The organism is Acidovorax sp. JG5, assembly GCF_017939685.1.
Lineage (GTDB): Bacteria > Pseudomonadota > Gammaproteobacteria > Burkholderiales > Burkholderiaceae_C > Acidovorax.
Genome location: NZ_JAGKSE010000025.1, coordinates 1 through 42,188, shown reverse-complemented (window position 1 = coordinate 42,188; position 42,188 = coordinate 1). Strand labels below are relative to the sequence as shown.

40 protein-coding genes and 2 pseudogenes are annotated in these 42,188 nt (G+C 64.8%); 8 read left to right on the top strand and 34 right to left on the bottom strand.

Annotation, left to right across the window (positions count from 1 at the left end; genetic code table 11):
* The 7 genes from J8G26_RS16865 to J8G26_RS16835 all read right to left on the bottom strand — a co-directional run.
* On the bottom strand, window positions 1-920 hold a 920-nt coding region (locus J8G26_RS16865), incomplete at its 3' end, for a tripartite tricarboxylate transporter substrate binding protein (protein WP_210570326.1).
* Window positions 921-1,031: 111 nt separating this feature from the next.
* Window positions 1,032-1,949, bottom strand: a complete 918-nt coding sequence (ppk2, locus tag J8G26_RS16860) for a polyphosphate kinase 2 (protein ID WP_087748152.1) — start codon at window positions 1,947-1,949, stop codon at window positions 1,032-1,034.
* Window positions 1,950-2,113: 164 nt separating this feature from the next.
* Complete coding sequence (locus J8G26_RS16855) at window positions 2,114-2,479, bottom strand: hypothetical protein (RefSeq protein WP_087743746.1); 366 nt, start codon at window positions 2,477-2,479, stop codon at window positions 2,114-2,116.
* Window positions 2,480-2,483: 4 nt separating this feature from the next.
* Window positions 2,484-8,453 carry an excinuclease ABC subunit UvrA gene (gene uvrA / locus J8G26_RS16850; RefSeq protein ID WP_210570324.1) on the bottom strand — a complete coding sequence of 1,990 codons (5,970 nt, stop codon included), beginning with the start codon at window positions 8,451-8,453 and terminating at the stop codon, window positions 2,484-2,486.
* 405 nt (window positions 8,454-8,858) lie between these two features.
* The gene (locus J8G26_RS16845) at window positions 8,859-9,851 is read right to left on the bottom strand and encodes a porin (protein WP_246881447.1); all 993 of its coding nucleotides are present in this window, start codon (window positions 9,849-9,851) and stop codon (window positions 8,859-8,861) included.
* A gap of 254 nt (window positions 9,852-10,105) precedes the next feature.
* Window positions 10,106-10,285, bottom strand: coding sequence for a hypothetical protein (locus tag J8G26_RS16840; RefSeq protein WP_210570322.1), 180 nt, complete (start codon window positions 10,283-10,285; stop codon window positions 10,106-10,108).
* Window positions 10,286-10,431: 146 nt separating this feature from the next.
* Window positions 10,432-12,105, bottom strand: a complete 1,674-nt coding sequence (locus tag J8G26_RS16835) for an MFS transporter (protein ID WP_210570320.1) — start codon at window positions 12,103-12,105, stop codon at window positions 10,432-10,434.
* 364 nt (window positions 12,106-12,469) lie between these two features.
* Here J8G26_RS16835 and J8G26_RS16830 point away from each other — a divergent pair, with 364 nt between their 5' ends.
* A complete protein-coding gene (locus tag J8G26_RS16830) occupies window positions 12,470-12,778 on the top strand; it encodes a DUF485 domain-containing protein (protein ID WP_087743739.1) in 309 nt (102 codons plus the stop codon).
* A complete protein-coding gene (locus tag J8G26_RS16825; RefSeq protein WP_210570318.1) occupies window positions 12,775-14,514 on the top strand; it encodes a cation acetate symporter in 1,740 nt (579 codons plus the stop codon). The genes J8G26_RS16830 and J8G26_RS16825 overlap by 4 nt, the downstream gene beginning before the upstream one ends.
* 203 nt (window positions 14,515-14,717) lie before the next feature.
* Here the strand turns inward: J8G26_RS16825 and J8G26_RS16820 are convergent, their stop codons facing one another.
* From J8G26_RS16820 to J8G26_RS16760, 13 genes are all read right to left on the bottom strand, one after another.
* On the bottom strand, window positions 14,718-15,377 hold the full coding sequence (locus tag J8G26_RS16820; RefSeq protein ID WP_210570316.1) for a 3'-5' exonuclease: 660 nt from the start codon (window positions 15,375-15,377) through the stop codon (window positions 14,718-14,720).
* Window positions 15,374-17,191, bottom strand: a complete 1,818-nt coding sequence (locus J8G26_RS16815; RefSeq protein WP_210570315.1) for a putative nucleotidyltransferase substrate binding domain-containing protein — start codon at window positions 17,189-17,191, stop codon at window positions 15,374-15,376. The genes J8G26_RS16820 and J8G26_RS16815 overlap by 4 nt, the downstream gene beginning before the upstream one ends.
* Before the next feature lie 43 nt (window positions 17,192-17,234).
* Window positions 17,235-17,876 (bottom strand): 2-hydroxychromene-2-carboxylate isomerase, encoded by a 642-nt coding sequence (locus J8G26_RS16810; RefSeq protein ID WP_210570311.1) that lies wholly within the window; start codon window positions 17,874-17,876, stop codon window positions 17,235-17,237.
* A complete protein-coding gene (locus J8G26_RS16805; RefSeq protein WP_210570310.1) occupies window positions 17,873-18,148 on the bottom strand; it encodes a DUF1289 domain-containing protein in 276 nt (91 codons plus the stop codon). Before J8G26_RS16805 ends, J8G26_RS16810 begins: the two co-directional genes overlap by 4 nt.
* Entirely contained in the window at window positions 18,145-18,648 is a 504-nt protein-coding gene (locus J8G26_RS16800; RefSeq protein WP_087748151.1) for a YbaK/EbsC family protein, read from the bottom strand. Before J8G26_RS16800 ends, J8G26_RS16805 begins: the two co-directional genes overlap by 4 nt.
* Window positions 18,649-18,668: 20 nt before the next feature.
* Window positions 18,669-19,577, bottom strand: a complete 909-nt coding sequence (locus tag J8G26_RS16795; RefSeq protein ID WP_210570309.1) for a hydroxymethylglutaryl-CoA lyase — start codon at window positions 19,575-19,577, stop codon at window positions 18,669-18,671.
* A 40-nt stretch (window positions 19,578-19,617) separates the two neighbouring features.
* Window positions 19,618-20,538 carry a glyoxylate/hydroxypyruvate reductase A gene (locus tag J8G26_RS16790; protein ID WP_210570308.1) on the bottom strand — a complete coding sequence of 307 codons (921 nt, stop codon included), beginning with the start codon at window positions 20,536-20,538 and terminating at the stop codon, window positions 19,618-19,620.
* 64 nt (window positions 20,539-20,602) lie between these two features.
* The gene (locus J8G26_RS16785) at window positions 20,603-22,630 is read right to left on the bottom strand and encodes an acetyl/propionyl/methylcrotonyl-CoA carboxylase subunit alpha (protein ID WP_210570306.1); all 2,028 of its coding nucleotides are present in this window, start codon (window positions 22,628-22,630) and stop codon (window positions 20,603-20,605) included.
* Window positions 22,623-22,769, bottom strand: a complete 147-nt coding sequence (locus J8G26_RS16780; protein ID WP_157667102.1) for a hypothetical protein — start codon at window positions 22,767-22,769, stop codon at window positions 22,623-22,625. The genes J8G26_RS16785 and J8G26_RS16780 overlap by 8 nt, the downstream gene beginning before the upstream one ends.
* Window positions 22,770-23,489, bottom strand: coding sequence for a DUF4126 domain-containing protein (locus J8G26_RS16775; protein ID WP_210570303.1), 720 nt, complete (start codon window positions 23,487-23,489; stop codon window positions 22,770-22,772).
* 12 nt (window positions 23,490-23,501) lie between these two features.
* On the bottom strand, window positions 23,502-24,287 hold the full coding sequence (locus J8G26_RS16770; protein WP_210570302.1) for an enoyl-CoA hydratase/isomerase family protein: 786 nt from the start codon (window positions 24,285-24,287) through the stop codon (window positions 23,502-23,504).
* A 3-nt stretch (window positions 24,288-24,290) separates the two neighbouring features.
* A complete protein-coding gene (locus tag J8G26_RS16765) occupies window positions 24,291-24,455 on the bottom strand; it encodes a hypothetical protein (RefSeq protein ID WP_210570299.1) in 165 nt (54 codons plus the stop codon).
* Window positions 24,456-24,472: 17 nt separating this feature from the next.
* Window positions 24,473-26,092, bottom strand: coding sequence for a carboxyl transferase domain-containing protein (locus J8G26_RS16760; RefSeq protein WP_210570297.1), 1,620 nt, complete (start codon window positions 26,090-26,092; stop codon window positions 24,473-24,475).
* A 255-nt stretch (window positions 26,093-26,347) separates the two neighbouring features.
* Here J8G26_RS16760 and J8G26_RS16755 point away from each other — a divergent pair, with 255 nt between their 5' ends.
* Both J8G26_RS16755 and J8G26_RS16750 read left to right on the top strand, forming a co-directional pair.
* The gene (locus tag J8G26_RS16755) at window positions 26,348-27,442 is read left to right on the top strand and encodes an AraC family transcriptional regulator (RefSeq protein WP_210570295.1); all 1,095 of its coding nucleotides are present in this window, start codon (window positions 26,348-26,350) and stop codon (window positions 27,440-27,442) included.
* A gap of 129 nt (window positions 27,443-27,571) precedes the next feature.
* Window positions 27,572-29,209, top strand: a complete 1,638-nt coding sequence (locus tag J8G26_RS16750) for an AMP-binding protein (RefSeq protein ID WP_210570289.1) — start codon at window positions 27,572-27,574, stop codon at window positions 29,207-29,209.
* Window positions 29,210-29,281: 72 nt separating this feature from the next.
* Here the strand turns inward: J8G26_RS16750 and J8G26_RS16745 are convergent, their stop codons facing one another.
* From J8G26_RS16745 to J8G26_RS16735, 3 genes are all read right to left on the bottom strand, one after another.
* Window positions 29,282-29,977: a DUF4197 domain-containing protein gene (locus J8G26_RS16745; protein WP_210570287.1), complete on the bottom strand. Its 696-nt coding sequence runs from the start codon at window positions 29,975-29,977 to the stop codon at window positions 29,282-29,284.
* 74 nt (window positions 29,978-30,051) lie between these two features.
* The gene (locus J8G26_RS16740; RefSeq protein WP_210570285.1) at window positions 30,052-30,714 is read right to left on the bottom strand and encodes an HAD family phosphatase; all 663 of its coding nucleotides are present in this window, start codon (window positions 30,712-30,714) and stop codon (window positions 30,052-30,054) included.
* A gap of 49 nt (window positions 30,715-30,763) precedes the next feature.
* Window positions 30,764-31,192, bottom strand: a complete 429-nt coding sequence (locus tag J8G26_RS16735; protein ID WP_210570283.1) for a YchJ family metal-binding protein — start codon at window positions 31,190-31,192, stop codon at window positions 30,764-30,766.
* Between the two features lie 101 nt (window positions 31,193-31,293).
* Here J8G26_RS16735 and J8G26_RS16730 point away from each other — a divergent pair, with 101 nt between their 5' ends.
* Window positions 31,294-31,764, top strand: a complete 471-nt coding sequence (locus J8G26_RS16730; RefSeq protein WP_210570281.1) for a YetF domain-containing protein — start codon at window positions 31,294-31,296, stop codon at window positions 31,762-31,764.
* Window positions 31,765-31,847: 83 nt separating this feature from the next.
* On the opposite strand, the gene J8G26_RS16725 is transcribed toward J8G26_RS16730, so the two are convergent.
* From J8G26_RS16725 to J8G26_RS16675, 11 genes and pseudogenes are all read right to left on the bottom strand, one after another.
* The gene (locus tag J8G26_RS16725) at window positions 31,848-32,978 is read right to left on the bottom strand and encodes an acyl-CoA dehydrogenase family protein (protein WP_210570279.1); all 1,131 of its coding nucleotides are present in this window, start codon (window positions 32,976-32,978) and stop codon (window positions 31,848-31,850) included.
* 40 nt (window positions 32,979-33,018) lie between these two features.
* Window positions 33,019-33,687, bottom strand: a complete 669-nt coding sequence (locus J8G26_RS16720) for an SDR family oxidoreductase (RefSeq protein ID WP_087743690.1) — start codon at window positions 33,685-33,687, stop codon at window positions 33,019-33,021.
* Window positions 33,688-33,786: 99 nt separating this feature from the next.
* Entirely contained in the window at window positions 33,787-34,419 is a 633-nt protein-coding gene (locus J8G26_RS16715; RefSeq protein WP_210570277.1) for a pyridoxamine 5'-phosphate oxidase family protein, read from the bottom strand.
* Between the two features lie 13 nt (window positions 34,420-34,432).
* Window positions 34,433-34,609, bottom strand: coding sequence for a DUF695 domain-containing protein (locus J8G26_RS16710; RefSeq protein WP_232476472.1), 177 nt, complete (start codon window positions 34,607-34,609; stop codon window positions 34,433-34,435).
* Window positions 34,610-34,732: 123 nt separating this feature from the next.
* Window positions 34,733-35,926: an acetyl-CoA C-acyltransferase gene (locus tag J8G26_RS16705; RefSeq protein ID WP_210570275.1), complete on the bottom strand. Its 1,194-nt coding sequence runs from the start codon at window positions 35,924-35,926 to the stop codon at window positions 34,733-34,735.
* A 68-nt stretch (window positions 35,927-35,994) separates the two neighbouring features.
* Window positions 35,995-37,800, bottom strand: a complete 1,806-nt coding sequence (gene aceK, locus J8G26_RS16700) for a bifunctional isocitrate dehydrogenase kinase/phosphatase (RefSeq protein WP_210570273.1) — start codon at window positions 37,798-37,800, stop codon at window positions 35,995-35,997.
* 57 nt (window positions 37,801-37,857) lie between these two features.
* Entirely contained in the window at window positions 37,858-38,517 is a 660-nt protein-coding gene (gene can, locus J8G26_RS16695; protein WP_087743681.1) for a carbonate dehydratase, read from the bottom strand.
* A 30-nt stretch (window positions 38,518-38,547) separates the two neighbouring features.
* Entirely contained in the window at window positions 38,548-39,738 is a 1,191-nt protein-coding gene (locus J8G26_RS16690) for an isovaleryl-CoA dehydrogenase (protein WP_087743679.1), read from the bottom strand.
* A gap of 39 nt (window positions 39,739-39,777) precedes the next feature.
* Window positions 39,778-40,161 (bottom strand): PaaI family thioesterase, encoded by a 384-nt coding sequence (locus tag J8G26_RS16685; RefSeq protein ID WP_210570328.1) that lies wholly within the window; start codon window positions 40,159-40,161, stop codon window positions 39,778-39,780.
* A gap of 120 nt (window positions 40,162-40,281) precedes the next feature.
* Window positions 40,282-40,686, bottom strand: coding sequence for a MerR family DNA-binding transcriptional regulator (locus J8G26_RS16680; RefSeq protein WP_210570271.1), 405 nt, complete (start codon window positions 40,684-40,686; stop codon window positions 40,282-40,284).
* Between the two features lie 120 nt (window positions 40,687-40,806).
* Window positions 40,807-41,037 (bottom strand): annotated as a pseudogene (locus tag J8G26_RS16675) (integrase core domain-containing protein); the annotation flags it as partial.
* A 157-nt stretch (window positions 41,038-41,194) separates the two neighbouring features.
* Between J8G26_RS16675 and J8G26_RS16670 the strand changes: the two are divergent.
* From J8G26_RS16670 to J8G26_RS16660, 3 genes and pseudogenes are all read left to right on the top strand, one after another.
* Window positions 41,195-41,425, top strand: coding sequence for a hypothetical protein (locus tag J8G26_RS16670; protein ID WP_210570269.1), 231 nt, complete (start codon window positions 41,195-41,197; stop codon window positions 41,423-41,425).
* Window positions 41,426-41,551: 126 nt separating this feature from the next.
* Window positions 41,552-41,953, top strand: coding sequence for a hypothetical protein (locus tag J8G26_RS16665; RefSeq protein ID WP_210570267.1), 402 nt, complete (start codon window positions 41,552-41,554; stop codon window positions 41,951-41,953).
* Between the two features lie 13 nt (window positions 41,954-41,966).
* Window positions 41,967-42,123: pseudogene (locus tag J8G26_RS16660) on the top strand (transposase domain-containing protein); the annotation flags it as partial.
* Window positions 42,124-42,188 lie beyond the last annotated feature (65 nt).

Below are 42,188 nucleotides of genomic sequence, written 5' to 3'. Positions count from 1 at the left end.
CGCGTGAAGGTGTCCTGGGCAAACTTCTGGTAGGCCGCCGTCCCCATGTACATCGGCACCATGTCGTAGCGCGCCAGCGCGGTTTTGTAGCGGTCTTGCTCCATGGCCTGCTTGAAGGCATCGTGCAGGCGCTTGACCACGGGCGCTGGCGTGCCCTTGGGCGCGCCAATACCGAACGGCGAGTTCTGCACGATGTCCAGGCCCAGCTCCTTGAGCGTGGGCGCATCTGGAAACTTGGCCAGGCGCTCTGCGCCCCAGGTGTTGAGCACGCGCAGCTTGCCGGCCTCGACCTGGGGAGCAAAGCCCGTGGAGTCGGCCGCCGCCATGATGTTGCCGCCCAGGATGGACTGCATGAGGTCGGCGCTGCCCTTGTAGGGCACATGCAGCAGTTCGATGCCGAGCTTTTGCGCGATCAGCTCGGTGGTCAGGTGCGGGCTGGTCATGGTGCCGGTGGAGCCGTAGCTGAGCTTGCCCGGGTTGGCCTTGGCCCAGGCGACGAAATGCGTCCAGGTCTTGAGCGGCGAATCGGCCGGCACCACGATGCCGAAGGCATAGCCGGTGACATTGATCACATAGCTGATGTCCTTGACCGGGTCCCAGTTGATCTTGGTGGTGTAGGGCAGGCGGAACACGCCCAGCGGGATCTGGGCCAGCGTGTAGCCGTCGGGCTGGGCCGTCTGCAGCGTCTGTGCGGGCAACGTTCCGCCAGCGCCGGGCTTGTTCTCGACGATCACCGGCTGACCCAGAATCTTGCTGGCGTTGTCGGCCAGAACGCGCATGGAGATGTCGGTGGGGCCGCCTGCAGGGAAGGCAATCACCAGCTTGACCGGTTTGGCAGGAAAACTCTGGGCGCTGGCAGTGCCCAGGGAGGCGGTGGCGAGAGCGGCTGCGCCCCACTGGATGATGTGTCGACGTTGCATGGTGTGATCCTGAAGGAAGGAAATATCCCATTGGACCGCAGTTGATGCACCGCAGCACTGAGGAAAGCACCTACCGACTGTCGCCAAGGCGGCAGCTGTTGACGGACGCGCTCAGTACCGCTGCGGCACATACATTTCGGGAGGCACGGGCTGGCGCAGGTATTCCGGGTTGCGTACCCGCGCTGGTAACTCCACCGGGGCGTGCGGCACCTCGTGGTAAGGCAGTTGGCCCAACAGGTGCGCAATGCAGTTCAGGCGCGCCTTTTTCTTGTCCACCGCCTGCACCACCCACCATGGGGCTTCGAGGATATGGGTGCGCTCCAGCATGGTTTCCTTGGCCTTGGTATACGCCTCCCAGCGCACACGGCTTTCCAGATCCATGGGGCTGAGCTTCCACTGCTTGAGCGGGTCGTGGATGCGGCCCAGAAAGCGCAGGTGCTGCTCGTCGTCGGTGATGGAGAACCAGTATTTGATGAGCGTGATGCCCGAGCGCACCAGCATCTTCTCGAACTCGGGCACGGTGCGAAAGAACTCTTCGTACTCGTCGTCGGTGCAAAAGCCCATCACGCGCTCGACGCCCGCGCGGTTGTACCAGCTGCGGTCGAACAGCACCATCTCGCCGGCAGCGGGCAGGTGCGCGGCGTAACGCTGAAAGTACCACTGCGTGCGCTCGCGGTCGTTGGGTGCGGGCAGCGCGGCCACGCGCACCACGCGCGGGTTCAGGCGCTGGGTGATGCGCTTGATGACGCCACCTTTGCCGGCTGCATCGCGCCCCTCGAACAGGATCACCACTTTCTTGCGCGTATGCTGCACCCAATCCTGCAGCTTGACCAGCTCGCCCTGCAGGCGAAACAGCTCCTTGAAATAAGCCTGGCGCTCCGCCCGGTCGGTGATGTGGCGGCCCTCCAGCTCGTCGATGTTGCGGTCTTCGAGCTCGAGTTCGATCTCTTCGTCATAGCTGTCCACCAGGTCGCTGGCGATGCGTCGCATCAGGTCGTCATGGTCATGCAGTGAACTGGGCAGCGTCATGGCAATGGGCTCCTGTAAAGAGCCGGCCATACTGCCCACTTAAGATGACAAATATATGTCAATACCATGACGACGCGCATGGAGCACCAGGCAGTTTGAGCAGGGCAACGAGCCCCCTCAGAGCACGCAAGCGCTCAGAGCCTGTTCAAAGCGGACGCTGCACGTCATTCTCGGACTCCCTGCGCCAGCACATCGGCATCACACCCCGCGCCGGCCGCAATCCAGCGCCGGGCCAGCCATGCCAGCGAGCGCAGAGCCCATGGATTTGTCCATCCCGTAACCGCCCCCGGGTCGCTCACCACGCCGCACAGGTAGCGCAGCTCCACGTCGCTCCAGCGCAACGCTACACACGCCCCCGCGCGACGGCGCGACACCCACATTCCCACCGGGCACGGCTCCACCAGGCAGCACAGGCCGCACCCGTTGCACGACGCCCCTTCTGCAGGCTTGGAGGGCGCTTCGGGGTGCAGCCAGACCACGGGGGTGGCAGAGGTCTTGCGTCCCGTGAGATTGAGCTTCTCCACATTCATGTCGTCAGCGCGCCAGCACGTGCGCCAGCGCCTTGCCCGTGTGCGTGCCCGCCGCCACCACATCCTCGGGCGTCGCTGCGGCAACGATGCGCCCGCCTGCGTTGCCGCCCTCCGGCCCCAGGTCCAGAATCCAGTCGGCTTCTGCGATCACATCCAGGTCGTGCTCGATCACGATCACGCTGTGGCCGCCATCCACCAGGCGGTGCAGCACGCGGATGAGCTTGTCCACATCAGCCATGTGCAGGCCCACGGTGGGTTCGTCCAGCACATACAGCGTGTGCGGCGCCTTCTGGCCCCTGCGGCCGACCTCGTCGCGCACCTTGGTCAGCTCGGTCACGAGCTTGATGCGCTGCGCCTCGCCACCACTGAGCGTGGGCGACGGCTGGCCCAGCGTGAGGTAGCCCAGGCCCACGTCCTTCAGGAGCTGCAACGGGTGCGCAATGCTGGGCATGGTGGCGAAGAAGTCCACGGCCTCGTCCACCTCCATCTGCAGCACATCGCCAATGCTCTTGCCGCGCCAGGTCACGGCCAGCGTCTCGGGGTTGAAGCGCGCGCCGTGGCAGGTTTCGCACGGCACCTTCACGTCGGGCAAAAAGCTCATTTCGATGGTGCGCACGCCCGCACCTTCGCAACTGGGGCAGCGGCCTTCGCCGGTGTTGAAACTGAATCGACCGGCCGCATAGCCGCGTGCCTTGGCCTCCAGTGTTTCGGCAAACAGCTTGCGGATGGTGTCCCAGAAGCCGATGTAGGTGGCGGGACATGAACGCGGTGTTTTGCCGATGGGCGTCTGGTCCACTTCGAGCACGCGGTCGATGCTCTCAAAGCCCGACAGGCCCGTGCAACCCACCAGCGGCGGCGCCTTGCCCGCGTCCATGGCATCGCGCCCGGCGCGGGTAGCGCGCTGTTGCACCCAGGCCTGCACGTTGGCCAGCAGCACGTCGCGCGCCAGCGTGGACTTGCCCGAGCCGCTCACGCCCGTCACCGCCACCAAGCGGTGCAGCGGCACGGTGGCCGTCACGTTCTGCAGGTTGTGCAACTGCGCGCCGTGCACAGTGAGCCAGCGCATGGCGGCGCGTTCCTTGGCCTCGGTCAGCGCGTCGGCCGCCAGCGCTGCGGCCTGTGCGGCGCGCTTCTTGACGGCAGCACTCTGCCGACCGGTGGGCGCTGCCGCCTCGGCCTGGGCAAAAGCCGCCGTGGCTTCGGCACTGACCTCGCCGGGCGCCATGCTGCGGCGCAGCTGCAGCGGGTGCTTCATGGCGTGCAGCAGGTAGCGGCCGGTTTGCGAGTCGGCCGCGCCCGTGATGTCGGCCACGCTGCCCTGCGCCACCAAATGCCCGCCGCGTTTGCCGGCGCTGGGGCCAATGTCGATGATGTGGTCGGCGCGGCGGATGGTGTCTTCGTCGTGCTCCACCACCACCAGCGTGTTGCCCTTGTCGCCCAGCTTGTGCAGGGCGTTGAGCAGGATCTGGTTGTCGCGCGCATGCAGGCCGATGGTGGGCTCGTCGAGCACGTAGCACACGCCCTGCAGGTTGCTGCCCAGCTGCGCGGCCAGACGAATGCGCTGCGCCTCACCCCCACTGAGCGTGGGCGCGCCCCGGTCGAGCGTGAGGTAGCCCAGGCCGACTTCTTCCAAAAATTCGAGGCGGCTCTGGATCTCGGGCACGAGGTCGCGGGCAATGTCGCTTTCACGTTGAGTCATGCGCTGGGGCATGCCGTCCGCTCCGCGCAGGGTCTCGATCCAGCGGCGTACGTCGGTCACCGACAGCGCGGCGATGTCGGTGATGCCGACTCCTGCAAACTTCACGGCGCGGGCCGTGGCGTTCAGGCGTGTACCGCTGCAACTGGGGCAGGCGGTATCAGCCAGGTCTTCCACCTCGGGCTCGGCAAAGGTCTGCTCGCGGCCTTTTTCCTTGTCGTCCTGCACCGAGTCGTCAAACACCTTGCGCTGGTCCTTGGTGAGCTTGACGCCCGTGCCCACGCAGTCGGGGCACCAGCCGTGTTTGCTGTTGTACGAGAACAGGCGCGGGTCCAGCTCGGCATAGCTGGTGGCGCACACGGGGCAGGCGCGCTTGGTCGAAAAGGCCTGCAGCTGGCCGATGCCTGCGGTGGGTGCGCCGCCCGCCATCGCGGCGCGCAGGTCGGTGAGGTCGCTCAGCACATGCACCACGCCCTTGCCGTGCGTGAGCGCGTCGGCCAGCGCCTGGCGCAGTACGGCTTCGTTCTCGGGCGAGACATCGAGGCTGGCCACGGGCAGCTCGATGGTGTGCTCCTTGAAGCGGTCGATGCGCGGGAAATTGGTGGTGGGCAAGAAGTTGCCGTCCACGCGCAGGTGGGTGTAGCCACGCGGGCGGGCCCAGTCAGCCAGTTCGGTGTAAACGCCCTTGCGGTTCATCACCAGCGGCGCGAGCAGGCCGATGTGCTGGCCGCGGAACTGTGTGAGCAATTGCGCCGCGATGCTCTCGGGCGTCTGCGGCTGCACGGCGGCGCCGTCCTTCGTGCAGTGCTGGGTGCCGAGCTTGACGTACAGCAGGCGCAAAAAGTGCCACACCTCGGTGGTCGTGCCCACGGTGGACTTGCGGCCGCCGCGCGACAGGCGCTGCTCAATGGCGACGGTGGGCGGGATGCCGTAGACCGCATCCACCTCGGGCCGCCCTGCGGGCTGCACGATGCTGCGGGCGTAGGCGTTGAGCGATTCGAGGTAGCGGCGTTGGCCTTCGTTGAACAGGATGTCGAAAGCCAGCGTGGACTTGCCCGAGCCGCTCACGCCCGTCACCACATTGAACTTGCCACGCGGAATGTCCACGCTCAGGTTCTTGAGGTTGTGCTCCTTGGCGTTGACGATTTCAATGACGTTTTTGGCCTCTAGCGCTTTACCAGCATGCGCAAGCAGCTCTCTTTTTCGTAGCGCCGCTGCCTTTTCGTGCACCGAATGCCCGCCTACACCCAAGGTCAGCTCGTAGTCGCGCAGCGCCTGCCCGGTGTGCGAGGTGGCGTGCGCCCGCACGTCCTCGGGCGTGCCCTCGGCCACGATGAGGCCACCTGCATCGCCGCCTTCGGGGCCCAGGTCGATGAGCCAGTCGCTCGCGCGGATCACGTCCAGGTTGTGCTCGATGACGATGAGCGAGTGCCCTGCGTCGATGAGCTTGCGCAGCGCGCGCATGAGCTTGGAGATATCGTCAAAGTGCAGACCCGTGGTGGGCTCGTCGAACAGGAACAGCGTGCCCTTGCGCGCCACGGCCTGGCGCGATTTGGACGCGCTGCGCGCCGCCTCGGCCAGAAAGCCCGCCAGTTTGAGCCGCTGCGCCTCGCCCCCGCTGAGCGTGGGCACGGGCTGGCCCAGCGCCACGTATTCGAGCCCCACATCCACGATGGGCTGCAGCGCGCGGATCACTTCGCGGTCGCCCGCAAACAGGTCGGCCGCCTCAGCCACCGTGAGGGCCAGCACGTCGGCCACGTTCATGCTCACCGTTCGTCCTGAGCTTGTCGAAGGGCGCTCGATGGTGATTTCCAGAATCTCGGGCCGGTAGCGCTTGCCATCGCAATCGGGGCAGCGCAGGTACACGTCGCTCAAGAACTGCATCTCCACATGTTCGAAGCCCGAACCGCCGCAGGTGGGGCAGCGCCCGTCGCCGCTGTTGAAGCTGAACTTGCTGGCGGTGTAGCTGCGCTGTTTGGACAGCGGCGCCACGGCAAAGAGTTCGCGGATGCTGTCCCATGCGCCCACGTAGCTCACGGGGTTGGAACGCGCGGTCTTGCCGATGGGCGACTGGTCCACAAACACCACGTCCGACAGATGGTCGGCGCCCAGCATGCGGTCGTGCGCGCCCGGCGCATCGGTGGCCTTGCCGAAGTGGCGCAGCAGCGCGGGGGCCAGCACGTCCTGGATCAGGCTGGACTTGCCCGAGCCGCTGACGCCGGTGACGGTGACCAGCCGCTGCAGGGGGAATTCGACCGACACGTTCTGCAGGTTGTGCTCGCGCGCGCCTTCGAGGATGAGGCGCGGCGTGGACTCGGTCACCATGCGCTTGAAGCCAAAGCCCACATGCTTGCGGCCGCCCAGGTAGGCGCCGGTGAGCGTGTCGGCATTGCGCAGGTCGGCCGTGGTGCCGTCAAACACGATCTGCCCGCCCAGGCGGCCCGGGCCGGGGCCCATGTCGATCATGCGGTCGGCCGCGAGCATCACAGCCGGGTCGTGCTCCACCACCACCAGCGTGTTGCCCGCATCGCGCAGGCGCAGCATGGCTTCGGTGATGCGGTGCATGTCGCGCGGGTGCAGGCCGATGCTGGGCTCGTCCAGCACGAACAGCGTGTTGACCAGGCTGGTGCCCAAGGCGGTGGTGAGGTTGATGCGCTGCACCTCGCCGCCGCTCAGGGTGCGGCTTTGCCGGTCGAGCGTGAGGTAGTCAATGCCCACGTCGCACAGGTATCTGAGGCGGGTGGTGATTTCTTCGTGCAGCAGCTTGAGCGCTTGCGCGTCGCCGCCCTTGGCGTCGTCGCCCACCGGTAGCTGCATGCGGTCAAAGAACTGGCGCAGTCGGTCGATGGGCAGCAGCATCAGATCGTGCAGGCACAGGCCGGGCAAGGCCTCCAGTTGCTCGCGCGACCATTGCACGCCTTCGGGCATGAAGCGTTTGCCAGGCTCCAGCACCGCATCGGCATCCTCCCTGCGGCCGATGCGCCAGAGCAGGCTTTCGGTCTTGAGGCGTGCACCGGCGCAGGTGGGGCACGGCGTGTAGCTGCGGTATTTGGACAAGAGCACGCGGATGTGCATCTTGTAGGCCTTGCTTTCAAGGTACTCGAAGAAGCGCTTGATGCCGTACCACTGCTGGTTCCACTTGCCATTCCAGTTCGGCGAGCCGTGGATGACCCACTTCTTGTGCTCGTCGGTCAGCTTGTTCCAGGGCGTGTCGCGCGGAATGCCGGCGGTCTCGGCGTGGCGCATGAGGTCGTCCTGCGCTTCTTTCCACGCGGGGGTCTGGATGGTCTTGATGGCACCGGCGCGCAGCGTGAGCTTGTCGTTGGGGATGACCAGGCCGTAGTCCACGCCAATCACGCGGCCAAAGCCCCGGCAGCTGTCGCAGGCGCCCACGGCGGAGTTGAACGAGAAGGCCGACGGAATGGGGTCGCTGTAGCGCAGGTCGCTATCGGGGCAATGCAGGCCTGTCGAGAAGCGCCACAGTTCGTGCGTTAGTGTTCCTGATTCCGTTCGCGTTGAGCTTGTCGAAACGCTGTCCCGGCCTTCGACAGGCTCAGGCTGAACGGCCAGGGGGATGACATAGACATTCAAGCGCCCCGTGCCGCGCTTCAGTGCCACTTCGATCGCCTCGATCACCCGCGCTTTCTCAGCGTTGCCCAGGCGAAAGCGGTCGGCCACCACATCCAGAACTTTTCGGGAACCGGTAGGCGTGGCCACTTCGCGCTCGGCCTGCACCTTGGTGAAGCCGCTGGCGGACAGCCATTGCTCGACCTGCTCAGCGCTGGTGTTCGCAGGCAACTCCACGGGGAATGTCAGGACGAGGCGCGGATCTCCTGCTGCGGCGCTGCGCTGCTGCAGCTCCGCATAAATGGTCTCGGGCGTGTCGTGCCGCACGGGCTGCGCCGTCTGCCTGTCAAACAACTGGCCCGCACGCGCGAACAGCAGCTTGAGGTGGTCGTTCAACTCCGTCATCGTGCCCACGGTGGAGCGGCTGGAGCGCACGGGATTGGTCTGGTCAATGGCAATGGCCGGGGGCACACCCTCGACCTTGTCCACGGCGGGCTTGTCCATGCGGTCGAGGAACTGGCGCGCGTAGGCGCTGAAAGTTTCCACATACCGGCGCTGGCCTTCGGCATACAGCGTGTCGAACACCAGGCTGGACTTGCCCGAGCCGCTGGGGCCGGTGACCACCGTGAGTTCGCCGGTGCGGATGTCCAGGTCCAGGTTCTTGAGGTTGTGCTGGCGTGCGCCGCGGATACGGATCAGTCCCTGGGTCATGGAAGCGGTCTTTCGGGTGTGAGGCGGAACATTCTAGGACGCCCACCGCGGCAGGCAACCACACAGCGCATTACCCCCAGCAGCAGCTGCCAGGCTTGCTTTCTGGCCACGACGTCTTCAGTAGTTGGACGCAACTGCAGCAATAGACGCTTTCCATTCGCTTTCGACTGGACACTGTCCCCCTCGTATGCCGTAAAAAATGGCATCTTGCGCCCCAAAGGACGCTGCAGCGAGCCCCTGACCGCCATGTCCACCAAGCCAACCCTCCGCTCGCTACAGAGATCCATCGACATCGCACTCTTGCGAGCAAGCGCAGACCAATGAAAAAGGCCTTGCATCTACATAGATGCAAGGCCTTTTCAGCTTCCAATGCGTCAGCTAGCAAAGCCAGCTGACGATCGGGAATTAAAAGTTGTGGCGAACGCCCAAAGCCAGCGAACTGAAGTCCTGGCCACCGGCGCCCGTCATATAGGTCGCGCCAGCCTTGTTGTCCACCTTTGTGTAGAAGGCGTACACCTTGGTCCGTTTGCTGAAATTGTAGTTGTAGCCCAGGGTCCACTGCGTAGCAGAGCTGTCAGCGATCTCGCTCCACTTACCAGCACGGCCGACGTTTACGTGGAACTCGGACGCTCCCAAGGCGTACATACCAGCCAAGCGGAAGTTGTTGCGGGTGCCCTGCAATGTCTCATCATTGCGCTGGTAATAACCACCAACGGTGAATTGACCAAAAGTGTACAGAGCGCGCAGCCCCATCTGTTTGTCATCATCAACTTGGCTATAACCAGCGCCAAGGGCCAAAGCCCCCACGTTGTAATTGGCGGCCAGGTCGTAGCCATTCTTGTTGTTGGTACCAGCGGCCTTTTCGTGCAGGTTCACAGCAGCATCAACGGTCAGGCCGCCGAAGCTGGGGGTGCGGTAACCAATCTTGTTCTTGGTACCCAGACCGTTGAACCAAACGGGGTCCTGGTACAGGGCGTCGGAAGACGAACCCGTGTCATGGTTGTGCAGGCCCACATAGTCAGCCGTGGCGTAATACGACTCAGGCGTGAAGTTGCCCAAACGCACCATACCAAAGCTGCCAGACAGATTCACTTCGCTTTGACGACCGAAGTTGATACCAGAACCCGTGCTGGCAAGACCAGGCCAGCCAGTGCCAGCGCCGGTAGTGGAGTCGAAACCGCTTTCCAGTTGGAAGCCAGCCTTCAGGCCGCCGCCCAGATCTTCCGTGCCCATGAGGCCGAAGCGGGAAGAGTTGTTTTCCATCTTGGTAGAGGTCACACCGCCCACCTTCTGGCGCTCCACGGTGGTGTTCACACGGCCGTACAGCGTGACGCTGCTTTGGGCCATTGCAGCGGTGGTGCCGGCAACTGCCAGGACAGCCAGGACGACGCGGGTCATTTTTTACATAAGGTCTCCTTTGAAACTAGTTGCCATCAGGAGGCGCACAGGTAGTTTCAGTTTTTGACTGAACCACCGAGAATGCTTCGGGAGCTCAATCTTAGGGCGCGCCACGTTGCATTGCACTATTTGCTGAAAGTTTGATGACACGAGTGATGTGCCGCCACAACAGTTGCATCCGCTCCCACTCCATCGCACCGCCACGGTGCGCAACCTGCCCCACTTTATTCACAGCGATGCGCGGCAAAACACCGTTACGGTGCACTTGCAGCGGGCACCGCGACGGGTGCGGCCGCACTGGCGGGCGCTTCTGGCGCATGGAGGGAGTCGGCACCGTGTTTTTCACCGGACATGTCCACCTTGTCACCTGCCTTCATGATGACGAACAGCGACAGTGCTGCAAACAGCACGAAACCTACGACGATCTTCCACATAACTTCTATCTCCTGGGGATGATGGGGGGGCTTGCTCAACAAAAGGGCCTCGCAGCTCTGGATGGCAGCGTGCGAGGCCCTTTTCTGGAACACAGTGCCCGCGCTCCGTGACGGAGGCCGGCACTGGCCACATGGCGGTGTGACCGTCAGTCGTTGGCGTAGATATCCACGTCCTTGGTCTCGCGGATGAACAGCGTGCCGATCACCAGGGTCATGCCCGCGATGATGATGGGGTACCACAGGCCGTTGTACATGTTGCCGGTCTGCGCCACGATGGCAAAAGCCGTGGTGGGCAGCAGGCCGCCGAACCAGCCGTTGCCGATGTGGTAAGGCAGGCTCATCGAGGTGTAGCGGATGCGGGTCGGGAACATTTCCACCAGCATGGCGGCAATCGGGCCATAGACCATCGTCACCAGCAGCACCAACCAGAACAACAGACCCACCGTCAGGACCTTGTTGGTCTTGGCGGGGTCGGCCTTGGACGGGTAACCGGCCGCCTTCAGGTCTTCGGCCACTTCCTTCTTGAAGGCGGCGATGGCCTTGGCGGACGCTTCATCGAACTGGAGGTTGACCACGTTGCCGGTGGGCGCCTCGACCGTCTTGTCACCGATCTTGATCACGGCCGGCGAGCCCGCTGGGCCTGCCACGTTGTCATAGCTCACCGAGTTCTGCACCAGGTAGCGCTTGGCGATGTCGCACGAGCTGCGGAAATCGATTTCGCGCGCCACCGGATTGCCCTGGAACGAGCACGATGCCGGGTCGGCCGTCACCACCACGCCAGCCGAGGCCTGGGCACGGGCCAGGTCCGGGTTGGCCGCTTCGGTCAGCGCCTTGAAGACGGGGAAGTAGGTCACCACCGCCAGCAGGCAGCCGGCCATGATGATGGGCTTGCGGCCGATCTTGTCCGACAGGGCACCGAACACCACGAAGAAAGGAGTGCCCAGCAGCAGCGCGGCAGCGATCATCAGGTTGGCAGTGGTGTTGTCCACCTTCAGTTGCTGTGTCAGGAAGAACAGCGCGTAGAACTGACCCGAATACCAGACCACGGCCTGGCCAGCCGTCAGGCCGACCAGTGCCAGGATCACGATCTTCAGGTTCTTCCATTGGCCGAACGACTCGGTCAGCGGTGCCTTGGAAGTCTTGCCCTCGGCCTTCATTTTCTGGAAGGCCGGTGATTCCGACAGCGACAGGCGGATCCACACCGAGATGCCCAGCAGCAGGATGGACACCAGGAACGGAATGCGCCAGCCCCAGTCCTGGAACACGGCTTCACCGAGGCTCAGGCGCACGCCCAGAATTACCAGCAGACTCAGGAACAGGCCCATCGTGGCCGTGGTCTGGATCCAGGAGGTGTAGGCACCGCGCTTGCCGTGCGGCGCATGCTCGGCCACATAGGTGGCGGCACCGCCATACTCACCGCCCAGCGCCAGGCCCTGCAACATGCGCAACGCAATCAGGATCACCGGGGCCGCGACGCCGATGGTGGCGTAGCTGGGTAGCAAGCCGACGATAAACGTCGACAGGCCCATGATCAGGATGGTGACCAGGAAGGTGTATTTGCGCCCGATCATGTCGCCCAGGCGGCCGAACACGATGGCGCCGAATGGCCGCACCAGGAAGCCTGCCGCAAACGCCAGCAGCGCGAAGATGAAGGCCGCGCCCGCATCCAGTCCGCTGAAGAACTGCTTGGCAATGATGGCCGCCAGCGAGCCGTAGAGATAAAAGTCGTACCACTCGAATACGGTACCGAGCGACGAAGCGAAGATGACCTTCTTCTCTTCGGCGGACATCGGCCGCGGTGCGGGATGTTGCGTTGCCATGGTTGTCTCCTTGGATTTATTGAATTTACAGGCACATACAAATTACCTGTGGGGTCACTATCCATTGCGCTACTGACACCGCTCTGACGCGTTTCTTACAGAAATTGACACGAAACTTCCGCGATTCTTACGGCTTGGGTAGTAACCCTCGCATGGCATTTTTTGATGCGAAAAATAGCCGGGTAATTGCTTACCAACCCGTTTTCTTCCCCGCCGGCGCAGCGCCCCATTTCCGGCGCGCATGCCACTGCAACACCCCGTTTCGTAAGCGCTTGGTCAGTGCGAATTCTCAGAATTGCGCCATGCGGTGCGACATGCCGCCCCACATTGCGCTTTCAGCGCACAACCTTGAGGAGAGACATCCATGAGCGACCCGATGGTCCAGAAAATACAAAGCCATCCGAAGTACCTGGAATTGCGCACCAAGCGCAACCGCCTGGGCATCTTCCTGACGGCACTGATGCTGGTCGTGTACTACGGCTACATCGCCCTGATTGCCTTCGACAAGCCGTTCCTGGCGCAGCCCATTGGCGCCGGCGTGACCTCGCTGGGCATTCCGATCGGCATGGGCGTGATCATCTTCACGATCGTGATCACCGGCATCTACGTGCGCCGCGCCAATGGCGAATTCGACACCCTGACCAAAGACATCCTGAAGGACGCATCGCGATGAACACCCTCCAAAAACACGCAGGCAGCGCCCTGGTGCTGCTGGCCTTGCTGGCAGCATCCGGCGCGGCGCAAGCGGCCGGTGCCGACCTGGGCCAGGCCGCCAAGCAGGCGACCAACTGGACGGCCATCATCATGTTCGGCGCCTTCGTCGCCGGCACGCTGTGGATCACCAAATGGGCGGCGGCCAAGACCAAGTCGGCCTCCGACTTTTATACCGCTGGTGGCGGCATCACCGGCTTTCAGAATGGCCTGGCGATTGCCGGCGACTACATGTCGGCGGCCTCGTTCCTGGGCATTTCGGCGGCCGTGATGGCCACCGGCTACGACGGTCTCATCTACTCCATCGGCTTCCTGGTGGGCTGGCCCATCATCACCTTCCTGATGGCCGAGCGGCTGCGCAACCTGGGCAAGTTCACCTTCGCCGACGTGGCGGGCTACCGCTTTCAGCAAGGCCCCATCCGCGCGTTTGCCGCCTCGGGCACGCTGGTGGTGGTGGCGTTCTACCTGATCGCGCAGATGGTCGGCGCCGGCCAGCTCATCAAGCTGCTGTTTGGCCTGGAATACTGGATGGCCGTGGTCATCGTTGGCGCGCTGATGATGATCTATGTGCTGTTTGGCGGCATGACCGCCACCACCTGGGTGCAGATCATCAAGGCCTGCCTCCTGCTGGCGGGTGTGACCTTTATGGCCTTCATGGTGCTGGCGCAATACGGCTTCAGCCCCGAGGCGCTGTTTGCCAAGGGCGTCGAAGTGCGCACGCAGATCGCCGCCAACACCGGCATGTCGGCCGAAGAGGCCGCCAAGAAGGGCCTGGGCATCATGGGCCCGGGCGGCTTCATCAAGGACCCGATCTCGGCCATCTCGTTCGGCATGGCGCTGATGTTCGGCACCGCCGGGCTGCCGCACATCCTGATGCGCTTCTTCACGGTGCCCGATGCCAAGCAGGCGCGCAAGTCGGTGCTGTGGGCCACCACCTGGATCGGCTATTTTTATGTGCTGATCTTCATCATCGGCTTTGGCGCCATCACCCTGGTGCTGACCAACCCTGAGTTCGCGGATGTCGTCAAGGGCGTGATCCACGGCGGCGCGGGCACGGCCAACATGGCGGCGGTGCTGGTGGCCAAGTCGGTGGGCGGCAACATCTTCTATGGCTTCATTTCGGCGGTGGCGTTTGCCACCATCCTGGCCGTGGTGGCGGGCCTGACGCTCTCGGGCGCCTCGGCCGTTTCGCACGACCTGTATGCCACGGTGTTCAAGAAGGGCAAGGCCGACAGCGCCGCCGAACTGAAGGTTTCGCGCATCACCACGCTGGCCCTGGGCCTGATCGCCGTGGTGTTGGGCATTGTTTTTGAGAAGCAGAACATCGCGTTCATGGTCTCGCTGGCCTTTGCCATCGCCGCGTCGGCCAACTTCCCGGTGCTGTTCCTGTCGGTGCTCTGGAAAGACTGCACCACGCGCGGCGCGGTGATTGGCGGTTTCCTGGGCCTGATCTCGTCGGTGGGCCTGACGGTGGTGTCGCCCTCGGTGTGGGAAGCCACGCTGGGCTACCCGGCCGGCTCGGCACTGTTCCCCTACACCTCGCCGGCGTTGTTCTCGATGACCATCGGCTTTGTGGGCATCTGGCTGTTCTCGATCACCGACAAGAGCGCCAACGCCGCGCGCGAGCGCGCTGCGTTCCCGGCACAGCAGGTGCGGTCAGAGACGGGCTTCGGGGCAGCAGGCGCATCAGGCCACTAAGACGGCGCAACCTTGCGGCGCAGCGGCATTCCCGCTGTGCCGCACCACCCCAGCCGGGCCATCCTGCCCGGCTTTTTTGCGTCTGCCACAGGGTCTGCACCACCGCCGATTACTATCAAAACAATAGCTATTAGCGCTTGATGGATAAGCGCTACAGACCGTTTTTACTCAAAGACTAATGCAGCATTGGCTGCAGCCCAGGTTCAGCCTGCGCCCTGCAACTGGCGCAGCTTGATAAAGGCCAGCGCCGCCATGACAGCGTCGTTCAGTGCGTCGTGCGCCTCGCGCCGGGGCAATCCCAGGTCTTCCATCAGGGTGGAAAAACGCAGGTCGATTTCGGCGTTGTCCTGCTGCTGGTAGGGCGGAAGTTGCCGGAACTTGTGCTCGTAGTACAGGGCTGACACTTCAATCTTGGGCTGCGGCAGCCCCATGCCCAGCAGCGGCCAAATGGCACGGTTGAGCATGGCCACGTCGAATTCGAGAAAGTAGCCCACCAGCGGGCGGCTGCCGATGAAGTGCAGCAGCTGGTGCATGGCCTGCGCCAGCGGCAGGCCCTGCGCCACGTCCCGCTCGCGCAGGCGGTGGATGCGCACACTGTCGGCCGGCACGCCTTTGCCCGGGCGTACCAGCAATTCGAGCCGCTCGCTGGTCAGGATGCGTTGGCCCACGATGCGCACGGCACCAATGGCGATGATTTCATCGCTGCGCCGATTCAGCCCCGTGGTCTCGCAGTCGAGGGCCACCCATTCATCGGGCGGCGGAGGATCGAGCAGGAAGGCATAGGCCGGATCGGCCAGGTGGTAGAGCAGCCATTGGCGCCGCAATGGCGCCAGCCAGCCGTGCGGACCTGTGACTGCCTTCACAACATGTCCAGCCGCAGGCGCTGGTGCAGCAGCACCTTGAAGCGCTTGACCACGGCCAGCGCGTCTTTGAGCAGGTCGCGCTCCAGACTGCTCAGTCGCTCGGGATCAACATGGCCGGTGACCGCACGGCCGGTGTCGATCTCGGCCAGGCCGGCCTTCAGGCGCAGGCCCATCAGCAAGTGCAGGCTCTGCACCAGCTCGTCGCCCAGCGCCGCGTCGAGCGCGCCGCCCGCCGCCAGCGCCGCAATGCGCTCGGCCGTGCCGGTGGCGGCCACGCGCCGGGCCAGGGCCAGGCTGCGCACGCCGTGCACGATGGGGAAAATGCCCGCCTTTTTCAGGCTGATCGCGTGACCTTCGTCGCCCAGGCCGAACAGGCGGCTCCACCAGCCGGTGGGGTCGCCAAATTGTTCCGCCGCCGCGGCAAACCGCGCCAGCACGGCGTCGTTGTCGGTGGCCAGCGCCATCACGCGTTCGCGCACGGAGGCCAGCAGCGCGGCATCGCCCGCCACCGCGTGCGCGTCGAGAAAAATCGCCAGCTGCAGGAGGCTGTCGCCCTCGGGCTGCAGCAGCCACTGGCGCACGCGCTGACTGAAGCTGCTGACGGTGCCGCGCCAGTCGGGGTTGCTGACCATGATGCGGCCGGGGCATTCGGGGTAGCCAAAGCTCGCCAGCACCTCGGAAAAGCGCTGGCAGATGGCAGCAAGATCGGGCGGCGCGGTGTAGCCGTCGCGCAGCACCAGGCCGTTGTCCTGGTCGGTCTTGAGCAGCTGCTCGCCACGCCCTTCGCTGCCCATGACGAACAGGCAGCTGTTGTCCACCAGATCGGCCGGCGCCACCATGGCCCAGGCGCGCTCGAACAGGCGGGCGTTGAGCTGCTGCACCAGCCGGGCCATCAGGCCGATGCGCGTGCCGCCACGGTACAGCGCCGCAATCAGCCGCGTGATCTGCGCCGCCGCCTGCGCCAGCGCGGGCAGGTCTTGGGCATGCTCGATCTGCACCGTGATCAGGTGCGAATGGTTGGCCAGAAAGCTGAACAGGTCCAGCGCTTCGAGAATGCCGCGCACCTGGCCGTCGTCCGCCACCACCACCAGGCGGTGCACGCGCCGGCGCAGCATGAGCGCCATGGCATCGCCCAACGGGTCAGACGGCCGCACCGTGACCACCGGGCTGCTGGCCAGCTCGCCCACGGCCAGCTGGTCCAGCGGGCGGCCATCGAGGATGGCGCGCTGCAGGCTGGTGTTGGTGAAGATGCCCAGCCCACCGGGCAATCCCGTCACCAGCACACTGGTGCTGCGCTGCGCCTGGAACAGCCGCACCACCGAGACGATGTCGGTGCCGGCATCCACGGTGTGCACGGGACGCAGAAAAGCCTGGTCCACGCGTGCCATGGTGAGCGACTGGCGCTCGTGCTGGTCGGCGCGCTGCGCCAGCGCACTGAGCTTTTGGCCCAGGTCGGAAAACAGCAGCGCGCCAAAGGTGGTGTTGCGCGCGATGAGCTCGTTGACCGCCTCGCGCGCGAGCTGGTAGGCCACCACCTCCTCGGCCGCCACGAAGCGGCTGCCCACGCGCCCGGTCATCAGGCCGCAGCCGTCAAAGCAGTCGTCGGGGCCGTAGCTGGCCAGCACCTCGTCGCCCTCGGTCTGCGTGACGTAGCCCTTGATGATGACGAACAGGTGCGTGGGGGCCACGCCCACGTCCAGCACCACGGCGCCTGCGGGGAAATAGGCGATGTCCACGCTGGCGCGCACCAGGCGCTGTTCGTCCGGGCTCAGGCAGTCAAAGGGCGAGGCGGCAAAGTTGAAAGCATTGGGCATGGTGGGGCGATGAAGGGGCCGCTGGGACGAGCGGCCGCTCCATTCAACCCGGCAGGCCTTGCGCCACGCTTGCAGCGGCGTCCCATTCGTGCTCGAACCAGTTGTCGCCTTCCAGATAAGCGCGCAACATGGTCAGGCTGTCCAAGCCCCAGAAAAACTTGCCATCGACCTCGAAGGCCGGCACGCCAAACACGCCGCGCGCGGCGGCGGCATCGGTGTTGCTGCGCAGCAGCGCCTTGGCGCGTGCGCCATCGGCATCGTCGGGCTGCAGCTGCGGCTCCAGCGCGGCGGCCAGGGCCGTGAGGCGCTGCGCATCCAGCGCGTCGTGCCCGCCCTGCCACACATGGCGCAGCAGCGTGCCGGCCACAAAGCGGTTGATGCGGCCGTCGCGGCTGCAGGCCAGCGCCTGGCGCAACAAGGGCAGCGGATTGAACGGATGCCGCGCCGGCATCGCAAGCGGCACGCCCAGCGAGTGGCCCAGCCAGGTGACATGGCGATAGGTCCAGTCGCGCTTCGGAAGAATGCCCGCCGGCCCCGGGTTGCCATGCTGCTTGAGCAGCGCACCCAGCAGCACCGGGCGGTATTCCACGCTGTAGCTCAGGCCTTCCAGCACCTCGGGCAGGCGCTCGAAAGCCAGCCAGGCGTAGGGCGAGACAAAATCCAGGTAAAAGGTGATGTGCTTCATGTCGACTCCTTGGCCACGGCTTCGGGCGGGAATGGCATGCCGGCGCGCTGCGCCAGCCGCGCCCAGATGGCCAGGCGCTCGGCGCTGTCGGCCAGTGCCCAGGCGCGGATCTCGGGGATGGTGCGAAAGCACCCCTCGCAGCGGCTCTGGTCTTCGGTCATGCGGCACACCGAAATGCAGGGCGACGGGATCACTTCGTCAGAATCGGCATCAAAATAGCCTGCAACGCTTAACAGTTGTGCGCGAGCAGCTATTGATTTTGCAGCATTCATGCCACCACCTCCTGCACCACGTCCACCACCGGGGCGCCTGTCAGGCGCTGCAAGTCGCCCGGATGCAGCGCAAAAACGCCATGCGGGTGCCCGGCGGCCGCCCACACCACGTCAAAGCGCAGCAGCTCCTGGTCGATCAGCGTGACCGGCGGCGTGGCGTGCGCGATGGGCGAGACACCGCCGATCGAAAACCCCGTGCGCTCCTTCACGAAACCGGCATCGGCCCGGCCGATCTTGCCCACATGGGCCTCAACCTTTTTTTCGTCCACGCGCCGGTCGCCCGAGGTGATGACCAGCACCGCAGCGTCGTCGCTCTTGCGCCGAAAGATGATGCTCTTGGCCACCTGCCCCACCAGAATGCCCAGCACATCGGCCGCCTGCTGCGCGGTGCGCGCGGCGTCGTCGAGCATGCGCGGCATATGGGGGTGGCCCTGGGCCTGCAGGGCCGCCGCCACCCGCTGCACCCCTTCGGGCAGCGCCTTCAGCTGGGCGCCGCACATGGCTTGCTCTGCCGGCGCCATCAGCCGGCCCTCTTGGCGAGCAGCGCCGTGGCCGCGCGCGAGTGGGGCTTGCGGCCCAGGAAATCGCTGATGTAGGCGCCCGCGTCCACGAGCTTGTCGAGGTCAATGCCCGTCTCGATGCCCATGCCGTGCAGCATGTAAACCACGTCTTCGGTGGCCACGTTGCCCGTGGCGCCCTTGGCGTAGGGGCAGCCGCCCAGGCCCGCCACCGAGGTGTCGAACTGCCACACGCCCATCTCCAGCGTGGCCAGGGTGTTGGCCAGCGCCTGGCCATAGGTGTCGTGGAAATGGCCCGAAATGTCGTCAATGCCGTAATGCTGCAGCGTGGCCTCGACGGCGCGCTGCACCTTGCGCGGCGTGCCCACGCCAATGGTGTCGGCCACGCCCACATGCTGCACGCCAATCTGTTTCATGAGGCCCGCCAGATACGCCACGCGCTCGGGCGCCACCTCGCCTTCATAGGGGCAGCCCACGGTGCAGCTCATGGCGCCGCGCACGGCAATGCCCGCTGCGCGCGCCGCCTCGACCACGGGCGCAAAGCGCTCGATGCTTTCGGCAATGGAGCAGTTGATGTTTTTCTGGCTGAAGGCCTCGCTGGCCGAGCCGAACACCACGATTTCATCGGGCCGGTCGAGCACGGCGGCTTCGAAGCCCTTGAGGTTGGGCGTGAGCACCGAATAAACGACGCCGCCCTGGCGCGCGATGCCGCCCATCACCTCGTGGTTGTCGGCCATCTGCGGCACCCATTTGGGCGACACATAGCTGGTGACTTCGATGTTTTTCAGGCCTGCGTCCTGCAGGCGGTGCACCAGGCCGATCTTGACGGCGGCCGGCACGGGAGATTTTTCGTTTTGCAGGCCGTCGCGCGGGCCGACATCGACGAGTTTGACGCGTGGGGGAATGCGCATGGGAAAGTCCTTCCATCCAATCTGCGGGCCGGCGGCCCGGTCAATAGCCGCGCCCGGGGTCCACGATACCGGCAATGGCCTCGCCCCGCGCCAGGGCGCCGATCTTGCCTGCGATCTGGGCAATGCTTTCCTCGCGCAGCGTGCGCGCCGAGGTGTGGGGCGTGGCGGTGATTTGGGGGTGGTTCCAGAACAGATGACCGGCGGGCAGCGGCTCGGTGCGGAACACGTCGAGCGTGGCGCCAGCAAGATGGCCGCTGTCCAGCAGCGCCAGCAGGTCGGCATCCACCAGGTGCGCGCCGCGCGCCACGTTGATGACGTAGCCGCCCGGCTGCAGGCGCGCCAGGTTGTCACGGTTCAGGATGTCCTGCGTGTCCGGCGTGAGCGGCAGCAGGTTGACCAGCACGCGGCTGGCGGCCAGAAAGTCGTTGAATTGATCCGCGCCCGTAAAAGCACGCACGCCGTCAATCGCCTTCGGGCTGCGGCTCCAGCCGTTGATCGGAAAATCAAACTGCGCCAGCGCCTTGGCCACACGCTCGCCCAGCACGCCCAGGCCCATCACGCCCACGGGGAAATCCTGGCGCAGGCGCGGCTTGCGGTAGGCCCATTGCCCCGCGCGCATGCCGGCCTCGTACTGGTCGAATTCGCGGAAATGGCGGATGACCGCGTGGCACACATACTCGGCCATCTGCACGGCCATGCCGGCATCGTCCAGCCGCACCACCAGTGCAGCGGCCGGCAGGCGCAGCTTGAGCAGCGCATCCACGCCCGCGCCAATGTTGAACAGGGCTTTGATGCCCTGCTGTTCGTCCATGAACTGCTGGGGCGGCGCCCAGACCACGGCGTAGTCGGCCTGCGGCGCGCCGGGTTTCCAGACGGTGATATCGGCCTGCGGCAGGGCGGCCTGCAGGCCCTGGAGCCAGGGCTCGGCCTTGGTATCGGTACAGCAAAAGGTGATTTTCATGGCGGCCAAGGGTAACGGCATTACGCCCCCGGTGCTGTCGCGCACGGGGGTTCCCACCGGGGCATTACGCCTTTTCAGCCGCCACCAGTTTCAGCAGCTCGGCCCCTTCGGTCACCTGGTCGCCGGGCGCGTACAGGAGCTCGGCCACCACGCCATCGACCGGCGCGGCAATGGTGTGCTCCATCTTCATGGCTTCCATCACCGCCAGCGGCTGGCCCTTGGTGACGGCATCGCCCGCCTTCACGGCGAACGACACCACCTTGCCAGGCATGGGGGCGGTCAGGCGCCCACCTTCGGCCGCTGCCTCGCCCGCGTGGGCCAGCAGGTCAATGGCGGTGATCTGCGTGGCCCCCTGCGGAGTAAACACATGGTCCACCTCGCCCTGCGCATACACGGCAGCGCGCGTGCGCTGGCCGGCAAACTGCAACTCAATGCCGTCGGCCTGCGCAGAAAACACCAGCGGCCCGGCCACGGCGGCATCGCCCTCGCCGACTGCAAAATGCAGGCTGCCGCCACGCTCGTAGGTCAGCCAGGCCTTGGCATGTTCACCACCAAACTCAAATTCAAACCGGCGCTGCACCACGCCATGCGAGTGAAAGCCATCGCGGCGGCTGAACGGGTCCACACCTTCGCTGGCACGCTCATTCAGCAGGGTCTGCGCCACGGCAGCTGCGGCAGCCAGCGGCAGGCCCACGGGCTCCTGGTGGAACAACACAGCCTGCTCGCGCGGGATCAGCGCCGTGTCGAGCTTGGCGCTGGCAAACGCCTCGGTGCGCGCCACGCGGCGCAGAAACTGCACATTGGTCGCCAGGCCCACGATGTGGGTCTGCGCCAGCGCTTCATCCAGCCGCGCCAAGGCTTGCTCGCGCGTGTCGCCGTGCACGATGAGCTTAGCCACCATGGAATCGTAGAACGGGCTGATCGCATCGCCCTGGCGCACGCCGGAGTCCACGCGCACCGCGCCCCTTTCAAACGTCACGCACTCGGGCAAGCCATACACATTGAGCGAGCCCGTGGCGGGCAGGAAGTTGTTGTCGGGGTTCTCGGCGCAAATGCGCGCCTCGATGGCGTGGCCTGTGATGCGCAGGTCTTCCTGCTTCAGCGGCAAGGGCTCGCCAGACGCCACACGCAGCTGCCACTCCACCAGATCGAGGCCCGTGATGGCCTCGGTCACGGGGTGCTCCACCTGCAGGCGCGTGTTCATCTCCATGAAGTAGAACTTCATCTGCTCAGGCGCGTCGTAGCCGCCGGGCTGCTCGACGATGAACTCCACCGTGCCTGCGCCCACGTAGTTCACCGCCTTGGCGGCGGCCACTGCGGCCTCGCCCATGCGGGCGCGCAGCTCGGGCGTCATGCCGGGGGCGGGCGCTTCTTCCAGCACCTTCTGGTGGCGGCGCTGCACGGAGCAGTCGCGCTCAAACAGGTAAACACAGTTGCCGTGTGTGTCACCAAACACCTGAATCTCGATGTGGCGCGGGCGTTGCACGTATTTCTCGACCAGCACCGCGTCGTCGCCAAAGCTGTTGATGGCCTCGCGCTTACAGGAGTCGAGCGCGGCCGCAAAGTCCTCGGCCTTGTCCACGGCGCGCATGCCCTTGCCACCGCCGCCAGCGCTGGCCTTGATGAGCACCGGGTAGCCAATGCGGTCAGCCTCGCGCTGCAGCAGAGCGCGGTCCTGGTCAGCACCGTGGTAGCCGGGCACCAGGGGCACCTGGGCCTGCTCCATGAGGCGCTTGGACTCGGCCTTCAGCCCCATCGCATTGATGGCGCTGGCGGGCGGGCCGATGAAGACCAGGCCTGCGTCGGCACAGGCCTGGGCAAAGTCTTCGTTCTCGCTCAAGAAGCCGTAGCCGGGGTGGATGGCCTGCGCGCCCGTGGCCTTGGCAGCGTCGATGATGCGCTCCCAGCGCAGGTAGCTGTCCTTGGGCGCGCTGCCGCCGATGTGCACGGCCTCGTCGCACACGGCGACATGTTTGGCGTTGGCATCGGCGTCGGAATACACGGCGACGGTTTTCACGCCCAGGCGGCGTGCAGTGGCAGCCACTCGGCAAGCGATCTCGCCGCGATTGGCAATCAGGATCTTTTTAAACATGGCGCCCTCCCGCGGCGAGATCGCCTGCGCACGCTGCGCGTGCCAAGCAATTTGCAGAAACATCCGCTGCGCGGGTGCTTTGCTTCGCCTGGCCGAAGGCCAGAACACCGCGATTGGCGATCAAAATCTTTTTGAACATTTAAGCCACCTTGGCAGAACCAGAAAAGAAAGAGGAAAGACGCCGCACCACCGCGCGCAGAAACTTGAACAGCACCACCAGCAGCAGCACCGAAACGATCACCATCACGACCAACGCAATGCCGAACGCCACCGGGTGCTGCGTGGCCAGCCACACCACGGCCACCACCAGGCCGTCTTCAAAGAACGACAGGCCCCAGTTGGAAAACGGCTCGGGCGATGTGTTTACCGCCGCGCGCGTGGTCATCTTGGTGGCCAAGGCCGTGGCAGAGAGCGAGCCCCCCAGCAGCCCCGCCACCACGGCCATGGTGGCGTTGTCGGCGCCGAACACGCCGTAGGCCAACGCAGCGCCCGCGGGTACGCGGATGAAGGCGTGGATGGCATCCCAGGCGCTGTCCACCCAGGGCACCTTGTCGGCAAAAAATTCCACCATCAGCATGAAGCCGCTGACCATCAGCACCAGCGGGTGCTGCAGCATGGCCAAGCCGGGCGGCAGGGGCATCCAGCCCAGCACACCCATCATGCCAACGAGAAACACCACGGCATACAGCCGGAACCCACTGGCCCAGCCCAGTGCGGCGGCCAGTGCCAGCAGGCTGGGCATGTCGAGTTTTGCAGTTGCTGTGGCCGCCGCGTCGCCCACGGCGCGCGCGGTGCCGCCATCCACATGCAGCCCCAGCGTGTGGAGCCACTGAACGATGTTGAACCCGAGGGTGTCCATGGCCTGTACCGATCAGCCCAACCAGTTCGGCTTGCGCTTGTTCAGGAACGACTGCACGCCTTCCTTGCCCTCGTCGCTGGCGCGGATGTCAGCAATGCCCTGCACCGTGGCGGCAATCAGGTCGGCGTTGATCTCGCGCTCTGCCACATCCATCACCAGCTTCTTGCACACGCGCACGGCGTTGGGGCTGGCGGTGGTCAGGGCTTTGAGCAGTTCATCCACCTTGGCGTCGAGCTGGTCTGCGGCCACCACTTCATGCACGAAGCCAAAGCGCAAGGCTTCGGCCGCGCCAAAGCGTTCGGCCGTCAGAAAGTACCGGTGCGCAGCGCGCGCACCCATGGCGCGGATCACATAGGGGCTGATGGTGGCGGGGATGAGGCCCAGCTTCACTTCGCTGAGGCAAAAGCCCGCCGTGTCCACCGCCACGACCATGTCGCACGCGGCCACCAGGCCCATGCCGCCCGCGTACACATCGCCCTGCACGCGGGCAATCGTGGGCTTGGGGCATTCGTAGATCACGCGCAGCATCTCGGCCAGCTTGCCCGCGTCGGCGATGTTCTCGTCCCGCGTGTAGTCGGCCATGCGGCGCATCCAGTTAAGGTTGGCACCGGCGCAGAAGGCAGGGCCTTCCGCTGCCAGCACCACAGCTCGCACATCAGCGCGGCTGCCCACATCCATGAAGGCAGCCGTGATCTCGGCAATGACTTCGTCGCTGAAGGCGTTGCGGATCTCGGGCTGCGTGAGCGTAATGCGCGCCACGGCGCCGGTCTGGGTGATGGAAAGGTTCTGGCTGCTCATGGCTTAGACGGGTTTTGCAAGAAGTAGACAAGGTTCAGCTCCGGACAGGGCTGGCCCAGCGCGGTCAATGCCGCAGTGATCCGGCAGCGCCCGCACGGCATCGAGCACGCGCGCCGTGGCCCACACGTTGTAGCGTGCAAGTTGGGTGAAGTGGGCAACAGCGTCCATGGCAGATCCCGGCGCGGTTACATGCGGAACAGACCGAACTTGGTGTCTTCGATCGGCGCGTTGCGCGTGGCCGCCAGGCCCAGCGCCAGCACGCGGCGGGTGTCGGCGGGGTCGATCACGCCGTCGTCCCACAGGCGGGCGGTGGCGTAGTAGGGGTGGCCCTGGTCTTCGTATTGGCGGCGGATGGGGGCCTTGAAGGCTTCTTCTTCCTCCATGCTCCACTGCCCGCCTTTGCCCTCGATGCCATCGCGCTTCACCGTGGCCAGCACGCCCGCCGCCTGCTCACCGCCCATGACGCTGATGCGTGCGTTGGGCCACATCCACAGAAAGCGGGGGCTGTACGCGCGGCCGCACATGCCGTAGTTGCCCGCGCCAAAACTGCCGCCGATGATGATGGTGAACTTGGGCACGCTGGCCGTGGCCACGGCCGTGACCATCTTGGCGCCGTTGCGGGCAATGCCTTCGTTTTCGTACTTGCGGCCCACCATGAAGCCGGTGATGTTCTGCAAAAACACGAGCGGAATCTTGCGCTGGCAGCACAGCTCGATGAAATGCGTGGCCTTGAGCGCCGACTCGCTGAACAAAATGCCGTTGTTGGCGATGATGCCCACAGCCATGCCCTCGATGCGCGCAAAGCCCGTGACCAGTGTGGTGCCGTAGCGCGCCTTGAACTCGTCAAACTCACTGCCGTCGACGATGCGGGCGATGATCTCGCGCACGTCAAAGGGTTTGCGCGTGTCTACGGGGATCACGCCGTAGAGTTCTTCTGCTGCGAATTTAGGAGCTATTGGCGCTTTATCCGCGGGCGCTAGAGCCTTGTTTTTATTCAAATTGCGCACTGCATTGCGTGCCAGCTGCAGTGCGTGCAGGTCGTTCTGCGCCAGGTGGTCGGCCACGCCGGACAGGCGCGTGTGCACGTCACCGCCGCCCAGGTCTTCGGCGGTGACGACCTCGCCCGTGGCGGCTTTGACCAGTGGCGGGCCGCCCAAAAAGATGGTGCCCTGATTCTTGACGATGATGGACTCGTCACTCATCGCGGGCACATACGCGCCGCCCGCCGTGCAACTGCCCATGACCACGGCAATCTGCGAGATACCCATGGCGCTCATATTGGCCTGGTTGAAGAAGATGCGGCCAAAGTGGTCGCGGTCGGGGAAGACCTCGTCTTGATTCGGCAGGTTGGCGCCGCCCGAATCCACCAGGTAGATGCAAGGCAGGTGGTTTTGTTGCGCCACTTCCTGCGCGCGCAGGTGCTTCTTGACGGTGAGCGGGTAATAGGTGCCGCCCTTCACCGTGGCGTCGTTGCACACGATCATGCAGTCCACACCGCTCACGCGGCCAATGCCCGCGATGAGGCCCGCGCTGGGCGCGTCGTTGTTGTACATGTTCAGCGCGGCCAGCGGCGCCAGTTCGAGGAACGGCGTGCCCGGGTCCAGCAGCATCTGCACGCGCTCGCGCGGCAGCAGCTTGCCACGGGCGACATGCTTGGCGCGGGCAGCCCTGCTCGTCTCAGTGTTGCCACCCTGAGCCACCTTGTCGAGCTGGGCGCGCAGGTCATCCACCAGCGTGCGCATGGCGGCGGCGTTGGCCAGAAAGTCCGCCGAGCGGGCGTTGAGTTGGGTGTCGAGAATGGTCATGCTGTCGTGCTCTTTCAAGCGGTTTTCTGTTCAACGAGAACGGGCGGGGCCTTGATGTCGTCGCGCACCCTGCACTTGTGGCACCAGCCTGTCACCGACATCGGGAACGCTGCACCAGAGCCCCGACCATCGCGCGGCTGCCGGAGCCGCGCGCCTGGGCGCCACAGCGAATGCCCCCAAGCATAAAAGCCAGGTTCCGAGCCAGGTTGCCACAAAGGTTGCAAATCGTGCCATGACTGCGGCACACTCTGCAGCGTGGAATCCCTTAACCCCTGCGCGAGCTCCCCGGCGCAGCCGCTCACGGCGGCACACACGCCGGCAGTCACCCCCATTGCTTTTGTGCGGGCAATCGCCCGGGCTTACGAGCAACGGAAGCTGAGCCCCCACCGCGCACTGGCCCAGGCACAAATTGCGCCGCAACTGCTGGACGACGACCACGCCCGCATCACCGCATGGCAGATGGAACAGGTGTCGGCCGCCGCCATGCAGGAACTGGACGACGAGGCGCTGGGCTGGTTCAGCCGCCGCCTGCCCTGGGGCAGCTACGGCATGCTGGCGCGCGCGTCCATCAGCGCGCCGCACCTTGGCGTAGCGCTGGCGCGCTGGTGCCGCCACCATGGCTTGCTGACCGAGGACATCGCACTGCACCTCAGTTCACAGGCTGCCACCACCACGCTCTCCATTACGGAGGCCCGCGACCTGGGCCCGCTGCGCGAGTTCTGCCTTGTGTCCATGCTGCGCAATGTGCTGGGGCTGTCGTGCTGGCTTGTGGATTCGCGCATCCCGCTGCAGTCGGCGCAATTTGCCTTTGCTGCGCCCACGCATGCCCAGGCCTACGGCGTGCTGTTCCGCACGCCTGTCACCTTCAGCGCGGCCCAAACGGCCATCACGTTTGACGACCGCTACCTGACCCTGCCCCTGCGGCGCGATGAGGCAGCCTTGCGCCAGATGCTGCAGCACGCCCTGCCCCTGACTGTGCTGCAATACCGGCGCGACCGCCTGCTGGTGCAGCGCGTGCGGCAGCTGCTGGGTACTGCGCAGGCGGGGCAAGGCGGGCATGCCGCAACGGCCCTGCCGCTGCACAGCGCCGAGACCCTGGCGCACCTGCTGCATGTATCGCCGCGCACGCTGCACCGCCAGCTCAAGGAAGAAGGCGCCACACTGCAGGGCCTCAAAGACGAGGTGCGCCAGAGCCGCGCCAAGGACTTGCTGCACCGCACCGACCGCCCCATCAAGCAGGTGGCCGAGGCGGCAGGCTTTGTCAACGAAAAGAGCTTCATCCGCGCCTTTCGCGGCTGGACGGGGCATTCGCCCGCCGAGTTCCGGCGCCAGGCGCGGGCGGCGGCGTGAAATGCACCCTGCGTGGCAGGCATTGCATCCACCGCATGCCTACACTGTCCCGTCGCCACCGCTGGCCCGCGCCCTGCACCATGGTCCACATCCACCCCTGATTGGATTGCCACGCCAATTGCCCACGCCATGATCTCCATCGACGACCACACCACCATCGGCGACGCCTTCGCGCGCGCCGCCGCGGCCTACGGCCCGAACAGCCTGCTGGCCGTGCCCGCCAACCCGGCACGCAGCTACGACCCGCAGGGCCGCGAGATCAGCTACACCGAAGCGGCCGCGCAGGTGCATACACTCGTGCAGTGCTACCGCGCCGCCGGCTACGGCCTGGGCCACCGCGTCGGCCTGTTTCTGGAAAGCCGGCCCGAGCACCTGCTGCACAAGCTGGCGCTGAACACCTTGGGCGTGTGCGTGGTGCCCATCAACCCCGACTACCGCCCGCGCGAGCTGGCCTACCTCATCGACCACGCGCGCATCGACCTGCTCGTGGCGCTGCCCGTGCGCCTGCCCGCCGTGCATGCCGCGCTGGCCGAGGCGCACCACCAGCCGCCCGTGGCCACGCCCGACGACATGGCGGCGCTGCCCGGCCCGCTGCAGCCCGCGCAGGCCGGCGAACCGCAGGCCGACACGCCCGCCAGCATCCTCTACACCTCGGGCACCACCGGCCAGCCCAAGGGCTGCGTGCTGTCGCACCGCTACGAACTGGCCGCGGGCGACTGGTATGCGCGCCGGGGCGGCCTGGTGGCCATCCGCGAGGGCCAGGAGCGCCTGTACAACCCGCTGCCGCTGTTCCATGTGAACGCATCCATCCTGTCGTTCTATTGCATGCTGCTCACCGGCGGCTGCCAGGTGCAGACCGACCGCTTTGCCCCGTCGCGCTGGTGGCAGGAAGTGTGCGAGAGCCGCGCCAGCATCGTGCATTACCTGGGCGTGGTCGTACCCATGCTGCTGGCCCAGCCGGTAAGCCCGCTCGAGCGCGCGCATGGCGTGCGCTTTGGCTACGGCGCCGGGGTGGAGCCACAGTTGCACGCGGTATTCGAAGAACGCTTTGGTCTGCCGCTCATTGAGCTGTGGGGCATGACCGAGATCGTGCGCGTCCTCTCCGACCACCATGCGCCGCGCCAGGTCGGCACGCGTGCCTTTGGCCGTGCAGAGCCCGGGCTGGAGGTCTGCGTGATGGATGAAGCCGGCGCCGAAGCTCCACCCGGCCAACCCGGCGAAATGGTGGTGCGCCACAGCGCCGCCACACCGCGCAAGGACTTCTTCAGCGGCTACCTGAACGACCCCGAGGCCACCGAGGCAGCTTGGCACGGTGGCTGGTTTCACACTGGCGACATCGTCACGCAGGACGCCAGCGGCATGCTGCGTTTCATGGACCGGCGCAAGAACATCATCCGCCGTTCGGGCGAGAACATCGCCGCCGCCGAGGTCGAGGCGCTCTTGCTCACCCACCCGCTGGTGCACCAGGCCGCCGTGATGGCCGTGCCCGACGCCGTTCGCGAAGAAGAGGTGCTGGCCTGCGTGGTACTGAAACCCGCCGCGGCCACCGACCTGCCGCCCGCCACCGTGGCGCGCACCCTGCAGGCGTTCTGCCTGCGCGAAATGGCCTATTACAAAGCGCCGGGCTGGTGGTGGTTTGCCGACGAGATTCCCACCACCGGTACACAAAAGATCCAGAAGCACCGCATTTTTCCGGCGGGCAGCGACCCGCGTGCGCTGGCGGGAATGGTGGATTTGTGTGCACTCAAGAAGCGGCAGGTGGGGTAAAGATTTTTTCAAAAACAATAGCTGCTAGCCCAATTAAAACAAGGGCTAGCAGCACATTTGATGCTGAAAGTTTTATTTCAGCGCCCCAAACACCTTCTTCAAGATGGCGCTGCCCGCCGCCGCCGGGTTCTGGCGCAGTTGCTGTTCCTGCTCGCCAATCACCAGATAGAGCCCGTCCAGCGTCTTGCCGGTGACGTACTGCTCGATGGTCGCGTCTTCTTTTTTCACCAGACCAAACCCCGCCGCCTTGCCCGCAAAGGCGTTGTACTGCTGGGCCAGGCCCACCTGGCTGGTGGCTTGGGTGACGACGGGCAAAAACTTCTGGCCCAGCGGGGCGCGTGTTTTTTCTGAAAAGAACTCCGTCACCGACTTGTCGCCGCCCGCCAGGATGTTCTTGGCGTCGGTCACCGTCATGTTGCGCACGGCGCCCACCAGCAGGTCCTTGCCCATGGGCACGGCGGCCTCGGCGGCGCGGTTGATGGACGTTTCCAGCGCTTCGATGCGCTGGCCCTGGCCGAAGCGCTTCATCAGCTTGGCGGCATCCTCCAGATAGCCCGGCAGCGGGATGCGCACCTTGGGGTTGTTCAAAAACCCGCCGTTCTGGCCCAGCAGGCCCACTGCCGCCAGCGCGCCCTGCTCCAGCGCGGCTTTCACGCCGCTGCTGGCGTCGGCATTGCTCAGGTCACCGAGCGACAGGGCCTGCGCCCGCGTGGTGGCCAGGAGGATCAGGGCGGCCAGGCCGGAGGTCTGGAATTGGCGTCGTTGCATGGAAGGCTCCTTGGAAAAAAACGAAAAACCACCCTCAGTGTGCCGCTTGTGCACCCGGCGTGGCAATGCGGCGCCTAACCGAGCAGCGCCAGCAGCTCGCCCATGTCGGCCATCACATGCCGGGCGCCCGCCGCGCGCAGTGCCTCGGGCGAGCCGTGGCCCACGGGCGAAGGGCAGTAGCCCACCACCGTGGCGCCCGCGGCCACGCCAGCGGCAACGCCGGTGACCGTGTCTTCAACCACCAGGCAGCGCGCGGGCGGCACGCCCACGGCGGCGGCGGCCGCCAGGTACACGTCGGGCGCGGGCTTGGTGGCCGGCATTTCGTGGCCACTGAAGATGCGGCCGGCAAAGTACGGCGCCAGGCCCACTTTTTCCAGCTGCATCTCGACCTTGAAGCGGTCGGCGCCCGAGGCGCAGGCGATGCGCCCGCCCAGCCGCGCATGCACGGCGCGCACGGCATCGACCGCACCCGCGATGGCCTGCAACTCAGCCTCCAGCCGCGCATTGCGGCGGGCGTAGAACTGCGCCATCCAGGCGTCGGTCAGCGGGCGGCCGGTGTGCGCTTCGATGCGCGCGGCCTCGCTGCGCACCGTCTTGCCGATGAACAGGCGCATGCAATCTGCGGGCGCCAGCGCCCAGCCGGCCTCGTTGAGCATGGCGCAGAGCACGCCGTTGGTGATGGGCTCGCTGTCCACCAGCACACCGTCGCAGTCGAACAAGATTGCTTCAAATTTCATAGCTATTAGCGCTTTATCAATAAGGGCTACGGGCCATTTTGGCTTCAAATCAACGGCTGTCATCGTCCACGTAATACCAGCGCCCGGCCTCGCGCACGAAGCGGCTGCGCTCATGCAGGCGCACGGCACGCCCGCCCGTGCCCAGCCCGGCTGTGCGGTAGCGGGCGACGAACTCGACCTCGGCGTGGTCGGCATCCAGCACGCGCTGGCTGCGCACCGCAAGGCCCAGCCAGTGCGCGCCGGGCTCGAACTCCAGCGTGGCCGGACGCTGGCTGGCGTGCCAGGTGGCCAGCAAATAATCGCGCCGCTGCAGCACGAAGGCGCTGTAGCGCGAGCGCATCAGGCGCTCGGCATCGGGCGCGGGTGTGGTGTCGAAATGCTCCACATAACGGCCGCAGCAGTCGGCATAGGCCAGCGGTTTGCGCTGCGGCAACAGGGCGCCGCAGGGGCATGGCAAGGTGGGCGTGGGCTGGGGCATGGCGTGGCGGCTTTGGCAAATAAACCGGTCGATTATTGAACGTAGACTGCAGCCTGCGCGGCAGCCGCCGCCCAAGACGAAGGTGATCGAAGGAGATGCCGATGTTCTCGATGAGCGTGCCGTGGTGGGAGTTTGTGCTGCGCGGGGTGGCGGTCTATCTGTTCCTGCTGGTGTTTTTGCGCCTGTCGGGCAAGCGCCAGACGGGTCAGTACGAACCCTTCGACCTGATCTTGCTGCTGATCCTGTCGAACGCGGTGCAGAACTCGATGAACGCGGGCGACAACTCGCTGGTGGGCGGGCTGATCTCGGCCAGCACGCTGATGCTGTGCCATGTGGCACTGGCACGGCTGGCCTTTCACTTCCCGCGCGTGGGGCGCTGGGTGGATGGCAAGGCCCAGGTGTTGATCGAGCAGGGCCAGCTCAACCAGGCGCTGATGCGCAAGGAGCTGCTGACCCGCGACGACGTGGAGGCATCCCTGCGCGCGGGCGGCTGCCTGCATGCGCACGAGGTGGAGCGCGCCACCATCGAGACCAACGGGCAAATCACGGTGGTGCTCAAGCGCCGGGGATGAGGGCAGCCGTATTTTAGGCAAATTATCGGCTCTAGCGCTTATGGGTAAAGCGCCATTAGCTATATATTCAATAGCAAAATCGATTACACCAGCGCCCGCTGAATGATGATCTTCTGCACGTCGCTGGTGCCTTCGTAGATCTGGCACACCCGCACGTCGCGGTAGATGCGCTCCACCGGGAAGTCGCTCACCACGCCGTAGCCGCCCAGGGTCTGGATGGCGGCGCTGCACACGCGCTCGGCCATCTCGCTGGCAAACAGCTTGGCCATGGCGGCTTCCTTCAGGCACGGGCGGCCCGCGTCGCGCAGCGCGGCGGCGTGCCAGATGAGCTGGCGCGCGGCTTCGATCTGCGTGGCGCAGTCGGCCAGGCGAAAGCCCACGGCCTGGTGGTGGAAGATGGCGGTGCCAAAGCTCTCGCGCTCTTTCGAATAGGCCAGCGCCGCATCGAACGCGCTGCGCGCCATGCCCACGCTTTGCGCGGCGATGCCGATGCGCCCGCCTTCGAGCGCACCCAGGGCAATCTTGTAGCCCTCGCCCTCGGCGCCGATGAGGTTCTCGGCCGGGATGCGGCAGTTGTCGAAGTGGATCTGCGCCGTGTCGCTGCTGTGCTGGCCCAGTTTGTCTTCGAGCCGCGCGACCACATAGCCGGGGTTGTTGGTGGGCACGAGGAAGGCGCTCATGCCCTTTTTGCCCGCACCCTTGTCGGTGACGGCGATGACGATGGCGACCTGGCCGTTTTGGCCGCTGGTGATGAACTGCTTGACGCCGTTGATCACATATTCATCGCCTTGCTTCACCGCCGTGGTGCGCAGCGCGGAAGCGTCCGAGCCCACATGCGGCTCGGTCAGACAGAACGCGCCCAGCATCTGGCCTTGGGCCAGGGGCGTGAGCCAGTCGCGCTTTTGCTGGACGTTGCCGTAGCGCATGAGGATGGCGTTGACGGGGCAGTTGGTCACGCTGATGGCGGTGCTGGTGCCGCCATCTCCGGCCGCGATTTCTTCGAGCACCAGCGCGAGCGTGAGGTAGTCGAGGTTGGCACCGCCAAATTCTTCGGGCACGCAGATGCCGTAAGCGCCCAGCGCCGCCAGGCCCTGGTGCACGTCTTTGGGGAAGTGGTGTTCCTTGTCCCACCGCGCGGCGTGGGGCGCGATTTGCTCTTGCGCAAAGTCGCGCACTGCGTCGCGGATCATTTCCTGGTCTTGGGTCAGCAGCATCGTGTTGTCTCCGGCTTGTATTCGTTGTTCGTCAAAAAATTCACCAGTGCGCGGCGCGGCGACCGTCGTGGTGCAGCAGACGGCCCTTGTCGGCGGCAGTCACCCCCGCCACGGTGGCGCGCAAGCCGCGCACGCTGTCTTGCACGGTCAGCGCAGCGCCTTCGCCGCCCATGTCGGTCTGGACCCAGCCGGGGTCGATGGTGATGAGCGTGGCGTTGGGGTAGTCATGCTGGGCTGCAGCCACCGCCATGTTCAACGCGGCTTTGCTGGTGCGGTACAGCCACGAACCGCTGTTGGGCACGCTGCCAATCTGCGACATGGACGAGGACAGGAACGCGAACACGCCCTGCGCATCGGCCACCAGGGGCGCGACCTGCGGCAGCGTCTGCATGGCGCCCAGCACGTTGGTGTGCATGACGGCGTCAAAGTCTTGCTGCGTGGGCGGCGTGAGCGCGTTGGGGCGGCGGATGACACCCGCCACATACCAGGCAGTCTCGATCTTCTCGCCATCCAGCTGCCAGGCCAGCCCGCTCACGCTGGCAGGGTTGACCACGTCCACGGTCAGCGCCTCGGCCCCCAGGGCCTGCACGCGCTCGCGGCCAGCGTCGTCGCGCACGGTGGCAATCACGCGGCGGCCCGCCTCGGTGTACTGGCGCACCAGCTCCAGCCCGATGCCGCGCGACGCGCCGATAACAAGTATGGATTTCATGGGTAAAATTTGAATGAAATAGGGCTCTAGCGCTTATCCGTCAAGCGCCAGCAGCTATCAAAATAGAAGCATTCAACATCAACTTCAACATCGACACCATCAGGCGTCACCGAGCTGCTGCTCTTGCGCCAGTTGGGCGCGATAGCGCTGCAGCATGGCGACCTGCGACTCCGGCTCGGTGGCGAGGCCCATCTGGTCGTGAATCATCTGGCCCATGGTGGGCAGCGCTGCGCGGTCCACCTGCGCATCGGCCGACCACAGCCGCGAGCGCATGAAAGCCTTGGAGCAGTGCAGATACGCCTCGGCCACGCGCACTTCGATCACTATTTTTGGGCGCTGGCGCTCGGCGGTGAAGAAGTCGGTGTACTGCGCCTCGTCGCGCAGGCGCGCGGTGCCGTTCACCCGCAGGGTTTCGTCCACGCCCGGAATCATGAACAGCACACCGATGCGCGGGTCGTCAAGCAGGTTGGTCAGGGTGTCGAGCCGGTTGTTGCCCCCCGCATCGGGCAGCAGCAGGGTGTGCGGGCCGGGCGACTTCACAAACCCCGGCGCGCCGCCGCGTGGCGAGGCATCGAGCAACGCACCATGGGCTCCGCCACTGGCCACCACACAGAACGGCGACAGGGCAATGAAGCGCTGACAGTGCACATCCAGCTGCGGCTGTTGCTTGCGCAGGGCCCGCTCGCCGGGGGCGGCATACAGGGTACGCAATTGTTCGAGGGTTTCGATCATGGTTGCTTCCGGGTCAATGGGCTGCGAATTCAAAATAGCCGGACCATGCCGGGTCGTAGGTGATGCTCAACGCCAGCGACGCGGCCTCGTCGTGCAGCAGCAAGGGCGCCAGCGCCTGTTTGGCGAGTTGCTCGTCACCCACGTAGTACACCGCCTTGCGACGGCCTGCGCGGGTCATGGTGGAGGCCATGATGCCCAGCTGCGGCAGCTCCAGCAACGCGGCAAATCGCGCCCAAAGGCAGTGATCTCGGGAGATGGTGCAGTCGTCACAGTCTTGGTGAAAAGAGCCAAATCATCCCATCTCCCTATCGCATCAAACGAGTTCCAGCGCCACCGCCGTGGCCTCGCCACCGCCGATACACAGCGTGGCCAGGCCCTTGGTCAAGCCGCGTGCCTTGAGTGCATACATCAGCGTGACCATGATGCGCGCACCGCTGGCGCCGATGGGGTGGCCCAGGGCGCAGGCGCCGCCGTTCACGTTGACCTTGTCGTGCGGCAGGTCCAGCTCTTGCATGAGCGCCATGGGCACCACGGCGAAGGCTTCGTTGATTTCCCACAACTGCACATCGCCCACGGCCCAGCCGGCCTTGGCCAGCGCCTTTTGCGTGGCGCCCAGCGGGGCGGTGGCAAACCACTCGGGCTCTTGCGCGTGCGTGGCGTGGCTCACGATGCGGGCCAGGGGCTTGCAACCGAGCTTTTGGGCAGTGGATGCGCGCATCATCACCAGCGCGGCAGCGCCGTCATTGATGCTGGAGCTGGAGGCGGCGGTGATGGTGCCGTCCTTCTTGAAGGCGGGCTTGAGCGTGGGGATCTTGTCGAGCTTGACCTTGCCGGGGCCTTCGTCCACCGACACCACGCGCTCGCCGCTGCGGTCTTTCACCGTCACCGGCACGATCTCGGCCGCGAACGCGCCGGACTCGGTGGCCGCCTTGGCACGCTGCACGCTGGCGGTGGCAAACGCGTCCTGCTGCTCGCGCGTGAACTGGTATTTGGCGGCGCAGTCTTCACCGAAGGTACCCATGGAACGGCCGGGCTCATAGGCATCCTCCAGGCCGTCGAGCATCATGTGGTCAAAAATGCGGTCGTGGCCCAGGCGGTAGCCGCCGCGGCCCTTTTGCAGCAGGTAGGGGGCGTTGGTCATGCTCTCCATGCCGCCCGCCACCATCACGTCGTGTGTGCCGGCCAGCAGCATGTCGTGCGCCATCATCGCGGCCTTCATGCCCGAGCCGCACATCTTGGACAGCGTGACGGCGCCCGCGCCCTTGGGCAGCCCGCCCTTGAAGGCTGCCTGGCGCGCAGGCGCCTGGCCCTGGCCGGCCATCAGGCAGTTGCCGAACAGCACCTCGCCGACGGCATCGGGCAACACACCGGCGCGATCCATGGCGGCCTTGATGGCGGCACCGCCCAGGTCGTGCGCGGCCAAGCTGGAAAAGTCGCCCTGCAGCGAGCCCATGGGGGTGCGTGCGGCGCCGACGATGACGATGGGGTCTTGGATGGTCGTGGACATGGTGAAGGTCTCCTGGGTAATGGTTAGAGGAAAAGTGGGAGGGTGGAAAACCGGGGCTTGGCGAGAGGTCAGCCAGCCGCAGTGCCCTGTGCAAAGCGCCGCTCCGTGTCGTAGGGGAACACATCGAGCATCTGACCGGCCTGGATGCGCTCCTTGTGCGACTGCCAGAATGCAGCGTCGAGCAGGTCGGCGTGGTGCTGCATGAACACCTTGCGCACAGCGTCGTTACCCAGCAGAAAGGGACCAAAGGTCTCGGGGAACACATCGCGCGGGCCCACGCTGTACCAGACCTCGCCGCTCATTTCTTCCTCTTCGTTGCGTGGCGTGGGCACGCGGCGGAAGTTGCAGTCGGTAAGGTATTCGATCTCGTCGTAGTCGTAAAACACGACCTTGCCGTTGCGCGTGACGCCGAAGTTCTTCCAGAGCATGTCGCCGGGGAAGATGTTGGCGGCCACCAGGTCCTTGATGGCGTTGCCATATTCGATCACGCTGCGCTCCATCTGCTGGTGGGCGCGCGGGTCTGACAGGCCGGTGTCGAAGGCTTCCTGCAAATAGATGTTGAGCGGGATCATGCGCCGCTCGATGTACAGGTGCTTGATGATGACCTCGGTCTGGCCGTCACCATCGCGGTCGCTAATTTCGAGCTGGCTGGGGGCGAACTTCTCGATCTCGGCAATCAGCGCATCATCAAACCGGTCGCGCGGGAAGGCCACTTCGCTGTATTCCAGCGTGTCGGCCATGCGGCCCACGCGGTCGTGCTGCTTGACCAGCAAATACTTGGCCTTGATCTGCTCACGCGTGGTGTCCTTGGGCGGCGGGAAGTAGTCCTTGATGAGCTTGAACACGAACGGAAAGCTCGGCAGGTCGAACACCAGCATCACCATGCCCTTGATGCCGGGCGCGATGCGGAACTGGTCGCTGGAATGTTTCAGGTGATAAAGAAAGTCGCGATAAAACAGCGTCTTGCCCTGCTTGGCCAGGCCCAGCGCGTTGTAAATTTCGGCGCGCGGCTTGCGCGGCATGAGGCTGCGCAAAAACTGCACGTAGGCGCTGGGCACCTCCATGTCCACCATGAAGTAGGCCCGGGCAAAGCTGAACAGCATCTGCATGTCGTCTTCGCCAAACAGCGCGGCGTCGATGAACAGGCGGCCAACATCGTCGTGCAGGATGGGCAGGGCAAACGGCAGTTCGCTGAAACCGTTGATGATCTTGCCCACCACATAGGCGCCCTTGTTGCGAAAGAACAGGCTGGCGAGCACTTGGATCTGGAAGTTGGTGCGCAGCTTGACCTTGTCCAGACGGCTGCGCATGGCATCCACCACACAGGCGGTGTCGCGCGGCAGGTTGGCGAATTCGCGCTGGAGCCGGAAGTTCTCGATGATGGTCTGAAACGTTTCACCCAGCGTGTCCCGCGACGGGTAATAGGCGCGGTAGGTAGGGCGCGCAGCGGGCTCGTCGTTCTCGATGTATTCGGTGCTGACCGCAGGCCGCACGAAGATGAAATCGTTGTGGAAATGCGTGCGGTGCAGGATTTTGGTGGTGACCGAGTTGAAAAAGGTCTCGGCCAGCTCGGGCTGGTGGTGGTTGACCAGCAGCCCGATGTAATGCAGCTTGATCTGGTGCCACACGTCCATGGGCTGTGCGCCCGCGCCGAACTCCTTCTCCAGCCGGCGCACACACTCCTTCACGCGCAGGTCGTAAAACTCGATGCGCTCGCGCTGCGCCCGCTGCTGGCCATGCCAGTCGCCGGTTTCAAAGCGATGCTTGGCCCGAGCGGACTCGGTGCGAAACAGCCGGTAATGGCGGTTGAAGCCATCCATCATGGCCTTGGCGATGCCGTAGGCCTGGGGGGCATCAAGGCGCTGAGGAAACATGGTGGCGGGCTTCTTCGTCAGCGCAACCGTCGCAAAGCGGGTGCCGTGGCGGCCTGCCTACTGCCGCTTGGCAGCAGCCACCCCTGCAATCGCCGCCTTGTACAGCGAGTCCAGACCTTGGGTGCTGTCCACGGACATGTGCAGGTTGTTGATGAGGCCATCTTTGAGCCCATAGCACCAGCTATGCAGCGTGACCTTCTGGCCCCGGCCCCAGGCGTCCAGCATCACCGTGGTCTGGGCGATGTTGACGACCTGCTCGATGGCGTTGAGCTCGCACAGCACATCGTGGCGCCACTCGGGCGCCGTGGCCGCAATCAGGTCGCGGTGGCGGTCGCGCACGTCCTGCACATGGCGGATCCAGTTGTCGGCCAGCCCCACACGCGTGCCCTCCAGTGCCGCCAACACCCCGCCGCAGCCATAGTGGCCCACCACCATCAGGTGCTCGATGTGCAACTGGTCCACCGCGTACTGGATGGTGGACAGGCAGTTCAGATCGGTCGGCACGACCACATTGGCCACGTTACGGTGGACGAAAATTTCACCGGGCTCCAGGCCCGTGATCTGGTTGGCTGGCACGCGGCTGTCCGAGCAGCCGATCCACATGTACTTGGGCTTTTGCTGGGCCAGCAAACCTGTGAAAAAACCAGGGCGCTCGCGCTCCATCTGGGCCGCCCAGGCGCGGTTGTGAACAAACAGATCGTCGATCGATGAGGGCATGTTGTCCTTTGGTTAGTGCAAAGCGGGAACTCAGCAAGTCTCGGCAAACAGCTCGCGGCCAATCAGCATGCGGCGGATCTCGCTGGTGCCGGCGCCAATTTCATAGAGCTTGGCATCGCGCCACAGGCGGCCCAGCGGGTACTCATTGATGTAGCCGTTGCCACCAAACACCTGCACACCTTCTCCCGCCATCCAGGTGGCCTTTTCGGCACACCACAGAATCACGCTGGCGCAGTCCTTGCGCACCTGGCGCACATGGTCGGTGCCGAGCATGTCGAGGTTCTTGGCCACAGTGTAGGCAAACGAACGGCCTGCCTGCAGCACGGTGTACATGTCGGCCACCTTGCCCTGGATGAGCTGGAACTCGCCAATGCTCTGGCCAAACTGCTTGCGGTCGTGAATGTAAGGGATCACGTTGTCCATCACGGACTGCATGATGCCCAGCGGGCCGCCGGTCAGCACCGCGCGTTCGTAGTCCAGGCCACTCATGAGCACCTTGGCACCGTTGTTCACGCCGCCCAGCACGTTTTCTGCGGGCACTTCCACGTCTTGGAAGACCAGTTCGCCCGTGTGGCTGCCGCGCATGCCCAGCTTGTCCAGCTTTTGCGCAATGGAGAAGCCCTTCATGCCCTTCTCGATCAGGAAGGCCGTGACGCCGCGCGCACCCATTTCAGGCTCGGTCTTGGCATACACCACCAGGGTGTCGGCATCGGGGCCATTGGTGATCCACATCTTGCTGCCGTTGAGCAGGTAGTAGCCGCCTTTGTCCTCGGCCTTGAGCTTCATGCTGATCACGTCCGAGCCCGCGCCGGGTTCGCTCATGGCCAGCGCGCCCACGTGCTCTCCGCTGATGAGCTTGGGCAGGTACTTGGCCTTTTGTGCCTCGTTGCCGTTACGGTTGATCTGGTTCACGCACAGGTTGCTGTGGGCGCCATAGGACAAACCTACCGACGCGCTGGCGCGCGAGATTTCTTCCATGGCGACCATGTGAGCCAGGTAGCCCATGGCCGCGCCGCCATACTGTTCGGGTACGGTGATGCCGAGCACGCCGAGGTCACCCATCTTGCGCCACAGATCCATCGGGAACTGGTCGGAACGGTCGATTTCTGCGGCGCGTGGCGTAATTTCCGCCTGCGCAAAATCGCGGACCGCGTCGCGCAGTGCGTCGACGTCGTCTCCCAACTGGAAATTGAGGCCTGGAATGTTGGCGGGAATGCTCATGGGGGATGTCTCCTCGGATCAATGGAATGGAATCGGGGTTCAGTGGCGGATGTTTTCGCGGCCAGTGACCGCCATCAGCGTGCAGCCCATGGTGGCGACCAGCTTTTCCCTCGGACCCTCCAGCGCGAAAGCGCGTCCTTCGCAGACGGTGATCGTGCGGCCCGGCTTGAGCACCCGACCCTCCATGCGAAAGCGCTCGCCGCGCGCCGGTGCCAGCAGGTTGATCTTGAATTCGATGGTGAGAACGGCTGCATCTTCGGCCATCAAGGTCAATCCTGCGTATCCACAAGCGGAATCCAGGGCGGTGGCTACCATCCCCGCGTGCAGAAAGCCATGCTGCTGAGTGAGACCTGCTGCCCAATCCAGTTCGATGTTGACAGCGCCGGGAGCAACAATCCCCAGCCGAGCGCCAAGCGTCTGCATGGCCCCTTGGCGCGCAAAACTTTCATGCACGCGTTCGGCATAGGTTTTTGTCTGGACATCGAAGGGGGTGGTACTCACGCGGTCTCCTTGCTTTGATGAACCATTACGTTTACGTAAACGTCAATTATCAGCGATTTTTTTTTCCATTTTCAGCAACAGGTCACGGGCTTCTTTTTCATGCTCCTGCACCTCTTCCAGATTTGCACGCAGGTCGGCCATCTGGTCTTCCAGCTGTCGGCGGTGAACCACCAGCACATCGAGGAATTTGCGCAATTGGACGCCCGTATCGCGTGGGCTGTCATAGAGGTCAATGATTTCCTTGGCCTCGCTCAGTGACAACCCCAGGCGCTTGGCACGCAACGTTAGGCGCAGCCGTGTGCGGTCCCTTGCGCTGTATACCCGATTTCGACCAGCCGGCCCGTTGCGCGCGGGCTGCAATAGGCCCATGTCTTCGTAAAAACGTATGGCGCGCGTGGTGAGATCAAACTCTTTAGCAAGATCGCTGATGGTGTAGGTAGGAGCCATAGTGGAGTAGTGCTGCGTTGCAAATTTTGGACAAGANAGGAGCCATAGTGGAGTAGTGCTGCGTTGCAAATTTTGGACAAGAGACCTTGCCCCTGTTTCGTGTAGCTCTTAACCCACGGTTCACGCGGCCTTTTTACGCTGTGCCTCGTGCCAGCGCTGCTCGTACTGCATCGGGCTGAGGTAGCCCAGCGACGAATGCAGCCTGCGGTGATTGTAGAAGGCCATCAGGGCCATCACCGCCTGCCTGGCCTGCTCACGGGTAGCGAATTTGCACCCATGTACGCTGGCTGTTTTCAGCCGGCCCCAGAAGCTCTCGGTCGGTGCGTTCTCCCAACAGTTCCCCTTGCGTGTGTATTTCGGCTTATCGTGACCGCCGTGACAGTGCCCCATAACAAGGGCACTGGTCCCGCCGGCAGTGCTGCGTAGAGAACGTAACCCCGGGTCCCCTACCCTCGACGGCTTTTTTGCCCTCGAGCCGCTGATGCCCAAGCAACAACGCTCTCTACGCATGATCAAAGATGTTCTCCGCCTGAAGTGGCACGCGCAGCTCTCGCACGAGCAAGTCGCCGCCACGTTGAAGATATCCAAGGGCGTCGGGCTGGCCACCGCCGTCGGCCTGGACTGGGACACAGTTCAAAACTGGAGCGAACAGCAGCTCTCGACAGCCCTTCAGCCGCGCTCAGCGGCTTCGCTGCCCATCGTCGTGCCCGACTTGGGCCGCATCCACCGTGATGCTTGATCGCAAGGGCGTCACCCTGATGCTGCTGTGGCAGGAATACGGCAAGCCCACCCGCAAAGTCGCACCTAGCGCTACACGCAGTTCTGCGAGCACTACAGGGCCTTCGCTGCCACGCTCAAGCGCTCGATGCGCCAGCACCGGTGCGCCGAGGAGAAGATGTTCGTCGACTACGCCGGCTCCACGGTGGCGCTGAGCGACGGCGCCCGCGCCCAGGTCTTCGTCTCGGCCATGGCCGCCTCCATCTGTGTGTTTGCCTGCGCAACGCCCGTGCAGCGCCATGCCAATCTCGATAGAGGGCTGCTGGCACAACGTGCGAGCGTTTATGAGGCAGCCAAAAAGGCCATGCCTGAACGTTGGCGTGGCCGTGCTGTACGCAACTGGGCACTCATCGCAGGGTATGGCTCAACCCAGACCGGCCGCAGCAACAGAACAACGAATTCTGGCAGCAAGCGGCTTGAAAAAGTGGACAACTATCTTGACAAACACCGCTACGGAGAATTTAGGAAGAAGCGAGCCCATTCGGCATAGTTCGGCGGTCGGCGGTCGGCGGTCGGCGGTCGGCGTAGTCGGCCAAACTCAATGGGCACGATCCCTACGCGTATCTGAAAGACGTGCTCACGCGGCTGCCCACCCACAAGGCCCGCGACATCGACCAACTGCTGCCGCACATCTGGCTGCCGCCTACTGCTACCGCGTAGCGCCGATGGTGCGCAAGGGCTGAATTCGCCCGATTGCGGATGTGGGGCGATTTGAGAGAGGTGCG

Bases quoted from the DNA above. Each gene is read 5' to 3' on its own strand.
- J8G26_RS16825 (WP_210570318.1), top strand. From the start codon at position 12,775: ATGAACACCCTCCAAAAACACGCAGGCAGCGCCCTGGTGCTGCTGGCC.
- J8G26_RS16790 (WP_210570308.1), bottom strand. From the start codon at position 20,538: ATGAAAATCACCTTTTGCTGTACCGATACCAAGGCCGAGCCCTGGCTC.
- uvrA (WP_210570324.1), bottom strand. From the start codon at position 8,453: ATGACCCAGGGACTGATCCGTATCCGCGGCGCACGCCAGCACAACCTC.
- J8G26_RS16760 (WP_210570297.1), bottom strand. From the start codon at position 26,092: ATGACCATTCTCGACACCCAACTCAACGCCCGCTCGGCGGACTTTCTG.
- J8G26_RS16795 (WP_210570309.1), bottom strand. From the start codon at position 19,577: ATGCGCATTCCCCCACGCGTCAAACTCGTCGATGTCGGCCCGCGCGAC.
- J8G26_RS16855 (WP_087743746.1), bottom strand. From the start codon at position 2,479: ATGAATGTGGAGAAGCTCAATCTCACGGGACGCAAGACCTCTGCCACC.
- J8G26_RS16665 (WP_210570267.1), top strand. From the start codon at position 41,552: ATGCGCCAGCACCGGTGCGCCGAGGAGAAGATGTTCGTCGACTACGCC.
- J8G26_RS16710 (WP_232476472.1), bottom strand. From the start codon at position 34,609: ATGGCCTCCACCATGACCCGCGCAGGCCGTCGCAAGGCGGTGTACTAC.
- aceK (WP_210570273.1), bottom strand. From the start codon at position 37,800: ATGTTTCCTCAGCGCCTTGATGCCCCCCAGGCCTACGGCATCGCCAAG.
- J8G26_RS16765 (WP_210570299.1), bottom strand. From the start codon at position 24,455: ATGGACGCTGTTGCCCACTTCACCCAACTTGCACGCTACAACGTGTGG.
- J8G26_RS16830 (WP_087743739.1), top strand. From the start codon at position 12,470: ATGAGCGACCCGATGGTCCAGAAAATACAAAGCCATCCGAAGTACCTG.
- can (WP_087743681.1), bottom strand. From the start codon at position 38,517: ATGCCCTCATCGATCGACGATCTGTTTGTTCACAACCGCGCCTGGGCG.
- J8G26_RS16685 (WP_210570328.1), bottom strand. From the start codon at position 40,161: ATGCAGACGCTTGGCGCTCGGCTGGGGATTGTTGCTCCCGGCGCTGTC.
- J8G26_RS16670 (WP_210570269.1), top strand. From the start codon at position 41,195: ATGATCAAAGATGTTCTCCGCCTGAAGTGGCACGCGCAGCTCTCGCAC.
- J8G26_RS16740 (WP_210570285.1), bottom strand. From the start codon at position 30,714: ATGAAATTTGAAGCAATCTTGTTCGACTGCGACGGTGTGCTGGTGGAC.
- J8G26_RS16745 (WP_210570287.1), bottom strand. From the start codon at position 29,977: ATGCAACGACGCCAATTCCAGACCTCCGGCCTGGCCGCCCTGATCCTC.
- ppk2 (WP_087748152.1), bottom strand. From the start codon at position 1,949: ATGACGCTGCCCAGTTCACTGCATGACCATGACGACCTGATGCGACGC.
- J8G26_RS16835 (WP_210570320.1), bottom strand. From the start codon at position 12,105: ATGGCAACGCAACATCCCGCACCGCGGCCGATGTCCGCCGAAGAGAAG.
- J8G26_RS16800 (WP_087748151.1), bottom strand. From the start codon at position 18,648: ATGTGCGGCGCCCAGCTGAAGGCGCTGCCCGAAGGGGTGCAGCGGGTG.
- J8G26_RS16805 (WP_210570310.1), bottom strand. From the start codon at position 18,148: ATGAATGCTGCAAAATCAATAGCTGCTCGCGCACAACTGTTAAGCGTT.
- J8G26_RS16725 (WP_210570279.1), bottom strand. From the start codon at position 32,978: ATGCTGCTGACCCAAGACCAGGAAATGATCCGCGACGCAGTGCGCGAC.
- J8G26_RS16840 (WP_210570322.1), bottom strand. From the start codon at position 10,285: ATGTGGAAGATCGTCGTAGGTTTCGTGCTGTTTGCAGCACTGTCGCTG.
- J8G26_RS16785 (WP_210570306.1), bottom strand. From the start codon at position 22,630: ATGTTTAAAAAGATCCTGATTGCCAATCGCGGCGAGATCGCTTGCCGA.
- J8G26_RS16775 (WP_210570303.1), bottom strand. From the start codon at position 23,489: ATGGACACCCTCGGGTTCAACATCGTTCAGTGGCTCCACACGCTGGGG.
- J8G26_RS16845 (WP_246881447.1), bottom strand. From the start codon at position 9,851: ATGACCCGCGTCGTCCTGGCTGTCCTGGCAGTTGCCGGCACCACCGCT.
- J8G26_RS16730 (WP_210570281.1), top strand. From the start codon at position 31,294: ATGTTCTCGATGAGCGTGCCGTGGTGGGAGTTTGTGCTGCGCGGGGTG.
- J8G26_RS16810 (WP_210570311.1), bottom strand. From the start codon at position 17,876: ATGAAGCACATCACCTTTTACCTGGATTTTGTCTCGCCCTACGCCTGG.
- J8G26_RS16680 (WP_210570271.1), bottom strand. From the start codon at position 40,686: ATGGCTCCTACCTACACCATCAGCGATCTTGCTAAAGAGTTTGATCTC.
- J8G26_RS16720 (WP_087743690.1), bottom strand. From the start codon at position 33,687: ATGAAATCCATACTTGTTATCGGCGCGTCGCGCGGCATCGGGCTGGAG.
- J8G26_RS16750 (WP_210570289.1), top strand. From the start codon at position 27,572: ATGATCTCCATCGACGACCACACCACCATCGGCGACGCCTTCGCGCGC.
- J8G26_RS16815 (WP_210570315.1), bottom strand. From the start codon at position 17,191: ATGCCCAATGCTTTCAACTTTGCCGCCTCGCCCTTTGACTGCCTGAGC.
- J8G26_RS16705 (WP_210570275.1), bottom strand. From the start codon at position 35,926: ATGTCCACGACCATCCAAGACCCCATCGTCATCGTCGGCGCCGCACGC.
- J8G26_RS16690 (WP_087743679.1), bottom strand. From the start codon at position 39,738: ATGAGCATTCCCGCCAACATTCCAGGCCTCAATTTCCAGTTGGGAGAC.
- J8G26_RS16770 (WP_210570302.1), bottom strand. From the start codon at position 24,287: ATGAGCAGCCAGAACCTTTCCATCACCCAGACCGGCGCCGTGGCGCGC.
- J8G26_RS16780 (WP_157667102.1), bottom strand. From the start codon at position 22,769: ATGTTCAAAAAGATTTTGATCGCCAATCGCGGTGTTCTGGCCTTCGGC.
- J8G26_RS16735 (WP_210570283.1), bottom strand. From the start codon at position 31,192: ATGCCCCAGCCCACGCCCACCTTGCCATGCCCCTGCGGCGCCCTGTTG.
- J8G26_RS16715 (WP_210570277.1), bottom strand. From the start codon at position 34,419: ATGATCGAAACCCTCGAACAATTGCGTACCCTGTATGCCGCCCCCGGC.